General features: G+C 70.8%; 42 protein-coding genes and 1 pseudogene (2 of these 43 cut by a window edge). 17 read left to right on the top strand and 26 right to left on the bottom strand.

Annotated elements, in window-relative coordinates; genetic code table 11:
• On the top strand, window positions 1–1,673 hold the 3' portion of the coding sequence (locus ABZ725_RS22660; protein ID WP_358804394.1) for a polynucleotide kinase-phosphatase. 886 nt of this gene lie to the left of the window's left edge; only the last 1,673 of its 2,559 coding nucleotides appear in the window; its start codon lies off the left edge, out of view; it ends in the stop codon at window positions 1,671–1,673.
• A gap of 41 nt (window positions 1,674–1,714) precedes the next feature.
• Here the strand turns inward: ABZ725_RS22660 and ABZ725_RS22655 are convergent, their stop codons facing one another.
• Together ABZ725_RS22655 and ABZ725_RS22650 are read right to left on the bottom strand one after the other, a co-directional pair.
• Window positions 1,715–2,632 (bottom strand): hypothetical protein, encoded by a 918-nt coding sequence (locus tag ABZ725_RS22655; RefSeq protein ID WP_358804393.1) that lies wholly within the window; start codon window positions 2,630–2,632, stop codon window positions 1,715–1,717.
• Window positions 2,629–3,798: an SPFH domain-containing protein gene (locus ABZ725_RS22650; RefSeq protein WP_358804392.1), complete on the bottom strand. Its 1,170-nt coding sequence runs from the start codon at window positions 3,796–3,798 to the stop codon at window positions 2,629–2,631. The genes ABZ725_RS22655 and ABZ725_RS22650 overlap by 4 nt, the downstream gene beginning before the upstream one ends.
• Window positions 3,799–4,020: 222 nt before the next feature.
• Between ABZ725_RS22650 and ABZ725_RS22645 the strand changes: the two genes are divergently transcribed.
• Complete coding sequence (locus ABZ725_RS22645; protein ID WP_358804391.1) at window positions 4,021–5,244, top strand: arginine deiminase; 1,224 nt, start codon at window positions 4,021–4,023, stop codon at window positions 5,242–5,244.
• Window positions 5,245–5,401: 157 nt separating this feature from the next.
• Complete coding sequence (argF, locus tag ABZ725_RS22640) at window positions 5,402–6,409, top strand: ornithine carbamoyltransferase (RefSeq protein ID WP_358804390.1); 1,008 nt, start codon at window positions 5,402–5,404, stop codon at window positions 6,407–6,409.
• Window positions 6,410–6,485: 76 nt separating this feature from the next.
• On the opposite strand, the gene ABZ725_RS22635 is transcribed toward argF, so the two are convergent.
• Window positions 6,486–6,947 carry an ATP-binding protein gene (locus ABZ725_RS22635; protein WP_358804389.1) on the bottom strand — a complete coding sequence of 154 codons (462 nt, stop codon included), beginning with the start codon at window positions 6,945–6,947 and terminating at the stop codon, window positions 6,486–6,488.
• Window positions 6,948–7,286: 339 nt separating this feature from the next.
• On the opposite strand from ABZ725_RS22635, the gene ABZ725_RS22630 reads away from it, so the two are divergent.
• On the top strand, window positions 7,287–8,114 hold the full coding sequence (locus ABZ725_RS22630; RefSeq protein WP_351906929.1) for an enoyl-CoA hydratase family protein: 828 nt from the start codon (window positions 7,287–7,289) through the stop codon (window positions 8,112–8,114).
• The gene (locus ABZ725_RS22625; protein ID WP_358804388.1) at window positions 8,111–10,414 is read left to right on the top strand and encodes a bifunctional salicylyl-CoA 5-hydroxylase/oxidoreductase; all 2,304 of its coding nucleotides are present in this window, start codon (window positions 8,111–8,113) and stop codon (window positions 10,412–10,414) included. The genes ABZ725_RS22630 and ABZ725_RS22625 overlap by 4 nt, the downstream gene beginning before the upstream one ends.
• Window positions 10,415–10,447: 33 nt before the next feature.
• Here ABZ725_RS22625 and cysC read toward each other — a convergent pair whose 3' ends face one another.
• From cysC to ABZ725_RS22610, 3 genes are all read right to left on the bottom strand, one after another.
• Window positions 10,448–11,014: an adenylyl-sulfate kinase gene (gene cysC / locus ABZ725_RS22620; protein WP_358804387.1), complete on the bottom strand. Its 567-nt coding sequence runs from the start codon at window positions 11,012–11,014 to the stop codon at window positions 10,448–10,450.
• A gap of 179 nt (window positions 11,015–11,193) precedes the next feature.
• Window positions 11,194–12,006: a PaaX family transcriptional regulator C-terminal domain-containing protein gene (locus tag ABZ725_RS22615; protein WP_351906933.1), complete on the bottom strand. Its 813-nt coding sequence runs from the start codon at window positions 12,004–12,006 to the stop codon at window positions 11,194–11,196.
• A 15-nt stretch (window positions 12,007–12,021) separates the two neighbouring features.
• Window positions 12,022–13,653, bottom strand: coding sequence for an AMP-binding protein (locus tag ABZ725_RS22610; protein ID WP_358804386.1), 1,632 nt, complete (start codon window positions 13,651–13,653; stop codon window positions 12,022–12,024).
• Between the two features lie 257 nt (window positions 13,654–13,910).
• Between ABZ725_RS22610 and ABZ725_RS22605 the strand changes: the two genes are divergently transcribed.
• Entirely contained in the window at window positions 13,911–15,089 is a 1,179-nt protein-coding gene (locus ABZ725_RS22605) for an acyl-CoA dehydrogenase (RefSeq protein ID WP_358804385.1), read from the top strand.
• A complete protein-coding gene (locus ABZ725_RS22600; RefSeq protein WP_358804384.1) occupies window positions 15,086–15,487 on the top strand; it encodes a RidA family protein in 402 nt (133 codons plus the stop codon). Before ABZ725_RS22605 ends, ABZ725_RS22600 begins: the two co-directional genes overlap by 4 nt.
• Before the next feature lie 109 nt (window positions 15,488–15,596).
• Here ABZ725_RS22600 and ABZ725_RS22595 read toward each other — a convergent pair whose 3' ends face one another.
• Window positions 15,597–15,779: a DUF5999 family protein gene (locus ABZ725_RS22595; RefSeq protein ID WP_358804383.1), complete on the bottom strand. Its 183-nt coding sequence runs from the start codon at window positions 15,777–15,779 to the stop codon at window positions 15,597–15,599.
• A gap of 230 nt (window positions 15,780–16,009) precedes the next feature.
• On the opposite strand from ABZ725_RS22595, the gene ABZ725_RS22590 reads away from it, so the two are divergent.
• Complete coding sequence (locus ABZ725_RS22590; protein WP_358804382.1) at window positions 16,010–16,438, top strand: DUF6299 family protein; 429 nt, start codon at window positions 16,010–16,012, stop codon at window positions 16,436–16,438.
• Between the two features lie 77 nt (window positions 16,439–16,515).
• Here the strand turns inward: ABZ725_RS22590 and ABZ725_RS22585 are convergent, their stop codons facing one another.
• Window positions 16,516–18,711 (bottom strand): MMPL family transporter, encoded by a 2,196-nt coding sequence (locus ABZ725_RS22585; protein ID WP_358804381.1) that lies wholly within the window; start codon window positions 18,709–18,711, stop codon window positions 16,516–16,518.
• A gap of 284 nt (window positions 18,712–18,995) precedes the next feature.
• Here ABZ725_RS22585 and ABZ725_RS22580 point away from each other — a divergent pair, with 284 nt between their 5' ends.
• The 3 genes from ABZ725_RS22580 to ABZ725_RS22570 all read left to right on the top strand — a co-directional run bounded on the left by ABZ725_RS22580 (window position 18,996) and on the right by ABZ725_RS22570 (window position 33,088).
• Window positions 18,996–20,789: a fatty acyl-AMP ligase gene (locus ABZ725_RS22580; RefSeq protein WP_358804380.1), complete on the top strand. Its 1,794-nt coding sequence runs from the start codon at window positions 18,996–18,998 to the stop codon at window positions 20,787–20,789.
• Between the two features lie 105 nt (window positions 20,790–20,894).
• On the top strand, window positions 20,895–28,334 hold the full coding sequence (gene fabD, locus ABZ725_RS22575) for an ACP S-malonyltransferase (RefSeq protein WP_358804379.1): 7,440 nt from the start codon (window positions 20,895–20,897) through the stop codon (window positions 28,332–28,334).
• Window positions 28,331–33,088 carry a beta-ketoacyl synthase N-terminal-like domain-containing protein gene (locus ABZ725_RS22570; RefSeq protein ID WP_358804378.1) on the top strand — a complete coding sequence of 1,586 codons (4,758 nt, stop codon included), beginning with the start codon at window positions 28,331–28,333 and terminating at the stop codon, window positions 33,086–33,088. Before fabD ends, ABZ725_RS22570 begins: the two co-directional genes overlap by 4 nt.
• 20 nt (window positions 33,089–33,108) lie before the next feature.
• Here ABZ725_RS22570 and ABZ725_RS22565 read toward each other — a convergent pair whose 3' ends face one another.
• Window positions 33,109–33,798 (bottom strand): TetR/AcrR family transcriptional regulator, encoded by a 690-nt coding sequence (locus ABZ725_RS22565; RefSeq protein WP_358804377.1) that lies wholly within the window; start codon window positions 33,796–33,798, stop codon window positions 33,109–33,111.
• A 138-nt stretch (window positions 33,799–33,936) separates the two neighbouring features.
• On the opposite strand from ABZ725_RS22565, the gene ABZ725_RS22560 reads away from it, so the two are divergent.
• On the top strand, window positions 33,937–35,517 hold the full coding sequence (locus ABZ725_RS22560; RefSeq protein ID WP_358804376.1) for a bifunctional 3-(3-hydroxy-phenyl)propionate/3-hydroxycinnamic acid hydroxylase: 1,581 nt from the start codon (window positions 33,937–33,939) through the stop codon (window positions 35,515–35,517).
• A gap of 24 nt (window positions 35,518–35,541) precedes the next feature.
• Here the strand turns inward: ABZ725_RS22560 and ABZ725_RS22555 are convergent, their stop codons facing one another.
• A complete protein-coding gene (locus ABZ725_RS22555; protein ID WP_358804375.1) occupies window positions 35,542–35,730 on the bottom strand; it encodes a hypothetical protein in 189 nt (62 codons plus the stop codon).
• 389 nt (window positions 35,731–36,119) lie between these two features.
• On the opposite strand from ABZ725_RS22555, the gene ABZ725_RS22550 reads away from it, so the two are divergent.
• The 3 genes from ABZ725_RS22550 (at window position 36,120) to ABZ725_RS22540 (ending at window position 37,410) form a co-directional block, all read left to right on the top strand.
• A complete protein-coding gene (locus ABZ725_RS22550; protein ID WP_358804374.1) occupies window positions 36,120–36,398 on the top strand; it encodes a hypothetical protein in 279 nt (92 codons plus the stop codon).
• An 83-nt stretch (window positions 36,399–36,481) separates the two neighbouring features.
• On the top strand, window positions 36,482–36,877 hold the full coding sequence (locus ABZ725_RS22545; RefSeq protein ID WP_358804373.1) for an ANTAR domain-containing protein: 396 nt from the start codon (window positions 36,482–36,484) through the stop codon (window positions 36,875–36,877).
• Window positions 36,878–37,005: 128 nt separating this feature from the next.
• Window positions 37,006–37,410 (top strand): DUF1003 domain-containing protein, encoded by a 405-nt coding sequence (locus tag ABZ725_RS22540; RefSeq protein ID WP_358804372.1) that lies wholly within the window; start codon window positions 37,006–37,008, stop codon window positions 37,408–37,410.
• A gap of 22 nt (window positions 37,411–37,432) precedes the next feature.
• On the opposite strand, the gene ABZ725_RS22535 is transcribed toward ABZ725_RS22540, so the two are convergent.
• The 10 genes from ABZ725_RS22535 to ABZ725_RS22490 all read right to left on the bottom strand — a co-directional run bounded on the left by ABZ725_RS22535 (window position 37,433) and on the right by ABZ725_RS22490 (window position 47,259).
• Window positions 37,433–38,149 carry a GAF and ANTAR domain-containing protein gene (locus tag ABZ725_RS22535; RefSeq protein WP_358804371.1) on the bottom strand — a complete coding sequence of 239 codons (717 nt, stop codon included), beginning with the start codon at window positions 38,147–38,149 and terminating at the stop codon, window positions 37,433–37,435.
• 79 nt (window positions 38,150–38,228) lie between these two features.
• Complete coding sequence (locus ABZ725_RS22530; protein ID WP_358804370.1) at window positions 38,229–39,002, bottom strand: ANTAR domain-containing protein; 774 nt, start codon at window positions 39,000–39,002, stop codon at window positions 38,229–38,231.
• 54 nt (window positions 39,003–39,056) lie between these two features.
• Complete coding sequence (locus ABZ725_RS22525) at window positions 39,057–39,455, bottom strand: STAS domain-containing protein (RefSeq protein WP_358804369.1); 399 nt, start codon at window positions 39,453–39,455, stop codon at window positions 39,057–39,059.
• A 503-nt stretch (window positions 39,456–39,958) separates the two neighbouring features.
• The gene (locus tag ABZ725_RS22520; protein ID WP_358804368.1) at window positions 39,959–40,342 is read right to left on the bottom strand and encodes a hypothetical protein; all 384 of its coding nucleotides are present in this window, start codon (window positions 40,340–40,342) and stop codon (window positions 39,959–39,961) included.
• Window positions 40,343–40,507: 165 nt separating this feature from the next.
• Window positions 40,508–41,026 carry a DUF5994 family protein gene (locus ABZ725_RS22515; RefSeq protein WP_358804367.1) on the bottom strand — a complete coding sequence of 173 codons (519 nt, stop codon included), beginning with the start codon at window positions 41,024–41,026 and terminating at the stop codon, window positions 40,508–40,510.
• 631 nt (window positions 41,027–41,657) lie between these two features.
• Window positions 41,658–42,068: a hypothetical protein gene (locus ABZ725_RS22510; RefSeq protein ID WP_358804366.1), complete on the bottom strand. Its 411-nt coding sequence runs from the start codon at window positions 42,066–42,068 to the stop codon at window positions 41,658–41,660.
• 362 nt (window positions 42,069–42,430) lie between these two features.
• A complete protein-coding gene (locus tag ABZ725_RS22505) occupies window positions 42,431–43,051 on the bottom strand; it encodes a hypothetical protein (RefSeq protein WP_358804365.1) in 621 nt (206 codons plus the stop codon).
• The gene (locus ABZ725_RS22500; protein ID WP_358804364.1) at window positions 43,048–43,410 is read right to left on the bottom strand and encodes a hypothetical protein; all 363 of its coding nucleotides are present in this window, start codon (window positions 43,408–43,410) and stop codon (window positions 43,048–43,050) included. The genes ABZ725_RS22505 and ABZ725_RS22500 overlap by 4 nt, the downstream gene beginning before the upstream one ends.
• A gap of 124 nt (window positions 43,411–43,534) precedes the next feature.
• Window positions 43,535–44,788: a CHAT domain-containing protein gene (locus ABZ725_RS22495; RefSeq protein ID WP_358804363.1), complete on the bottom strand. Its 1,254-nt coding sequence runs from the start codon at window positions 44,786–44,788 to the stop codon at window positions 43,535–43,537.
• A gap of 116 nt (window positions 44,789–44,904) precedes the next feature.
• On the bottom strand, window positions 44,905–47,259 hold the full coding sequence (locus tag ABZ725_RS22490) for a hypothetical protein (protein WP_358804362.1): 2,355 nt from the start codon (window positions 47,257–47,259) through the stop codon (window positions 44,905–44,907).
• A 320-nt stretch (window positions 47,260–47,579) separates the two neighbouring features.
• Between ABZ725_RS22490 and ABZ725_RS22485 the strand changes: the two genes are divergently transcribed.
• On the top strand, window positions 47,580–47,804 hold the full coding sequence (locus tag ABZ725_RS22485) for a transposase family protein (protein WP_358804361.1): 225 nt from the start codon (window positions 47,580–47,582) through the stop codon (window positions 47,802–47,804).
• Between the two features lie 186 nt (window positions 47,805–47,990).
• Here ABZ725_RS22485 and ABZ725_RS22480 read toward each other — a convergent pair whose 3' ends face one another.
• From ABZ725_RS22480 to ABZ725_RS22465, 4 genes and pseudogenes are all read right to left on the bottom strand, one after another.
• Window positions 47,991–48,659, bottom strand: coding sequence for a nucleotidyl transferase AbiEii/AbiGii toxin family protein (locus ABZ725_RS22480; RefSeq protein ID WP_358804360.1), 669 nt, complete (start codon window positions 48,657–48,659; stop codon window positions 47,991–47,993).
• A 5-nt stretch (window positions 48,660–48,664) separates the two neighbouring features.
• Window positions 48,665–49,057, bottom strand: coding sequence for a hypothetical protein (locus ABZ725_RS22475; RefSeq protein WP_358804359.1), 393 nt, complete (start codon window positions 49,055–49,057; stop codon window positions 48,665–48,667).
• A gap of 331 nt (window positions 49,058–49,388) precedes the next feature.
• Window positions 49,389–50,918: a UDP-N-acetylglucosamine 1-carboxyvinyltransferase gene (locus ABZ725_RS22470; RefSeq protein WP_358804358.1), complete on the bottom strand. Its 1,530-nt coding sequence runs from the start codon at window positions 50,916–50,918 to the stop codon at window positions 49,389–49,391.
• A gap of 64 nt (window positions 50,919–50,982) precedes the next feature.
• A pseudogene (locus ABZ725_RS22465) lies at window positions 50,983–51,122 on the bottom strand (DUF4236 domain-containing protein); the annotation flags it as partial.
• 279 nt (window positions 51,123–51,401) lie between these two features.
• Here ABZ725_RS22465 and acnA point away from each other — a divergent pair.
• Complete coding sequence (acnA, locus tag ABZ725_RS22460) at window positions 51,402–54,116, top strand: aconitate hydratase AcnA (protein ID WP_351907028.1); 2,715 nt, start codon at window positions 51,402–51,404, stop codon at window positions 54,114–54,116.
• Between the two features lie 80 nt (window positions 54,117–54,196).
• Here the strand turns inward: acnA and ABZ725_RS22455 are convergent, their stop codons facing one another.
• A complete protein-coding gene (locus ABZ725_RS22455) occupies window positions 54,197–55,138 on the bottom strand; it encodes a LuxR C-terminal-related transcriptional regulator (RefSeq protein ID WP_358804357.1) in 942 nt (313 codons plus the stop codon).
• A gap of 115 nt (window positions 55,139–55,253) precedes the next feature.
• Window positions 55,254–57,671, bottom strand: partial view of a S8 family serine peptidase gene (locus ABZ725_RS22450; protein WP_358804356.1) — the 3' portion only. Its footprint extends 1,290 nt past the window's final position; only the last 2,418 of its 3,708 coding nucleotides appear in the window; the start codon falls outside the window, past its right edge; it ends in the stop codon at window positions 55,254–55,256.

Genomic DNA, 57,671 nt, shown 5'->3' with positions numbered 1-57,671 from the left:
TCCGCGCCGAGGTGCGCGAGTTCATCGACGGACTGGTCAGCCACTACGTCCTCGACGGCGGCAAGCTGGTGGTCTGCCACGCCGGTCTGCCGGAGAAATACCACGGCCGCACCTCCGGCCGGGTCCGCTCGCACGCGCTCTACGGCGACACCACCGGTGAGACCGACGAGTTCGGCCTGCCGGTGCGCTACCCGTGGGCGGAGGACTACCGGGGCCGGGCGGCCGTCGTCTACGGCCACACCCCGGTCCCCGAGGCCACCTGGCTGAACAACACCATCTGCCTCGACACCGGCGCCGTCTTCGGCGGCAAGCTGACCGCGCTGCGCTGGCCCGAGCGCGAGCTGGTCGACGTACCGGCGCAGCAGGTCTGGTACGAGCCGGCGAGGCCGCTGAAGACGGAGGCGCCGGGCGGACACGACGGCCGTCCGCTGGACCTGGCGGACGTCAACGGCCGACGCATCGTCGAAACCCGTTACGAAGGACAGAACCGTGTCTCGATCCGTGAGGAGAACGCGGCCGCGGCCCTGGAGGTGATGAGCCGCTTCGCGGTGGACCCGCGCCTGCTGCCGTACCTCCCGCCGACGATGGCCCCCACGGCCACCTCGCACGTCGAGGGCTACCTGGAGCACCCGGCGGAGGCGTTCGCGCAGTACGCCGCGGACGGTGTCGCACGGGTCGTGTGCGAGGAGAAGCACATGGGCTCGCGGGCGGTGGCCCTGGTCTGCCGCGACGCGGAAACAGCGCGTAAGCGGTTCGGCGTGGACGGCCCGACCGGCTCCCTGTACACCCGCACGGGCCGCCCGTTCTTCGACGACGAGTCGATGACGGACGAGATCCTCGACCGGGTGCGAAAGGCGGTCGGCGAGGCCGGTCTCTGGGACGAACTCGACACGGACTGGCTGCTGTTGGACGCCGAGCTGATGCCCTGGTCGCTCAAGGCCGCCGGTCTGCTGCGGTCGCAGTACGCGGCCGTCGGCGCCGCGTCCGGGGCGGTGTTCCCGGGCGCACTGGCCGCACTCCAGGGCGCGGCCGACCGTGGCGTCGACGTGTCCGACCTGCTCGCGCGCCAGCGTGAACGGGCCGAGGCGGCAACGGCGTTCACCGATGCCTACCGGCGCTACTGCTGGACCACGGACGGCCTGGACGGCGTACGCCTGGCCCCGTTCCAGATCCTCGCGGTCCAGGGCCGCAGCCTCGCGGACCTGCCCCACGACGGCCAACTGGCCCTGCTGGACCGGCTGGTGGAGCACGACCCGACCGGCCTGCTGCAGACCACCCGGCGGCTGTACGTCGACACGGCCGACCCCGAGTCGGTCCGGGCCGGCGTCGACTGGTGGCTGGAGATGACCGGCCGGGGCGGCGAGGGCATGGTCGTCAAGCCGCTGGGCGCGCTGGTACGCAGCGCGGAGGGCCGACTGGTCCAGCCCGGCATCAAGTGCCGGGGCCGGGAGTACCTCCGGATCATCTACGGCCCGGAGTACACCCGCCCCGACAATCTCACCCGCCTGCGCGGCCGCTTCCTCAACCACAAGCGCTCGCTCGCGATCCGCGAGTACGCGCTCGGCCTGGAGGCACTGGCCCGGCTGGCGGAGGGCGAGCCGCTGTGGCGGGTCCACGAGGCGGTGTTCGGGGTACTGGCCCTGGAGTCGGAACCGGTCGACCCCAGGTTGTGACCGGGATCGGTACCGATCCCGGTAGCGCGGGGAGGACGGCTTCAGCCGGCCAGCCGCAGGGCCGTCCCCGCCCTCCCCACCCGCACCGTCTGCCCCCATGTGAGTTCCACCGCGTCGCTCTCGATACCGTCCCCGAAGGCGATGAGCCGCTCCGACTCGACGGTGAGGGTCAGCCGTCCACCGGCCGCCAACTCGCCCGCGACCAGCGAGGTACCGGTCGCGGGCGACGGCCACGCCTCCCGCACGAACCACACCAGCCGTTCCTCCGTCGGCCCCGGCAGCCGCAGCCCGCCGTCGCCCCTGGCGCCGCCGCCCCGCTCCTGCCACACCGACCGGATCCAGCCGGTCGCCCCCGTGCCCGTGCCCACCAGCACCCCGGAGGATGCCTGGGCCTCGACGGCACCCCTGTCGTCGTCGAGGCCCAGGCGGTAGCGGGCGGTCTGGTGGCCGGGGGCGCCCAGATAGATCTCGTTGAGGGCCAGCAGCCGCTGCGTGTCGTCGGCGACCGCCTCGACCATGGTCAGCTCGGTCATGCCGGTGCCGGCCGCGAGCACGGAGGGCAGGAGCACCCGGGCGTCCCCCGGTCGATGGCGGACCAGGACGCCCGGATTGCGGCCGGGGTCCGTGTCGATGCCCACCACCGGCTGTCCGGCAAGGTACTTGGCGACGTTGGCCACGAGTCCGTCCTGGCCGACCACGACGACCACGTCCTCGGGCGCGAAGAGAAAGCGGTCCAAGTCCGCTCGCTCCAGCCTGGTCTGACGCCATGTCAAAGGAATCGCGGCCGTCACCTCCGCCAGCGCCCGCCTCGTGCGACGGTGGCGCTCGGCGACCTCCTCGATGTCCCGGCCCCGCGAGGAGAGGAAGAAGGCGGCCTGGCCGTGCGTGCCGTGCCGGGCCACCAACTCCTCGTACTCCGTGGTGCGATGGACCAGCACGGCCCGCGGGGCGAGACTCATTCCCGGTCCCCGCCGCCGAGCCTCGACAGCAGCCCGGTCAGGACGTCCGGCGAGATCGTCACGCTGTCGATGTGCGGCAGGTTCTCCGCGAGCCGCGTCCCGGTGAGGGCGTGCAGGGTCGCCACGTCGACGTCCCCGTGCACCCGCAGCCAGGCCGCCTGCGCCTGGGCCCGCGCCTCGCCGACCTCGCGCGCCGCCTCGGCCTCGGCACGGGCGAGCTGGACCGAGCGGGCCGCCTCGGCCTCCGCGAGCCGGACCGTACGGGCCGCCTCGGCCTGGGCCAGCCGCTCCGTGCGCTGCGCCTCGGCGTCCCCCAGCCGTACCTGCTTCGAGGCCTCCGCCTCCGCCAGCTTCACCGCCCGCGTGGCCTCGGCCTCCGCGAGGCGTACGCTCCGACTCGCCTCCGCCTCGGCCCGCACCTTGTCCGCGGCGGCATTCTCCTCCGCCTCACGGCGGGTGTTCGTACCGCGCTGCTCGACCAACTGCTCCTCACGACGGGCCAGTTCGATCTTGCTGGCCAGTTCGTTCTCGGCGATCGTCCGTTCCCGCTCGACCGCCACCGCCCGCCGTTCGTACGTCGCCCGGTCGGCCTCCTGCTGGATCTGCTCCCGGGCCGGCGTGCGCAGCGCCCGCTCCACCTCCGGCTCCGGACGCAGTGCGACGACCCGGACGGCGACGATCTCGATGCCGGTGGACGGCAGCCGCGGCTCCGCCGCCAGCCCCGCCGCGACCCGTTCCCGGACCGCCGTCACACCGTCCACCAGCGCGGACGACAGCGATGTACGCGCGAGGACGTCCAGCGCGTGCTGCTGTGCCGTCTCGGTCAGCAGGGTGGCGAGTTGCTCCAGGGGAGCGCTGCGCCACACCCCGGTGTCCGGGTCTATGGAGAAGTCGAGGCGGGCGGCGGCCACGGCCGGATCGCTGATCCGGTAGGTCACGGTCGCCTGCACCGTCACATCCTGGAAGTCGACCGTGCGGGCGTGGAAGGTCATGGCCAACTCGCGGTCGTCGACCGGCACTTCGGAGAGCGCGGCGCTCAGTGAGCGGAACCAGAAGCTCAGCCCCGGCCCGTCGTGCACCAGCTTGCCCGAGCGGTGGTGGCGCACGTGTGCCGTCGGAGCGCCGCGCAGATGGCGCCAGCCCAGGCGCCGGGTGATGTCGGCCATGAAAGGACCCCCTCGTTCCCGTTTTTCGTCACTACGACGATAAGAAGACGATAGTCAGAGTGTCCATTGTCGTCAAGGGGACGAGAAGGAGGAGTGGGGCAAGCCCGGAAACGGACTCGGAAGCGGTCTCGGAAACGGGCTCGGAAACGGGCTCGGAAACAAGGCTGTGCGGAAACGGTCCGAGAGCGGGTGAATGCGGTCTCCGATGGTCAGGATGGAGACATGGGATTCCATGTCGACTCCGAGGCCGGGCGGCTGCGCCGCGTCATCCTGCACCGGCCGGATCTCGAGCTCAAAAGGCTCACCCCCAGCAACAAGGACGCCCTTCTCTTCGACGACGTGCTGTGGGTGCGCCGGGCGCGCGCCGAGCACGACGGGTTCGCCGACGTGTTGCGCGACCGCGGCGTAGCCGTCCACCTCTTCGGCGATCTGCTCACCGAGGCCCTGGAGATCCCGGTGGCCAGAGCGCTCGTCCTGGACCGCGTCTTCGACGAGAAGGAGTACGGAGTGCTGGCCACCGACCACCTCCGCGCCGCATTCGAGGCCCTCCCCGCTCCGGAGTTGGTGGAGGCCCTCGTCGGCGGCATGACCAAGCGGGAGTTTCTGGAAGCGCATCCCGAGCCGACCTCCGTGCGCTTCCATGTCATGGACCTCGACGACTTCCTCCTCGACCCCCTCCCCAATCACCTCTTCACCCGTGACACCTCCGCCTGGATCTACGACGGCGTCGCCATCAACGCCATGCGCTGGCCGGCCAGACAGCGCGAGACCGTCCACTTCGAGGCGATCTACCGGCATCACCCCCTCTTCCGCGGCGAAACGTTCCGCGTGTGGTCAGAGGGGCAGGCCGACTATCCGTCCACCATCGAGGGCGGCGACGTCCTCGTCATCGGCAACGGCGCCGTACTGATCGGCATGAGCGAGCGCACCACCCCGCAGGCCGTCGAGATGCTCGCCCACAAGCTGTTCGCCGCGGGCTCCGCCGAGAGCATCGTGGCCCTCGACATGCCCAAGCGGCGCGCCTTCATGCACCTCGACACCGTGATGACGATGGTCGACGCCGACGTCTTCACCCAGTACGCGGGCCTCGGCATGCTCCGCTCGTACACCATCGAACCGGGCGTGGCCGAGAAGGAGCTGAAGGTCACCGACCATCCGCCGGAGCACATGCACCGTGCGATCGCCGCAGCCCTCGGTCTCAGTGAGATCCGTGTGCTCACCGCCACCCAGGACGTCCATGCGGCCGAGCGAGAGCAGTGGGACGACGGCTGCAACGTCCTCGCCGTGGAACCAGGTGTCGTAATCGCTTACGAGCGCAATGTCACCACCAACACCCACCTGCGCAAACAGGGCGTCGAGGTGATCGAGATCCCGGGCAGCGAGCTGGGTCGGGGGCGGGGCGGGCCGCGCTGTATGAGCTGTCCGGTCGAGCGGAGCGCGGTGTAGGCGAAGGGGTGTGAAGGGGTGTCTGTACGTACAGGTGCCTTGCGTACATGTGTCTGTATAAAAATGCTGAGTTTCGTATAGACTTCCGAGTGTCCCCGTCACTGCAGTCACCGTCACCTCGCACTGCATTTCGTCACCGCACTTCTGGAGCGCCCCCATGGCGACAGTCCCGACCGCCCTCGCCGGCCGCCACTTCCTCAAGGAGCTGGACTTCACCGAGGAGGAGTTCCGCGGCCTGATCGAACTGGCCGCCGAGCTGAAGGCCGCCAAGAAGGCCGGGACCGAGGTCCAGCACCTGAGCCGGAAGAACATCGCGCTGATCTTCGAGAAGACCTCGACGCGCACCCGCTGCGCGTTCGAGGTCGCCGCCGCCGACCAGGGTGCCTCCACCACGTACCTCGACCCCTCGGGCTCGCAGATCGGCCACAAGGAGTCCGTGAAGGACACCGCGCGCGTGCTGGGCCGGATGTACGACGGCATCGAGTACCGCGGGGACAGTCAGCGGAAGGTCGAGGAGCTCGCCGCGCACGCGGGCGTCCCCGTCTTCAACGGTCTCACCGACGACTGGCACCCCACCCAGATGCTCGCCGACGTGCTGACCATGGTCGAGCATTGCGCGAAACCGCTTACGAGCATTGCTTTCGCCTACCTCGGCGACGCCCGCTTCAACATGGGCAACTCCTACCTGGTCACCGGCGCCCTGCTCGGCATGGACGTCCGGATCGTCGCCCCGAAGGCCTACTGGCCGGCCCAGGAGGTCGCCGACCGGGCCCGTGAGCTCGCCGCGACCAGTGGGGCCCGTGTCACGCTCACCGAGTCGTTGGCGGAGGGCGTGCTCGGCGCCGACTTCGTCGCCACCGACGTATGGGTCTCCATGGGCGAGCCCAAGGAGGTCTGGGACGAGCGGATCGCCGCCCTCGGCCCCTATGCGGTGACCATGGACGTCCTGCGCGCCACCGGAAACCCCGAGGTCAAGTTCATGCACTGCCTCCCGGCCTTCCACGACCTCGACACCAAGGTCGGCCAGGAGATCCACGAGCGCCACGGCCTGGACTCACTGGAGGTGACGGACGAGGTCTTCGAGTCGGCTCACTCGGTCGTCTTCGACGAGGCGGAGAACCGTCTGCACACGATCAAGGCCGTACTGGTCGCCACCCTCGCCTGACCGCGCTCCGGCCGGAAACCGGTCTCACAACAAGGTCTTACAACGAAGCCTTACAACGAGGTCTCACAACGAGATCTCACAACGAACGCGGACGCCACTGCGGCGGAACCGCGGTCAGCCTGAACCACACCGCCTTGCCCTGTTCCGTGGGCCGGTGCCCGCAGGACGAGCTGAGGGCGCGGATCAGCAGCAGCCCGCGCCCGTGCTCCTGCCAGGGGTCGGGCTCCTCGCCGGACGGCCGGGTGAGATCGCCGGGGGGCACCGGGTCGGGGTCGTGCACCTCGACCTGGCAGCCGGTCGGCTGCAGCTCCACCACCAGCTCTATCGGGGCGTCCCCGGTGGTGTGCTCCACGGCGTTCGCCACCAGCTCGGCGGTGAGCAGCTCCGCGGTGTCGCTGTCCGCCCCGTGCTTCAGCTCGGCCAGCGCTGTACGGACCAGGGCGCGCGCCACCGGCACGGCCGCGGCGGAGTGCGGCAGTGCGATACGCCAGGAGGCGGCCGAATCGGAGGGGCGTTCGTGCAAGGCAAGTCCGTTCATGGCGCAGGTTCCTGTGATCGACATCAGGCGGTCCTGCTTTCAACTTTAGGAATGGTACGGCGGCCTCCGGCAAGGCGCTCAGTGGGTGCCGCACGGGACCTTCGGTCCCGCTACCGGATGGCTTACCCGGGTGAACGGTCCCACTCGCGCACCTGATCCCGTTGTTACCGCGTTATTGACGACCGGTGACGTGTGTGACGGGGGCATGTTGTGCGGTGACATGCCATGCGGTGACATGCGGTTGCACAGCGATTCTTCCCGGCCGGACTATCGCGCAGTCCTGACGACAGTCACAAGAGGGTGATAACTTCGAAGGTGACTGTCGAGGAGGCCGCCCTGATGAGTCCCTTCACCGGCTCCGCCGCCCGCACCTCCGACTGGCGCCACCTGCGCGTCGAGCAGGCCGACGGCATCGCCACCGTCACTCTGGCCCGTCCCGAGAAACTCAACGCCCTCACCTTCGGCGCCTACGCCGACCTTCGCGACCTGCTCGCCGAACTGTCCCGGGAACGATCGGTCCGCGCCCTGGTGCTGTCCGGCGAAGGCCGAGGTTTCTGCTCCGGGGGAGACGTCGACGAGATCATCGGCGCCACCCTCGGCATGGACACCGCCCAGCTCCTCGACTTCAACCGGATGACCGGCCAGGTCGTGCGGGCCGTACGGGAGTGCCCGTTCCCGGTGATCGCGGCCGTGCACGGAGTCGCGGCGGGCGCCGGCGCGGTCCTCGCCCTGGCCGCGGACTTCCGGGTCGCCGACCCCAGCGCCCGCTTCGCGTTCCTCTTCACCCGCGTCGGCCTCTCCGGCGGCGACATGGGCGCCGCCTACCTCCTGCCCCGGGTCGTCGGTCTCGGCCACGCCACCCGGCTGCTCATGCTCGGCGAACCGGTCCGGGCCCCCGAGGCCGAGCGGATCGGCCTGATCAGCGAGCTGACGGAGGAGGGCCGGGCCGACGAGCGCGCCCAGGAGCTGGCCCGCCGCCTGGCCGACGGCCCCGCACTGGCGTACGCCCAGACGAAGGCGTTGCTGACGGCCGAACTGGACATGCCGCTGGCGGCAGCGATCGAACTGGACGCCTCCACCCAGGCTCTGCTCATGAACGGCGAGGACTACGCCGAGTTCCACGCCGCGTTCACGGAAAAGCGACCTCCCAAATGGAGGGGGCGATGAGTGTGCCGACTCAAGGGACGACAGACCAGCCCCTGCGAGTCGCGATCATCGGCGGCGGCCCCGGCGGCCTGTACGCCGCGGCGTTGCTCAAACGACTCGACCCGTCCCGGGAAATAACCCTCTGGGAACGCAACGCTCCCGACGACACCTTCGGCTTCGGGGTGGTCCTCTCCGACGAGACCCTGGGCGGCATCGAACACGCCGACCCGGTCGTCTACGCGGCTCTGCGACAGGACTTCGTCCGCTGGGACGACATCGACATCGTCCACCGAGGCGCCCGCCACACCTCCGGCGGACACGGCTTCGCCGCCCTGGGCCGGCGCAGGCTCCTGGAGATCCTGCACGAACGCTGCCGCTCCCTCGGCGTCGACCTGCGCTTCCACACGGAGGCGCCGTACCCCGCCTGGCTGGCGGAGGAGTACGACCTCGTCATCGCCGCGGACGGCGTGCACAGCACCACCCGTGAGGCGTACGCGCACGTTTTTCGGCCCCGTGTGGTCAGCCACCGCTGCCGCTACATCTGGCTCGCCGCCGACTTCGCCTTCGACGCCTTCCGCTTCGAGATCGCCGAGACCCAGCACGGCGTGATGCAACTGCACGGTTACCCTTATGCCGCCGACGCCTCCACGGTGATCGTCGAGATGCGCGAAGACGTCTGGCGGGCAACCGGTTTCGACGAACTCGACGAGCGGGAGTCGGTCGAGCGCTGCGCCAAGATCTTCGCGGACGCGCTCGGCGGACGTTCTCTCAAGTCCAACAACTCCACCTGGACCACGTTTCGCACGGTCGTCAACGAGCGTTGGTCGCACGACAACATCGTCCTGCTGGGCGACGCCGCGCACACCGCCCACTTCTCCATCGGCTCCGGCACCAAGCTCGCCGTCGAGGACGCGCTCGCGCTGGCCGCCTGTCTGGAGGAACACCCCGATCTTCCCACGGTGTTGACCGCCTACGAGGAGGAGCGCAGGCCCGTCGTCGCCTCCACCCAGCGGGCCGCCCGCGCCAGCCTGGAGTGGTTCGAGAACCTCGACCTCTACCTCGATCAGCCGCCCCGAAGGTTCGCCTTCAACCTGCTCACCCGCAGCCGCCGCGTCACCCACGACAACCTCCGGCTGCGCGACCCGCACTTCACCGAGGCCGTGGAGCGGGAGTTCGGCTGCCCGCCCGGGACGCCCCCGATGTTCACGCCGTTCCGGCTGCGCGGTCTGACCCTGCGCAACCGCGTAGTCGTCTCGCCCATGGACATGTACTCGGCGGTGGACGGCTTCCCCGGCGACTTCCACCTCGTCCACCTCGGCGCCCGTGCCCTCGGCGGGGCCGGACTGGTGATGACCGAGATGGTGTGCGTGTCCCCCGAGGGACGCATCACCCCCGGCTGCACCGGCATCTACACCGCCCGGCAGGCCGACGGCTGGCGGCGGATCACCGACTTCGTGCACGAGAGGGCACCGGGCGCCGCGATCGGTGTCCAGCTCGGCCACTCCGGGCGCAAGGGCTCCACAAAGCTGATGTGGGAAGGTATGGACGAACCCCTGCCCGACGGCAACTGGCCGCTCGTGGCAGCCTCCCCACTGCCGTACAGGCCGGACAGTCAGCTGCCCCGCGCGCTCACCCGGGCCCAGCTCACCGACCTGCGCGAGCAGTTCACGTCCGCAGCCGCGCGGGCCGCCCGCTCCGGCTTCGACCTGCTCGAACTGCACTGCGCACACGGCTACTTGCTGTCCGGCTTCCTCTCCCCGCTGACCAATCGGCGTACGGACGCCTACGGAGGCTCACTCGACAGGCGACTGCGCTTCCCGCTCGAGGTCTTCGACGCGGTCCGTGAGGTGTGGCCGGCGGAACGGCCGATGACCGTCCGTATCTCGGCCACCGACTGGGCGCAGGGCGGGACTTCGGCCGACGACGCCGTCGCGATGGCCCGTGCCTTCACCGAGCACGGCGCCGACGCGATCGACGTGTCGACCGGACAGGTGGTGGCCGAGGAACAGCCCGACTACGGACGCTCGTACCAGACGCCCTTCGCGGACCGCATCCGGCACGAAGCAGGCGTCCCGGTGATCGCGGTCGGCGCGATCTCCTCCTGGGACGACGTCAACTCGCTGATCCTGGCGGGCCGCACCGACCTCTGCGCCCTCGCCCGACCCCACCTCTACGACCCCAACTGGACCCTGCACGCGGCCGCCGAGCAGGGCTATGCCGGACCGGGCGTGGACTGGCCGGCCCCCTACCGGGCAGGCAGCCGACCCCCACGCTCCGGACGCACGGACACGCCCAAAACCCGTCTGAGGCTTACGAGTTGAGGCCCCCTTCAGCCTTTTCCGCGGTCGTCGCGCTCACACCAGCCCCCGTTCCGCCAGCACCGCGTACACCGCGTCCGCCGACTCCAGCGGGGTCTGCTCGTGCGTCGTGAGCACGAGCGCGGGGTCGACCGGCGGCTCGTACGGGTCGTCGACGCCGGTGAGCCCGGTCAGCTCGCCCGCGGCCTGCCGGGCGTAGAGCCCTTTCGCATCCCGCTCACTGCACACCTCGACCGGGGTCGCGACATGCACCTCGATGTACGGCGTCCCACTCCTCTCGTGCCGCAGGCGCACCGCCGCGCGACTGTCGGCGTAGGGCGCGATGACGGGGACGACCGACAGGACGCCGTTGCGCGCGAGGACCTCCGAGACAAGGCCGATGCGCTGCACATCGGTGTTGCGGTCGGCGCGTGAGAAACCGAGTCCGGCGGAGAGGAAACGGCGTATCTCGTCGCCGTCGAGGAGCTCCACGCGGTGGCCCTCGGACCGCAGCCGGTCGCCCAGGAAACGAGCGATCGTCGTCTTGCCGGCGCTCGGCAGCCCCGTGAGCCAGACCGTGGCCCCCTGAGCCCTTGGGGTGATGGCCCTTGGCGTGGTGCTCATGCGCGACAGTCCTCTTTCCTCACCGGCGTACAACCCGTCGAACGGTAGGTGAGGAAACTGAGAGGAGCGGTCAAGGAACCTGAGGTCTGACTGAGTGACGCCCGTTGCTCAGGAGATGACGCGGAGGGACCCGGAACTCCGGGACCCGGAGCTCAGGGGCCGGACGCTCATGAGCAGGCTCACACCCCGGCGAACTCCGCCCCCGCATCCCGCAGTCGCTCGTGCAGCCCCTGGAACACGGCCGCCGACCGGGTGCCCGGCCAGTCCGCCGGCAGCAGACGGGCAGGCAGGCCCGGGTCCGTGTAGGGCAGGTGGCGCCAGGAGTCCAGGGCGAGGAGGTAGTCGCGGTAGGCCTCCTGCGGCGGGGTGTCCGGCCGCTGCTGCCAGGCGTGCAGCACACGCGCGTGGCGGTCGAGGAACGTCTCGTGCTCCTTGGCGATGGCCGCCAGGTCCCACCAGCGGGCGACGGCCTCGACGGTCGGCGCGAAACCGAGGTGCTCGCCGCGGAAGAGGTCGACATACGGGTCGAGGCGCAGTCGACGCAGGGTGTGCCGGGTCTCGTCGTGCAGCCGAGCCGGCGCGATCCACACCCCGGGCGCCGCCGTACCGAAGCCCAGCCCGGCCAGCCGGGACCGCAGTACGTGCCGTTTCTGCCGCTCCGACTCCGGAACGGAGAACACCGCCAGCACCCAGCCGTCGTCCGCGGGAGGCGTCGTGGCGTAGATGCGCCGGTCGCCGTCGTCGAGCAACTGCCGTGCCTCGTCGGAGAGTTCGTAGCCGGCCGCGCCCTGCGCCGTACGGGCCGGCAGCAGCAGTCCGCGCCGCTTGAGTCTGGACACCGAGGAGCGTACGGAGGGCGCGTCGACGCCGACGGCGGCGAGCAGCCGGATCAGCTCGGCGACGGGCACCGGGCCCGCTGCGAAGCGGCCGTACGCGCCGTAGAGCGTGACGATGAGAGACCGAGGTGCGGGCTGATCGGACACGTTGATCATCTTAGGTCTTCGACATCAGTGCTGGTCACCATTGGTGTAACCGCTTGCACGCAACCTGAATCTCTGCAGCTTCCCGGTCGCGGTGCGCGGCAGCGCGTCCAGGAGGACGAACTCGCGCGGACACTTGTACGGTGCCAGTTCCGCTTTGAGGAAGGCGCGCAGCGCCTCCGTGTCGCGCCGTGCGCCCTCCCGCAGGACGGCGAACGCGACGACCGCCTGCCCCCGGTACTCGTCGGGGCGGCCCACGACCGCCGCCTCGATCACGTCCGGGTGGCGCAGCAGCGCCTCCTCGACCTCGGGGCCGGCGATGTTGTACCCGGCCGAGATGATCATGTCGTCGGCGCGGGCGACGTACCGGAAGTAGCCGTCGGCTTCGCGGACATAGGTGTCGCCGGTGATGTTCCATCCGTCGCGCACGTACTGCTGTTGTCGCGGGTCGGCGAGGTAGCGGCAGCCGATCGGGCCGCGCACGGCGAGCAGTCCGGGCTCGCCGTCGGGCACGGGTGCGCCGGCCGCGTCCTGCACGCGCGCCTGCCAGCCCGGGACGGGGACGCCGGTGGCGCCGGGGCGGACGAGCTCGTCGGCGGCGGAGATGAAGATGTGCAGCAGTTCGGTGGCGCCGATGCCGTTGATCAGCCGCAGTCCGGTCCGCTCGTGCCAGGCGTGCCAGGTGGCGGCGGGCAGGTTCTCACCGGCGGAGACGCAGCGCCGCAGCGACGACACGTCGTGGGCACCGGCGCCCCCGGGGTCGCCGAGGTCACCGAGGTCGCCCAGCATCGCGCGGTACGCGGTGGGCGCTGTGAACAGCACGGTCACCCGATGCTCGGCGATCGCGGGCAACAACTGCCGGGGGCCCGCCTGTTCGAGCAGCAGCGCGCTCGCGCCCGCCCGCATCGGGAAGACGACGAGCCCGCCGAGGCCGAAGGTGAAGCCGAGCGGGGGACTGCCCGCGAAGACATCGTCGGGAAGCGGTTTCAGCACATGTCGCGAGAAAGTGTCGGCGATCGCCAGCACATCCCGGTGGAAGTGCAGACACCCCTTCGGACGGCCGGTGGTGCCGGAGGTGAACGCGATCAGCGCAACGTCGTCGGAAGCGGTTTCGACAGTTTGGTACGGCTCGGTCGGCGCGGGGCGGTTCAGCAGGTCGTCGTCGGCGTCACCCCCGTACGTGGTGATCCGCAGCCCGGGTATGTCCGCCTTGGCGAGGTCGTCGACAGCCCTGATGTCGCACAGAGCGTGCTGCACGTGCGCGATCTCGCACATGGTGCGCAGCTCGTTCGGCCGCTGTTGAGCCAGGACGGTGACCGCGATCGCGCCCGCCTTCAGCACCGCCAACCAGCAGGCCGCGAGCCATGGCGTGGTGGGCCCGCGCAGCAGCACCCGGTTGCCGGGGACGACCCCGAGGCCGTCGGTGAGCACATGCGCGATCCGGTCGACGCGGGCGCGCAGCTCTCCGTACGTCCAGGACGGTCCGGCGGGGGTGTGGAACACGGGTCGGTCGGGGGCGGCGCGGTCGAGCAGCTCGGCGGCGCAGTTCACCCGTTCGGGGTAGTCCAGTTCGGGCAGCTCGAAGCGCAGATCGGGCCACTCGCCGGGCGGCGGGAGGTGATCGCGCGCGAAGGTGTCGACGTGGGCCGAGACGTTCATGGGCGTTCAACCCCTTGCCTGGAGGGACTGTCCGGCTGGGCGTCGTAGCAGACTCGCGCAACGAGCGTATCGCGTTGGTGACGGCAGTCAACGGTACGCGATACCGTCGGAGGGCGGAGAACGTACGGACGGCGGTGCGGGACGGATACGACACAGAGGTACGGCAGGCAGCTACGGCAGGCAGGCGCGACAGACAGGTACCGCAAGCAGGCGCGACAGGCAGGTGTGGCAGACACGCACGGCAGAGGGGACAGGCGATGCCCGCATTCTCGCTCGAACCGGCACAGACCGCCTGGTGCGCGGAGCTGCGCACACTGGCCGCCGACCGGCTGCGCCCGCTCGCCGAGAAGGGTGAACCGGGCCGCGTCAACCGTCCGCTCGTGGCCGAGCTCGGCCGGCTCGGCCTGCTGGCCCGGCTGTTCACCTCCGGCGCCGTCGACCTCTGTCTGATGCGCGAGTCCCTCGCGTACGCCTGCACGGAGGCGGAGACCGCCCTGGCGCTGCAAGGTCTGGGCGCGCATCCGGTCCACGCGCACGGCACCCCCGCCCAGCGGGAGCGTTGGCTGCCGGGCGTCGCCGACGGCAGCGCGGTGGCCGCCTTCGCGCTGAGCGAGCCGGGCGCGGGCTCGGACGCGGCGGCGCTGTCGCTGGCCGCCGAGCGGGACGGCCCGGGCGGCTCCGGCTGGCGGCTCACCGGTGAGAAGTGCTGGATCTCGAACGCGCCTGAAGCCGATTTCTATACCGTTTTCGCCCGCACGACTCCCGGGGCGGGATCCCGTGGCGTAACCGCTTTCCTCGTCCCCGCCGACCGCCCCGGTCTCACCGGCTCCGCCCTCGACATGCTCTCCCCGCATCCCATCGGCGCCCTCCGCTTCGACGCCGTACCGGTCACGGCGGACGATGTGCTCGGCGAGGCCGACCGCGGCTTCCGGGTCGCCATGGGCACGCTCAATCTGTTCCGCCCCAGCGTCGGCGCCTTCGCCGTCGGCATGGCGCAGGCCGCCCTCGACGCCACCCTCGCCCACACGGCCGAACGGGACGCGTTCGGCGGCAAGCTGAGGGACCTTCAGGTGGTCGCCCACCAGGTCGCCGAGATGGCTCTGCGCACGGAAGCGGCCCGTCTGATGGTCCACGCGGCGGCGACGGCGTACGACAGCGGCGCGCCGGACGTCCCGAAACGCGTCGCGATGGCCAAGCTGCTCGCCACCGAGACCGCGCAGTACGTCGTCGACACGGCCGTCCAACTCCATGGCGCACGGGCGCTGCGCCGCGGTCATCTCCTCGAACACCTCTACCGCGAGGTGCGCGCGCCGCGGATCTACGAAGGGGCCAGCGAGGTCCAACGCGGCATCATCGCCCGGGAGTTGTACACGGAACACGCCGAGCATGCAGAGCGCGCAGAGCATGCAGAGCACGTCGACCTGGAGGCCAGGTGACCACCCAGCGCGTCAACCCGCCCGAACTCTCCCCGCCCACCGGCTTCTCCCACGCCGTCGTCGCCACCGGCGGCCGAATCGTCTTCCTGGCCGGCCAGACCGCGTTGGACGTCGACGGAAAGGTCGTGGGGGAGACGCTGCCGCAGCAGTTCGCGCAGGCGCTCGCCAACCTGCTGGCCGCGCTGACGGCGGCGGGCGGCAAGGCGTCGGACCTGGCGCGCGTCACGGTCTACGTCACGGACGTCGCCGCCTATCGGGCGCATGCCGCCGAGCTGGGCCGAATCTGGCGGGAGTCGGCGGGCCGGGAGTACCCGGCGATGGCCGTCGTCGGGATCGTACGACTCTGGGACGAGCAGGCCCTCGTCGAACTGGACGGGTTCGCGGTGCTGGACCAGTGAGGTGACCTGCCGGCCGGGCTTGCCGACCGGGACGCGCCGCTGGGATGCGAGGCCGGGATGCGCGGCTGGGATGCGCGGCAGGGCCAGGCGATCGGGTCGGTGATCGGGATCAGGCGGCGACGGCCAGCCGCTGCGCGGTCACCCGGTGCGGGTCCACGACGCGGCCGTCGGGGAGAAGTTCGCCGGAGTCGTCGAAGACGATCGTGCCGTCGCACATCAGGTTCCAGCCCTGCTCGGGGTGGGCGGCGACGACGTGCACGGGGTGAGTGTCGGAGAGCTGGTGGGAACACATGGCGCACCTCCACGTTGGTGGGGTCGGCCGTCCGGTCGGCCCGCATGGGTAGACCATGCGCCCGCGCCGGAGCCATCGCCAGGGGGTGCCCGAAAGCGTGACAGCACCAGGACAACTCCAGGACCGTTCGTCGACGACCGGTGCGGACTCGCCACCGAAGGAGTGACGGTCACCGGCCAGCGCGCGTCCGCCCGGTACCAGTGGAGGCCCCCACAACAGGAGGTTCTTCCATGTCGTTGCGCCCTGTCCTGTCCGCGGCCGCCGGTGCCGCCCTGCTCCTGCTGGCCGCCCCGGCGGTCACCGCCGTCGCGGCCCCGACGGAGTCCGTCACCGTCGACGAGGTCGGCCGTATCGCCTCCGACGGCACCGTCACGCTGTCCGGCACGTACCTCTGCACCGGCGGCACGGGTCCCGTCTTCGTCAGCTCCTCCGTCCGGCAGAACTCCGGGAACGCCCAGCACGGCGTCGGCGGCACCCGCGCGGTGTGCGACGGTGCCGAGCACGCCTGGACGAACACCGGCAAGGTCGCCCCGGGCGACCTCGAGCCCGGAGTGGCCCACGTCGAGGCCACGCTGATGGAACTCCGCCCCGAGAGCGGCCTGCCCCTGCCCCGCTTCCACGCGGTACAGGAGCGGGACATCACGCTCGCCGAGGGCTGAGCGGCCGGACCGGGACGCGGAGTCGTCCGACACCGCGTCCCGGTCGGCGGACCTTTCGCGGCCGGGGAAGAGTCCGGTCAGGTCTCGGCGAGTCCGTAGCGGGCGTGCAGACGTGCCAGTGGGGCGGGCGCCCACCAGTTGGTCCGGCCCGCGAGGTGCATGAGGGCAGGAGCCAGCAGGATGCGGATCACGGTCACGTCCAGCAGGATGGTGACGACCATGCCGACGCCGACGATCTTCAGCGGGACGACGGGCGACGACGCCTGCCCCAGGAAGACCACGATGATGAGCGCGGCGGCCGAGGTGATCAGGGGAGCCGTGCGTCGCACCGCGGCCTCGATGGCGGCGGAGTTGTCCCCGAGGGTCAGATAGCTCTCCCGGAACGCGGAGAGGAGGAACACCTCGTAGTCCATGGACAGCCCGAAGGCGATGGCGATCACCAGGATGGGCATCATGATGTCGGTGGTGCCGACGGGTGTGAACGCGCCGACAAGACCCTGCAGATGGCCGTCCTGAAAGATGAAGACCATGGCGCCGAGGGCCGCGGTCATGCTCAGTCCGGTGAGCAGGAGCGCTTTCAGCGGTACCAGTACGCTGCCGGTGAAGGCGAACAGCAGGACGAACATGGACAGGGCCACCCACACGACCGCGAGCGGCAGGCGATCGGCGAGCGCACTCCTGGTGTCCTGCAGCAGGGCGACACCGCCCCCCAGCAGCGGTGGTACGGGCGCGGACACGTCACGCACGGCTTCCAGTGAGCGCAGAGCCCGGTCGCCGTCGGACCGGTCGCCGGCCAGCGTGACCCTGAGCCAGGTGTCGGAGCCCTTGGTGTAGGAGCGCGTGGCGGAGGGAGCCGACGGTTGCCGGCCGCCACGCGTGTAGGCGCCGCTCGCGCCTTCGACGTGACGTACCCCTGGGACGCGGGAGAGGGCGCGTGCGTAGTCCCCGGTGCCGGCCGAAGCCTGTCGGCTGTCCGCCGTGCCGGGGAGCACCACCGCGATCTGGGGAGCGGACAGGTGCGGGAAGTCCTCGCGTACGCGGTCGGAGGCCGCCCTGACCGCGGTCCCGGCGGGGAGCGCCCGGTCGTCCGGGAAGCCGAAGGACACTCCCGGGAACGGCGCGGCCAGCGTCACCAGAAGGACTGTCACCGCCACAGCCACCAGCGCCGGGGCTCGCCGTACGAGCCGGGCGCTGGCGGACCACACCCAGCTCGTGGCCTTCTTCGTGCGCCCTTCGCCGTCGCGGGTACGGGGTGTGGTCCCGGTCTGCAGCCGACGGCCCAACAGGGCGAGCGCGGCCGGCAGGACCACCCCGGTGGCCAGCGCGGACAGCAGCGTCACGATGATTCCGCCGTAGGCCACGGTCCTCAGGAACATCGTCGGGAAGACGAGCAGCGCGGCCAGGGACAGTGAGACCGCCACCGCTGAATACGCCACGGTCCGACCCGCTGTGGCCATCGTCGTCCGCAGCGCCGCCCCCGTGTCCGCACCGGAGTCGAGCTCACTGCGAAAGCGCGTCACCATGAACAGGCTGTAGTCGACGGCCAGGCCGAAACCGAGGGCGCTGGCGATGTTGAGGGCGAAGACGCTGACCGGTGTGAGCGTCGCCAGGGTGCCGAGCAGCGCCGCGGTCGTCGTCACGGACAGCACGCCGACGAGGACGGGAAGCAGTGCCGCCAGAAGGCTGCGAAAGACCAGGATCAGCAGGAGCAGCACCAGTGGCGCTGTCAGCAGCTCGGCCCGGATCAGGTCACGATGGCTCTGCTCCTGCAGTGCCTCCAGAACCGCCGAGGATCCGGCAGCCGCCACGGTGACCGGTCCGTGCCGACCGAGGACGGACGGCAACAGACGCGCCACGGCCTCGCTGACCTCTTTCTCGTCCCCTCGGTATTTCACGGCGATCACGGCGCTTCGGCCGTCTCGGGCGCGCATCGCCGGATCGCCGCCCCAGAATGAGGAGACGTAGTGGATCGGGGCCGCGCGCCGTACGGTCCGGGTCAGATCCCGGCCCGCCTTCGCAACGGTCGGCGCATCGACCGGCTGCTTGCTGTCGCGAGGTTCCACGAGCAGAAGTACATCGGGGCTGCCGGCGCCGAACTTCGCGCCCAGGATGCGCTCCGCCCGCACCGAAGCGGCTGACGGCGGATACATTCCACCGGCCATGAGCCGGTCCGACGTCAGCGCTGCGACCAGGCCGGAGAGCAGGACGCACAGGGCGGCGACGGCCAGAACGGTGCGGGCACGGAAATGAGAAAATCCGACCATATTCTTCATGCCGATCGCGTTATTTCGGGAATTGGGAGGATCGGCACAGTACCACCGACGATGGCGGACTCATCACGAGGAAATCGCATGGATCTGCTGCCGGTTGACCAGGGAAACGTCTCTGCTTTCCGCCGGTCTTTCCTCCGGCCTTTTCGCCGGGATATTCCCTTTGTCGGGAGCCGTTTTCTTTGTCGGGGCAACAGTCCGCTCACGCCGTGTCCTCCGTCCCGAGCGGGGCGTTGGTGGATCAGACCCATGATCGTGAATCGACTGCGACGAGGAGAGCCCGGACCGTGTCGGTTTCGCTCCCTGAACCTTCCGGTGTCGCCGACAGGGATTCGGCCTGTTCGGCCCTGCCGCCGCACCATCCTGTAGCGCGACTGCGCCGCCTTGCCCACGACCGGCCCCACGACATCGCCTACCGTTTCGTCGGCAGCCGCGGCGGAACCGTGGACGAACCGCTCACCTGGACCTACGCGGAGCTGGACCGCCGGGTTCGCGCCGCCGCCGCCGCACTTCAGTCACGGTGCGCGCCAGGGAGCCGGGCGGCGCTGGTGTGCCCGCAGGGTCCGCAGTACGTCACGGCCTTCCTCGCCTGTCTGTACGCGGGAGTCGTCGCCGTCCCCCTCTGCGAGGCCGACTCGGCAGGGGGCGCCGACCGTCTGGCGTCGGTATTGCCCAGTTCAGGCGTCCAGGTGGTCCTCACCGACGACGCGGGCGGCGAGGACGTCCGCCGTCTGCAGGCCGGCAACCCGCGGCTCACCGGGTACGAGGTGATCCGGACCGACGAGGTGCCCGGTGACAGGTCCGGTGACTGGCTGCCCGTCGACCTGGCTCCGGAGACGGTCGCCTACCTCCAGTACACCTCCGGGTCGACATCCGCCCCGCGCGGCGTGCAGATCACACACGGCAACATCGCCCGGGCCGTGGCCCAGGTGCGTACCGCGTTCCGGGTCGACCCGTCGAGCGTCGCCGTCAGCTGGCTGCCGCTCTACCACGATCTCGGCCTGATGCTGGGTGTCCTGGGACCCCTGGGGCTGGGCGCCTCCTGCGTCCTGATGGGGCCGGCCGACTTCATCCGCAGACCTCTCACCTACCTCGGCGCGATCAGCCGGTGGCGCGGCACCGTCACGTCCGGGCCGTGCTTCAACCTCGACCTGTGCGTGGACCGGGTGCGCGGAGCCGCCCTGGACGGCCTGGACCTGTCCGGTCTGCGCGTCCTGGGCAACGGCGGTGAGCAGGTCAGGGCGTCGGCCCTGCGCCGCTTCTCCGAGCATTTCGCAGGTTGCGGTTTCCGTCCCGAAGCGCACACTCCGTCCTACGGGCTTGCCGAGGCCACCCTGGTGGTCACCTGCGTGCCCCTGGACGAGGCGCCTCGGGTGCTCGTCTGCGACCGGGAGGCGCTGGCCCACGGAGACGCGGTCGCGGCGGACGCCGGCACGGCGCCCGAGCAGGTCGTGGAACTGGTCAGCTGCGGAGTACCCGTGGACCAGCGGGTCTGCGTCACCGACCCGGCCGGCCGGGTCCTGCCCGACCTCCGGGTGGGAGAGATCTGGACCTGCGGCGGGAACGTGAGCCCCGGCTACGCGGGAGATCCCGGCATCGGGACCTTCCACGACCGGCCCGGGGACGTGGACGACGACACGGACGGCGCCTGGCTGCGCAGCGGCGACCTCGGATTCCTGGCGGACGGTCAGCTGTATGTGACCGGCCGGGTCAAGGACGTCGTCATCATCAACGGCCGCAACCACTGGCCCACCGATCTGGAGGCCACCGTCAAGGACGCCGTGCCCGCCTTCCGGCCGAACCGGATCGCCGCTTTTCGGTTCGACGTCACCGGCCGCGAACGCCTGGTCATGGTCGCCGAAGTGGATCCCAGGGCCGTACGCGAGCAGCGGATGACGGACACCGTCGTGGAGCAGACGGTGCGCACGGCGCTGCTGGCGAGGCACGGCGTCGAACTGCACGAACTGGTTCCCGTACAGCCGGGAAGTCTGCCCATGACCAGCAGCGGCAAGCTCCGGCGCGGGGCGTGCCGAGAAGCGTACGCATCGGGTCGGCTGGTCCGGGCCGCCGTCCTCGGGTAGCTCCCCTTGGCAGCTCCTGTCACCCGGCGGGCAGGCAGCTCGCGCGGGCCGACCGGCGAACCGTCCATCTCTCCACCTGTATCCCCTCATTCGGAGCAATCAGCAGTGATCGCGCTTGTGTTCCCCGGGCAAGGCTCCCAGCACCGCGGGATGGGAGGGGAACTCTTCGCACGGTTCCCGGACCTCACCGCCCAGGCCGACGACGTCCTCGGGTACTCCATCGCGCAGTTGTGCCTGAGCGACCCCGACGGGCGACTCGGCGACACCCGATACACCCAGCCCGCGATGTACGTCGTCAACGCCCTCGCCCACCGGGACTGGTCGGAGCGGCACGACAGCCCACCCGACTTCCTGGCGGGTCACAGCCTGGGGGAGTACAACGCCCTCGAAGCCGCCGGCGTCTTCGACTTCGCCACCGGCCTGCGCCTGGTGCGGCGGCGCGCCGAACTCATGTCCCGCGCCGTCGGCGGCGGCATGGCCGTGGTCATCGGTCTCGGCGCCGACGACCTCGCCGACGTCCTGGCGCGTCGCGGAGGCGACGACATCGACGTCGCCAACCACAACACCGCCGACCAGCTGGTGATCTCGGGCCCTGCCGAGAGCATTGCGCGGGTCGGCCCGCACCTGTCGGCGGCCGGCGCCGACTGCCGCACGCTGCCGGTGAGCGGCGCCTTCCACTCCCGTTACATGCGGGACGCGGCGGACGCCTTCGCCGGCTTCGTCGCCGGAGTCGAACTGGCGCCGCCGCGGATCCCGGTGATCGCCAACACCACCGCCGCACCGCACGACCAGGACATCGGCGCCGAACTGGCCCGACAGATCGCCGCCCCCGTGCGCTGGGCCGACTCGGTGCGCCGCCTGCTCGACGCGGGAGTGAGCGACTTCGAGCAGGTCGGACCGGGCACGGCGGTCATCGGGATGGTGCGGGCCGTCCGAGCGGCCCAGCCGGGCCCCGCCCCCGTGCGAGCGCAGTCGGCCGACGAGTCGTACGTCCAACTCCTCGAACGCGACCTCGTGCAGAGTGTGCGGGAGATGCTGGCGACCAGCGGCCGACAGAACGCCGCGGTCACCTCGGCATCGGTGCTCGCCGCGCTCGGCTTCGGCTCCGTACAACTCATCGAGTTCTCCGGCCGGCTCAGCGACCACCTGGGGGCCGATGTGACGCCGTCGGTCTTCTTCGAGCACCATACGGTGGGCGCGCTCGCCCGCCAGCTGGCGTCCGCACACCGGGATCGGATGCCGCAGGTGTACCCGGCCGACCCGGCGGCCGACGAGACGCACCTGGCCGCTGACGAGACGCACCTGGCCGCCGACGGCGCAGAGTCGGCGCATCCCTCGGCTCCGGCTCCGGCTCCTGTCCCTGTCCGGCCGCCCCGCCCCGCCGAGCGGCCGCCCACGGCCGGGGCCGCCGCGGGCGGGCCGATCGCGGTGATCGGCGTCAGCGGCGTCTTTCCTGGCGCCGACGACCTCCCCACGTTCTGGGAGAACCTGCTCGCCGGACACGATGCCGTCGGCGAGGTCCCGGCCGACCGCTGGGACCGGCGGGCACTCGACGGCGGACCCGACGACCTGTCCGAGCAGGCGGCGCCCCGGCACTGGGGCGCCTTCCTCCGCGACGCGGCCGCTTTCGACTGCTCCTTCTTCGGGATCTCCCCCGCGGAAGCGCTGCTGATGGACCCACAGCAACGGCTGTTCCTGCAGACCGTCTGGCACACCGTGGAGAACGCGGGCTACCGCCCGTCCGACCTGAACGGCAGTCGCACGGGCGTCTTCGCCGCGGTCAGCGCCATGGACTACATCGAGGCGCTGACCGGTGCCGGCATCCCGGTCGAGGCCCGGACTGCCACCGGGCTGGCGCACTCGGTACTCGCCGGCCGTGTCTCCTACCTTCTGGGACTGCGCGGCCCCAGCGAGCCGGTGGACACCGCCTGCTCCTCCTCCCTGGTGGCCCTGCACCGTGCCGTGCGCAGCATCCGGCTCGGTGAATGCGACCAGGCCATCGCCGGAGGAGTCAACGTCCTCGCCGCACGGAGCGGCTTCGTCGCCTTCAGCCAGGCCGGAATGCTCGCCCCGGACGGCCACTGCAAGACCTTCGACGCAACGGCCGACGGATACGTCCGCGGCGAAGGCGTCGCCGCCGTCCTCCTCAAGCCGCTCGTCCGGGCCGAGGCCGACGGTGACCACGTCCACGCGGTCATCCGGGGGAGCGCGGTCGGACACGGCGGCCGGACCGCCTCGCTCACCGCCCCCAGCCCGGACCGCCAGGCCGACGTGATCGTCGCAGCCTGGCGGGAGTCCGGCCTGGATCCCTCAACCGCCGGGATGATCGAAGCCCACGGGACCGGCACCGAACTCGGTGACCCGGTCGAGATCGAAGGACTGCGACAGGCGTTCCGGACGCTGTACGACGACTGGGGCCTGGCCGATCCCGCCGAGCCGCACTGCGGCATCGGCTCGGTGAAGACCTCCATCGGTCACCTGGAGGCCGCCGCGGGCATGGCCGGGCTGGTCAAGGCCATGCTCGCGATCCGCAGTGGCCGACAGCCCGCCCTGCGCGGCTTCACCACCCCCAACCCGCACCTCCGGCTGGCCGGTTCCCCCTTCCGGCTGCTGGACCGGACCCGCACCTGGCCCCGCCCCGTCGGGCCCGACGGCCGCGCACTGCCCCGCCGCGCCGGAATCAGCTCGTTCGGCTTCGGTGGCGTCAACGCCCACGTGGTGCTGGAGGAGTACCTTCCGACGACTTCGCAGCCGCAGCCGCAGCCGCAGCCGCAGCCGCAGCCGCAGCCGCAGCCGCAGGCACATGCACAGGCGGACGGCCGGGCGCACGTCGTGCCGCTGTCCGCGCGTACCGCCGTTTCGCTGCGCGCCCAGGCCGATCGGCTCGCCACGCGACTGCGTGCCGCTCCGGCGCCCGACGACGCCCCGGCGTACGGCCTGGTGGCTCCCGCGGACCTCCCGGACCTCGCGGCCACCTTGCAGACCGGGCGGGAGGCCATGCCGCACCGGCTCGCGATCGTCGCCCAGAACCTCGCGGAACTGCGGGCCGGTCTCGAAAGCTTCTGCCGTGACGACACCGAGGCCCCGGGGGTCCACACCGGCCTCGCCACGGACGCCCTCGCCGACCTCGGAGCCGATCCGCCGGGCGCCGCCTACCTCGCCGGGCTCACCGCGGGGGGCAGGCTCGACCGGCTCGCCCAGTTGTGGACGTGCGGTGTCGATCTGGACTGGGCCGTGCTGCGTCCGGCGGGTCCGCACCGCCGACTGCCCCTGCCCGGCTACGCCTTCGAGCGACGCCGGTTCTGGCCCCGGCCACAGCAGAGCCGGACGGCCGCCCGGGCCCGCGCCGGCCAGGGCGACGGCACGCCCTCGTCGGCCGACTCCGCCTCGGCGCACACCGGGGACGAGGTCGCCGAGGCGCTGCTGGACGAGTTCGCCGAAGTGCTGAAGTGGGACCGGACCGAGATCCACGTGGACACCCCGTTCGAGCGGCTGGGCCTGGACTCGGTCACGGTGCTCCAGCTGCGCCGACGCCTGGAGCACCGGTACGGCCCGCTGTCCACCACGGTCTTCTACACCTACAAGACCCTCCGTGAACTGGCCTCCTACCTCGCCCGGCAGTCCGGTGCCCCCGCCCCCGCCCGCGCCACCGTCACCGCCCCCGCCACCGTCACACGCGCCGGTCTCTTGCCGTCGGCCGAGCGGACGCGGCCGGAACCTCCCGGCTCCGCGTCGGGCCTCGACATCGCCATCGTCGGCATGAGCGGCCGCTACCCGGGCGCCCGCACCGTGGCCGGGTTCTGGCGCAACCTGCTGGACGGCGTGGACTCGGTCCGTGAAATCCCCCTGGACCGGCCGGGTTTCCGCCGGTACGCCGAACTGGCGCGGGAGCGGCACGGGGACGACTGGCCGCGCTGGGGCGGCTTCCTGGACGACGTCGACGCCTTCGACGCCTCGTTCTTCCACATCGCCCCCGTGGAGGCTCGCTTCCTCGACCCTCAGCAGCGGCTCTTCATCGAGACGGCCTGGGAATGCGTCGAGGACGCCGGTTACCCGCCCGCCGCCCTCGCCGATCCCGCGGCGGGCGACCGCCGGGCGCCGGTCGGCGTGTTCTGCGGCGTCACCTACAACAACTACCAGTTGTTCGGCGCCGAGGCGGTCGCCCGAGGCGAGTGGGTGGCGGTCGAGTCGCAGACGTTCTCCGTGGCGAACCGGGTGTCGTACCTGATGAACTTCGGCGGTCCCAGCCTCACCGTCGACACCGCCTGCTCCTCGTCCCTGTACGCGGTGCACCTCGCCTGCGAGAGCATCCGGCGCGGCGAGTGCGACGCGGCGATCGCCGGAGGCGTGAACCTCTCCCTCCACCCGACGAAGTACATGATGCTGCAGGAGGCGGGGTTCCTCGCGAGCGACGGGCGGTGCCGGGCCTTCGGCGCGGGCGGCGACGGCTATGTTCCGGCCGAGGCCGTCGGCGCCGTGCTGCTCAAGCCGCTCGCGCGGGCACTGCGCGACAACGACCACGTCTACGCGGTCGTCAAGGGGTCGGCGGTCAACAGCGACGGCCGGACCCTGGGCTACAGCGTCCCCAATCCCGTCGCGCAGACCGAACTGGTCCGGGCGGCCATGAAGTCGGCGGGCGTCACCGCGGACACGATCGGCTATGTCGAGGCCCATGGCACCGGCACCAGCCTCGGCGACCCCATCGAACTGCGCGCGCTCACCGACGCGTACGCCCCGGCGGGCAGGGCCGGTCAGTACTGCGCCGTCGGCTCGGTGAAGTCGAACATCGGCCATGCGGAAGCGGCGGCCGGTATCGCCCAGCTGACGAAGACCGCGTTGCAGCTGCGGCACCGCACGCTGGTCCCGACCCTGCTGCACTCGGACCGCACCAACCCCGAGATCCCCTTCGAGGAGACGCCTTTCCGGGTCCGGCGGGAATGCGGCTCCTGGGAGCCACTGCGAGACCCCGAGGGCACGCCGCTGCCGCGCCGGGCGGGCATCAGCTCCTTCGGCGCGGGCGGCGTCAACGTCCATCTCGTGCTGGAGGAGGCGCCCCGGCAGGCCCCTCGACGCCGGCCCGACCGCCGCCCCCGGATCCTCGTGCTGTCCGCCGACGACGAGAGCGCACTGCGGCGGTACGCCGTACGGCTGCGGGCGTTCCTGACCGACGGCACGAACGCTGCGGAAGACGATGCCGAGGAAACCCGCACCCTGCTCGACCTGGCCTACACCCTGCAATGCGGACGCAGTGCCCTGTCCCATCGGCTGGCATTCGTCGCCGCCGACCGCAACGAGGCGGTCCGCGCCCTGGACGCCTACCTGGACGGCGGCTTCCGGCCGGCCGGCACGGTCGGCCACCCGGCGGTGCACACAGCTGTCGCACCGCGCCGGCCCCGGTCGGCGGCGGCCGGCGAACTGGCGGGTCTCGCGCAACGCGCGAAGTGGGACGACATCGCCCGCACCTGGGCGCAGGGCACGTCCTGGACATGGCAGGAGATGTACACGGCGGACGAGAGCCCGCGCCGGACGCCCGCCCCGGTGTACCCCTTCAGCCGCGAACGGTACTGGCTCGACGACGCGAGGCCGGACATCCCGACGGCGAGGCAGCCCGGCGGCGCACCCGATTCCGGCATGCTCGCCGCGCTGGCCGCCCTCCCGGAGAGCGAACGGCACTCCTTCCTCGTCCAGCAACTCCGGGCGGAGCTGGGGCGGTTGCTCCAGTACTCGCCGGGCGCCCTGCCCGATCCCGACCGCGGTTTCGTCGAACTCGGCCTGGAGTCGGTCTTCGCCGTCCGGCTCGGCACCCGGATCGAGGAGGAACTCGGCGTACCGATGTACGCGACCGTCACGTTCGACCACCCGACCGTCACGGAACTGGCCCGGTACCTGCTGGAGAAGATCGGTTCGGGCACATCGGGCTCCGCGGTGACCACGGCACCGGGCGTGGGGCGGTCGCCCGCCCCCGAGCTCCCGGAACCGCGGTTCGAGAAGACGTTCTACGAGGGGACCTGGGAAGCGGCCCCCTTGTCCGGCCCGGCGGGCGGCCCCGCCGTCTGGTCGACCGGGGCGGTGGTCCTCGACACGGACGACGCACTCGCCCGGGCACTGGCCCGGCAGCTGCGCGATCAGGGCTCGGACGCCCCGGTGATCCTGGTCCGGCCCGGCGAGACGTACGACCGCACCGGTGACGACGAGTACGTCGTACGGCCGGGACAGGACACGGACCTGACCCGGCTGGTGGGGGACCTCGCCGCCCGGCCGGGCGGGGTGCCCGGGGTGTTCGTCCACCGCTGGGCGTGCGGCACCGAGGCGGCCGCCCCGACGCTCGACGAACTCCTCGACGCGGGTATCCGCTCGGTGTTCCCCCTGGTCCGCTGCCTCACCGCCCTTCCCGACCCGGTGCGGCTGCTGGTGCTCGACGAGTACGCCGAGAGCGAGGGACCGCGACCGCTGGTGGAGGCGTTCGGCGGGTTCGCGCGCTGCGTACGGCACGAGAGCCCACGGCTGACGTGCCAAGCCGTGGCCGTGGCCGGAGACACGGCCGATGCCCTGCCCGGACCGGCGCGGGTCATCGAGGCGTGCGGCGCCGAGCTCGGCGTCCCGGATCCTCCCACCGAGGTCCGCCACGGTCCCGGCGGCCGCCTCGTGCGGCGGATGCGGGCCCTCCTCCCGGCCGCCGGGAAGCCCCGGGCGGTCCGGCTCAGGCCGGACGGCACCTACCTGATCACCGGCGGCCTCGGGGCGCTGGGCCTGGTGTTCGCCGCACACCTGGCCGGGCGCGCTCCCGGCTGCACCGTGGTCCTCGTCGGCCGGTCGGCGCCGGATCCCGGGCAGCGGGAAGCGATCGAGCGGATCGCGGCGATCGGCGCCACCGTCGAACACGTCGTCGCGGACGTGGGCCGCGAGGACGACGTACGCCGCCTGCTGGCACGGGTACGGAGTCGGCACGGCGGACTCGACGGCGTCATCCACGCGGCGGGCCGCATCCAGGACGCTCTGGTCACCAACAAGACCGCGCAGGACGTGGACGAGGTCCTCGCCGGGAAGCTCGCCGGCGCCGTCCACCTGGACGCCCTCACCCAGGGCGACGAACTGGACTTCTTCATGATGTTCTCGTCTCTCACCGCACTGACCGGCAACGCCGGGCAGAGCGACTACGGCTACGCCAGCGCCTTCCTCACCGCCTTCGCCCGGCACCGGGAGCGGCTGCGTGTGCGCGGCGAACGCCGTGGCCGTGCCATCGCGGTGATCTGGCCGTACCTGCGGGACGGCGGGATGCGGATCGATGCGGCGACCGAGGGCTACCTGCTGCGCCGCCACGGCCTGGCCCCCGTGGACACGGACCTCGCCACCGAGGCGTTCGACGCCTCCCTGGCCACCGGCGGACCGGAGTTCGGCGTGCTGTGCGCGGACCTCGGAAGGCTCGCCCGGACGCTGCCGATCCTGAACGCCGAGGACTGTGCCGGACCGGACGCCACGCGGGCGGACTCCGCGGACGAGCTGAGGAACGCGCTGACCGACGAGCTGAAGGAGCTGGGGCTGTGACGCTGCCTCAGGAGGATCTGCTGCAGCGGTCCTTGACGGCCATCCGCGCTCTGCGCGCCGAGCTCGCGCAGGAGCGCTCGGCCGGGCGGCAACCGATCGCCGTGGTGGGCATGGCCTGCCGCCTGCCCGGCGGCGCCGACTCGCCGGAGCGCCTCTGGGAACTGCTGGACCAGGGCCGTGACGCGGTCACCGAGGCCCCGGCCGACCGATGGCCGACGGAGCTGTACTACTCCGCCGACCCACAGGCCCCGGGCCGGATGTACACCACCAGCGGCGGATTCCTGACCGGGGACGTCGACGCCTTCGACGCGGGCCTGTTCGGCGTCTCGGCACAGGAAGCGGCCCAGATGGACCCGCAGCACCGGCTGCTCCTCGAGACCGGTTGGGAGGCGCTGGAAAGCGGCGGACTCCTCGCCGAACGGCCGGACTCGCGCAGAGTCGGTGTCTTCGTCGGCATGTCGGGCTCCGACCACTCCCGGGTGCCCGTCCCGCCCCAGGAGGTCGGACCGTTCACCGCCACCGGCATCGCCCCGAGCATCGCCGCCGGACGGATCGCCCACACGCTGGGGCTGCGCGGACCGGCCCTCGTCGTCGACACCGCGTGTTCCTCGTCGCTGGTGGCCGTCCATCTGGCGGTGCGGAGCCTGCGTCTGGGCGAGTGCGATGCCGCACTGGCCGGCGGGGTCAACCTGTTGCTCGCACCCGAGCCGTACGTCGCCCTGTGCAAGATGGGCGCGCTGTCCCCCACCGGAAGGTGCCGCACCTTCGACGCCGCCGCCGACGGCTATGTCCGGGCCGAGGGCTGCGGCCTCGTCGCTCTCATGCGGCTGTCCGACGCCCGCGCGGTCCGGGCTCCCGTGCTGGCGGTGGTCCGCGGCTCCGCCGTCAACCACGACGGCAAAGCCGGTGGGGTGACCGTGCCCAGCGAACGTGCTCAACGGGAGCTGCTGCGCGAGGCGCTGCGGGACGCCGGAGCCGACCCGCTCGAGATGGGATACCTGGAGACGCACGGCACCGGGACGCCGCTCGGCGATCCGATCGAGATCCGCGCCGCCGCCGACGTCCTGTGCCGGGACCGGCCCGCGTCCCGTCCGCTGGTCCTCGGCGCGCTGAAGTCCGCCATCGGTCACCTGGAACCGGCCGCCGGCGTCGCGGGGCTGATCAAAACCGTGCAGGTACTGCGGCACGGCCGGATCCCGGGCAACCTCCATCTGAAGGAGCCCAACCCGCGGCTGGGCGCGGACAGTCTTCCGGTGATCCTTCCCGACCGGTCGCTGACCTGGCCGGCGGGCGAGCGCGGACGGATCGCGGGAGTGAGTTCCTTCGGCTTCAACGGCACCAATGCCCACGTGGTGCTGGCGGACGCGGAGCCCGCGACCCCGGAACACCCCGGCGCAGCCCCGCGGTCGCGGCACAGGGCGCAGGTGCTGCCGCTGTCGGCGGCCGGACCCGACGCCGTGCGCGACCTCGTGCGCCGTCTCGCCGACTGGGCCGCCGCCCACCCCGACGCGGATCCCGCGGACATCGCCCACACCCTCGGCTCCCGCCGCCGCCACTTCCCCTACCGTGCGGCGCTGGTCACCACTGCCTCCGGCGCCGCGCTCGGCGCCGAGCTGCACGCCATGGCAGCCCGTCCCGTACCGGACCGGCCCTGCCGAGCCGGTCGGCACACGGCCCTGTTCCTCGACGCGGATCTCGTCCAGGCGGCGGAGCACACCGCGCAGCTGTGCGCCGTCAGCCCGGGTTTCCGCGCCGCATACGAGGACTGCGTCGCCCGGCTGCGGGCCACCGCGGCGGGACCGGCAGCCGCGGTACTGGCAGTCGCGGTACCGGATCCGCGCACGGCAGCGGACCCCGACCGGATGTCCCGGCTCGAACCGCTCCCGGCCGACGTGCTCTGCTTCACCTACCAGCTCGCACTGGCCCGACTGCTGGCCGACCGATGGGGCATCGCCCCTGCCGCGGTGGGCGGCCGCGGCGCCGGCGCGCTGGCCGCCGCCTGCGTCGCCGGGATCATGGACGTACCGGCCGCCGGGGCGTACCTCGCGGCCCGCCGCGGTGCGGGCCCGCTGCCCACAGCCACTCTGGCCCCGCCCCGGCTGCGCCTTCTCACCGGCCCCGGGCCGGCGGCGAACGGTGGGCAACCGACCGATCCCGGGTTCTGGATCTCGCAGGAGACCCGAGCGGGTGCCGGTCCCGAGGAAGGACCGGACGCCGTCCGCGCGGTCCTCGCCCCGCTGACGGACAGCGGTTACGCCACGTTCGTCACCGTCGGCCCGGCCCCGGCCCCGGCCGCAGCCACGGACGTGTCCGGCGAGCCGTCCGACGTCCTGTGGTGGACGATCACCCGGACGACCGCGGTCGGCGACGCGGCCCGCGATCCCAGCAGCGAACCGGAGCTGTGGCCGCGGCTGCTCGAGGGCCTCGCATCGGCCTATCGAGCCGGAGCCGCCGTCACCTGGGACGGGGTGCACGACGGTGAGCGTCCCGTCCGGCTGCCGTTGCCCACCTACCCCTTCCAGCGCAGCCGTCACGCCCCGCCGGTACCGCGCGCCGACGGTTTCCGGGCCGCCGCCGCGCATCGACCGGACGCGGCCGCCCCCCTGCCCACCGGTCCGACGACGCTCAGGCAGGTACGGTCCCCGCTGCCCAGCCGGCAGTTCGAGACCGTGCTCAGCCGGCGACTGCTGCCCGCGCTCGCCGACACCGGCGGGGTTCTGCATCTGGGCCACTACCACGACCTGCTGACGCAGGTCGCCCGCGAGCTGGGCGGGGCCTCGTCGTACGAGCTGCGCGAGGTGGTGTTCGCACACGCCCTGCGGTTCGCCGACGAGCGCCGTACGGTGCAGATCCTCGTCGAGGACGACGACCGGGCCGACCGCGACGACCGGGCCGACCGCGACGGCCGCGACGACCGTGACGGCTGGCGCCCCTTCACCGTGCACAGCGTCGTCGACGGGGAGACACGCTGGCACAGGCATGTGCACGGCGAGTTCCGCATCCGTCCCTCCGTGACGGGGCCGGAACTGCCCGAGCAGGACCGCCGGGTGCTCCGCGAACGACTGCCCGTGCACACCCGGGGTGACGACTTCTACCGGAACCTGCGCAGGCGCGGCGTGGCACTGGGCAGTTCCGTCATGTGCGTCGAGGAAGCCTGGTCGAGCGACGGCGAGGTCCTGGCCCGACTGCGCGCCACCGGGCCGGACGGGCCCCACCCGAGCAGCGCCCCGGGTCACTCGGCGCGCCTGCATCCCGGAGTGCTGGACGCCTGCGCCCAGCTGTACGTCCTCGCCGCGGGCGAACGCCTCCCCGCCGATGCCGCGTTCATCACGTCCTCGCTGGCCCGGTTCGGTCTCGACAACACGCCCGGTCCCGACGGCCGGCCGCTGTGGGCGCACTTCAGCCTGGCCGAACCGGCGGACGGGCGGAGCCTGGTGGGCGGCTACCGGCTCTTCGACCACATGGGGCGCCAGCTCGCCGAGTGCCATGGAGCGGAGGCCCGCCTCCTGCCCCCGGACGTCGTCGCTCATCAGGTGCGCGATCACGCGGGGACGGCCACCGAGGCGGTGACGGGCCGGGCCGAACCCGAGGGGCCGCGGCGCCCCGACACCCTGCGGCGGCTGCGGCATGCCGCACCCGACCACAAGCCGGAGATCCTCGTCGCGTACCTGACCGACGTGCTGGCGGACCTGGTCACCGTGGACGCGGAGGAGATGCGCGAGCATGCGGTCGCCGACCTCGGACTCGACTCGCTCGCCGCCCTGGAACTGCGTCGGCGGCTGTCCGCGGATCTCGGCGCCGACGTGCCGCTGGACGTACTGGTGGACGGCCCCACGGTGGGCGAACTGGCCGCCCTGCTCGCCGCCCTGCCCGCCTTCCGGCCGGCTCCCGCAGCCGGCGCCCCAGCAGACGCAAGGGACCCCGAGCAGGGCGGGGAACGGCACTCCGCCCCGGTGTCCGGCGACCCGGCCCGCTGGCTTCGCCACCACAGACTCAGCCGGCACCCCCGGGTCCGGTTGTTCTGCCTTCCCTACGGCGGACGCGGCGCGTCCGTCTTCCGCACCTGGGCAGCCGCGCTACCGGACGACATCGACGTCTGTCCGGTGCAGTTGCCGGGCCGGGAGGATCGCTGGCAGGAGCACCTGCTGGAGGACTGCGAGGAAGCCGTGCGCCTCCTCGCCGAGGCACTGACCCCGTACACCGACCGCCCCTTCGCGTTCTACGGGCACAGCATGGGCGCTCTGCTCGCCTATCGGCTCGCCCACGAGTTCGGCACGATCCGGGGCGGGCCGCTGCGGCATCTCTTCGTCGCGGCCTTCACCTCGCCCTCGCTCGGTCCCAACCCGTTGGCGACACGGATCGCGCAAGCCCACCGGTCCCTCGGACACTCCGCGCCGGATGCGTTCGAGGGAGATTTCGAGGGAGATTTCGAGAGCCTGGGGCGCGCTGTGCGGGAGTGCCTCGGCGAGGAGGCCGGGCGGCAGTTGACGGGCGTGCTGGACCCCGTCGGCCGCGCCGATCTGCGCATCGTCCACGGGTACAAGCCGTCGACGGCTGACGCGGACCTTCGGGCGCCCGTCACGGCGCTGCACGGACTCCGGGACCCGCTGGTCAGCGAGGAGGGCATGAGCGCGTGGAAGGCAGTGACGACGGGCGACTTCCGGCTGGAGACATTCCCCGGGGACCACTACTTCTGCCATCCGGACCAGGAACGGACCGCTGTGCTCTCCCTGCTCCGCGACCGGCTGTGCTGAGCTGCCCGTGGGGATGGTCCTCAGCCGGTGCGAGGCGCCGGTCGTGCCCTGCTCCTCGCTGCCATGCGGGCCGCCGCGTCGTGGACCAGTCGCGCGTGCAACTGGAGCATCTCCACCAGATCGGCGGAGTCGCCGGTCAGCTCCCGCTGCAGGAACAGGCCGTCGGCACCGGCCATGGCATAGGTGGCGAGGTCGCGTACGGCCCTCTCGTCCAGGTCCGGGAACAGAGTCCTGATGAATTCGGTCGTCTTCCGGCAGGCGATGTCACGCACCTGAAGGAACACGGTGCGCCCGCGGCGCTCGGCAGGGCACCGCACCAGGGCGAGCATGAGGCCCAGGCGCAGGAAGTCGGGCGCGGCGACAAGCGTCCTGGCCACGTTCGCTGCCATGAATCCGACCTGTTCGAGCGGCGTGCCCGGCGCTGCGCCCGGCGCCGTGCCCTGTGCCGTGCCCTGCGCCGTGCCCGGAGACTCCAGTGCCGCGAGCCAGGTCGTGAAACCGCGTTCGACGACCGCGGCGATGAGGTCGTCCTTGTCCTTGAAGTGCCAGTAGATCGAACTGGCGGGCAGTCCGCACTTGGCGCTGACCGCCGCGATGGACGTGCCCTCGTACCCGCGCTCGCCCGCGATCTCCACGGCGGCGTCGAGGATGCGCTGCCGCGACAAGGCTCCGTTCGCCCGCTGCGTGCGCGTCGCCTGCGGCTTGGTCATCCGACATCCTTCTCCTGCCCGTGCTTCGGCACTTGCTCCGCTCCGGCGTCGAACCTACTGTCACCGCCGCGCCAACAGTCGCAAACGCCTCATAAGAGGGAAAATCATCATGATGGGGTTTATCGGTGAGGTGGCCGGGTGACTGAGACGAGAGCCGAGGACGGCGCCTACGACGTGGCCGTGGTCGGTTATGGGCCCACGGGCGTCACGGCCGCGAACCTGCTGGGTGCGATGGGCCTCGGCGTCGTCGTCCTGGAACGCGATGCCGAGGTGTACTCCCGCGCCCGTGCCATCTCCACCGACGAGGAGGTGCTGCGGATCTGGCAACGCGTCGGCCTGGCCGAACGGCTGAAGCAGGACATGCTGGCCGAGCGGCCCGTGGAGTTCGTGGACGCGCGTGGCCGTACCTTCATCCGTGCCCGCCCCACGCCGCGCGGGCACGGTCATCCGCCGCAGATGTTCCTCTACCAGCCCGCGCTGGAGCAGGTGTTGCGCGAGGGCGTGGCCCGCTACCCGAACGTGGAAGTGCTGCTGCGGCACGAGTGCCTGCAGGTGCAACAGGACGCGGAAGGCGTCGACCTGACGGTGGCCGGCGCCGCCGACGACTCCGTACGACGTCTGCGCGCCTCCTACGTCATCGCCGCCGACGGCGGATCCAGCCCGACCCGATCGCAGCTCGACGTGGGCTACGAGGGACGGACGTACGAGGACCGCTGGGTGGTCGTCGACACCGAGATGCTCAAGCCGTGGCCGGACCACGACCGGCTGCGCTTCCGCTGCGACCCCGTCCGCCCGGCGGTCGACTGCCCGACCCCCCTCGGCCACCACCGCTGGGAGTTCCCCGTCCTGCCCGGTGACGACGAGACGTACCTGACCACCGAGGAAGCCATCCACGCAATGGTCGGGCGGTACGGGATCGGCCGGGACCAGATCAAGATCCTGCGGGCCACCGTGTACAGCCACCACGTCCGCTTCGCCGCCCGCTTCCGGGCCGGCAGGGTCTTCCTGGCCGGCGACGCCGCCCACGCCATGCCGCCGTGGATCGGCCAGGGCATGGCCGCCGGCGTTCGGGACGCGGCCAACCTCTGCTGGAAGCTCGCCGCCGTGCTGTGCGGCGAACTGCCCGACACGGTCCTCGACTCCTACGAGGCCGAACGCAAACCGCACGTCAAGGAGGTCACCGAACGGACGGTGTTCGTCGGCCGGATCATCACCGAACGGCGGCGGACGGTCACCCGGCTGCGCGACACCGTGCTTCCGGTCCTGGGCCGAGTGCCGGGCCTGACCCAGTGGTTGCAGGACTCCCACTGGATTCCCGTCGCCCGCTACGGCACCGGTTTCCAGGCCGGCCCCCGCACCCGCGCGTCCGGCCGCCAGATCCCGCAGCCCTGGGTCACCGCACCCGACGGGGCACGCGTACGGCTGGACGACGCGCTCGACGGCGGCTGGCTGCTGCTGCACGCGCGTACAGCCACCCCTCAGCCCCTGTGGGACGTCCCCTCGCTCACTGTCACACCCGCCGGATCCCGCCCCGGGGAGGGCGCCCTCGTCGACAGCGACGGCGTTCTGCTGCCCTGGCTCGCCGAACACCGCGCGGCCATCGTCGCCCTGCGCCCCGACGCCTACGTCTACGCGACCGCTCCCACGGGCGCCCTCCTGCCGCCGCCCCCGCCCGGATTCGTCCCGGCACAGCACCCGACCGCCAGGACCACCCGATGAGAGACCGGCCGGTCGGGGGCAGGGTCAACGCAGTGTCGACGCGTGGAGTTCCGGGAGCGGGGCCGGGCCGCCGGGGGTGAGCGGGGCCTCGACAGGGTCTTCGGCCGGCTCGGCCGGTGGCGTCGGCAGGATGCGGTCCTCCCACCAGGACAGGGCCATCACGGTGGCGAGCAGGACGAACGGGGTCGAAGCGGGAACGATCAGCACGTACATGTGTGCCGCCTGGTGTGGACGCGTGCGACGCTGCGGGCAGCAGAGCGGTGCCCGCTTGGGGCGCATCGGGTGCATCGGGCGCGTGGGGATTGCGTGACGATGGGTACGTGCGGGAACGGCCTCGCTTGCGACGCGGCGGGTTCCGGCACCGATGCGCAGATGCGCCCCCGGGGGAGCGCGCTTGCGGTGCGACGCTGCCGGGGGCAAGGGCGGCATGTCGCACGCTAGTCCACGCCGCACTTGTCCGACAGATGCGAAGCAGCCATCCATGTCGGACAGAACACGCTTACGCCGCACGGCTATCCGCAGCCTTGGAGCAGGACTAGGCTGTGGGACGAGGCCCGAGTCCCCGGTTTTGACGCTGTGTCCCGCTCCCGGGGAGGCCCTCCGTGTTCGTCCTGCTCCTCATCCTCATCGTGGTTCTGCTCGGCTTCGGCTTTCTCCATCCCTTCTGGTGGGTGGCCGCGGCGGTGCTGGTCTACGCCGCCACCCGACACGGCCGCGATCGCGGCGGAGGCCAGGGCCCTGGCGGCGGTTCCGATCTCGGGGAGTACCAGGGCTACCGGGAGCGCCGGGACCGAGAGGAACGCTGGAACCGCCGCTACAGCCGCCAGAACCGCGCGCGCTGGAGGCGTGAGGACCGTCGGGACCGCGAACACGGCAGGTGACCCGTGAAGTCGCCCGGCAGCCAGAGGTTCCGGGACGGCTTCAGCCAGGCAGGACACGTCGAGATCGTCAAGAGGTGCATGCCATGCGACGCACAACCGTGGTCCAAGAGGAATGGTGGGACGTGCGGGCCGACGCCACGAGGGGGAACACGACGGCGGGACTGGACGTCGTCGCGCTGCGCGCCGAGAACGATCGACTGCGACGGGCGCTGGCCGGCCGTGCGGTCATCGACCAGGCCTGCGGCATGGTGATGGTCCTGGCCCCCTGCCGCCGTGGGCCGGCCAGGAACCTGCTCGTGGACATGGCACAGCAGTGCAACGCCGAACTTCCGGAGGTGGCTGCGGCCATGGTCGCCGCCTGGGAGGGCGAGCCGCTCCCGTGGCGGATGCAGCGAGCGCTGCGGCGGGCGCTGCGGCGGCTCTGCGCGGACGACCGGGGGTGCGCCTCACCACCGGCGGACGAGCCGGGCCACGGCTGAGGCGAGGGCCTCCACCGCCTGCCTGGGGAGGCTGCGAGCAGGAAGATTAGGCTCCAGGGACGCGCGGGGGCCGTTCCCTGTGGTCGGCAGTGCCCCGCGGAACCCTGAGACGCGAGAGGCACACTGCGATGAGCGAGCAGGACAGCCGGGCCAAGCACCACCCAGCAGTGGTCGCGCACCACAAGAGCCGTGCCGGAGACGTCCAACTGCGTATCGCCGACGCCATCACCAAGTTCGCCGGTTCGATGCCGTTCGTCTACCTCCACGCCGTCGCCTTCGCGCTCTGGATGTTGTTCGTCGAGGCCAACCCCTGGCCCACGTTGACGCTCGTCGTGTCCCTGGAGGCGATCTTCCTCTCGACGTTCGTCATGATCGGCCAGAACCGGCAGGCGGCCTTCCAGCAGATGAAGGCCGACCACGACTTCGTCGAGCAGGAGTTGGAGCTCAAGACCAACACCGAGCTGACGCGGGCGATCCACGTCATGACCACGGAACTGCACCGTCGTCTGATCGAGGACGGCACGAAGCAGTAGCGGCCCGCCGCCGGGGAGTGGGTCAGGCCCCCAGACCGGCGAGGGGTTCGGAGCCGTCGACGAAGGCGCCGGCGACATCGGCCAGCCGCCGGTTGTGGGAGCGGGCGTAGCCGCGCAGCGCGCTGAACGCCTGCTCCATGTCGATGCCCTGGCGTTCGGCGAGCTTTCCCTTGGCCTGTTCGATCAGCACCCGGCTGTTCAGCGCCGTCTGTAACTGCTCGTTGAGCACCGTGCTGCGTTGGGCGGTGCGTTGTTGCAGCAGGCTGATGGTGGCGACGTCGGCCAGCGCCTGGGCGATGAGCGTGGCGGTCGGCTCGAAGGGGCCGGGCGCGGCGCGGAAGAGGTTCAGGGCGCCCACGGTCTCGTCCCGCAGGCGCATGGGCAGGGCCTGGACGGCCCCGAACCCGCTGCGGTGGGCCGCAGTGACGAAGCGCGGCCAGCGGTCGATCTCCCGGGTCAGGTCGTGGATGATCACCGGTACGCCGGTGTGGAAGCACTGGAGACAGGGGCCCTCGTCGTTCTGGAGCTGGAACAGCTCCAACAGCCGCACCTGTTCGTCGGAGGCGGCCATGACGCGGAGTTTGCCGTCCCGGTCGGCGAGCAGCACCCCGGCGGCGCTCGCGTCGAGCATGCCGACGCAGCGGTCGGTCAGCAGGCGCAGGAAGTCCATGAGGTCGAAGTCGGCGACCAGATTGTCGGCCAGCTCGACGAAGGTCTTGGCCAGAAGCTGTTGGTCCATCGTGGGCACCCTCGATTGAGACTAGTCCCTGCCCGAAAGGGCGGGAAGTACGGCGCGTTCCTCGGCCGGCACCCATACGTCAGGTCTCCTCCTCGGCCCGGCCCGTCGGCTCCGTGTCCGGTGGGAAACGAAGCCGACGGGCCACCACGTCGGCGGCCACGTCCGCGAGCCGACGGCCCTGCGCATAGGCATGGGCGCGGAGCCGGACGAAGGCTTCTTCGATGCCGACTCCGAGCTGGACCGTGAGCATCCCGCTGGCCTGGTCGATCTCCGCCCGGTATGCGCCCAGGTCCTCGAAGCCGCGGGCCGGCGCCCGCCCTTCGGTCGGTGCGGTCGGTGCGCCCGTCTCGTCGATCCTTGTACCGAGCAGGAGGAGAGTCGCGAGATCGGCGAACGCCAGCGCGTCGGCCAGCTCCTCCACGTCCAGCACCGTCGGAACGCCGGCGTACAGGTCGAGGACTCCCGGCCTGATCGCCCCCATCCGGAGGGGGAGCGAGAAGACCGCGCGGGCTCCGGCTTCCAGGGCCGCAGCGGCGAACACGGCCCAGTGCTCCTGTGGTTCGACGGTGAGCAGATCGGGCGTCAGGACGGCCGAGCCGCGTGTGAAGGCGTCCACGCAGGGCCCCTCACCCAGCGTGAGCTGGAGCTCCTCCAGTTTCTCGCTGATGTCGTCGGTGCTGCACAGCGGGTGGCTCGCCGCAGCCGTGGACATCGCCGACAGCCCGGCCCCGCCGACCGGCAGCGCGGCCACGGCCGCGGTGCACACGTCCACCACCCCGACCCGGGCACCACGGCGGGCCGCCTCCTCGGCCACCAGCCCCCGGATGCGGGCCGACCGGCTGTCAGGACCCACCCGGGCCACCGCCTCCAGGCCTGCGCGACTGCCCCTGCCAGGGGGCGGCCGTCATCACGCATCGCCCGAGAGGACGGGAACCAGCGGGACGGGTACGGCCGGGGTGTCGCCGAGCGGAGACGGCAGCGAGCCGAAGGGAAGGCCGAGGAGGAGGAAGCCGCAGTCGGTGAGGTCGAGCAGCCGAGCCAGCATCGCCGGAGGGTGGTGCAGCCGCAGGGTCCGGCCGGCCGAGGTGGCCCGCTTCGAAGCGAGGAGGAAGGCGTTGAGGCCGCTGCAGTCGCAGAAGCTGACGGAGGTGAGGTCGATGTCGATGCTTCGGACGCCGTCGCGCAGGCACCGTTCCACGGATGCGCGCACCAACGGCGCGGAGTCGAAATCGATCTCACCGGACAGGATGATCAGCGCCCGATTCCTTAGGACATGGCGGTACACGGTGAGCTGGGGAAGGAGCATGACGCCTCGGTTCGGAAGACCATCCGGCAGCGGGCGCGGTGGTGCCGGTGTCCCGGTCCCCTGGGTGCGCTGCCGACAGGGGCGTACGTTCGGCGGAGGCGGAGCAACGGCCGGTCCGACAGCCTGCACAGCAGGACGGTAGGCCCCCGGTTTCCTCCAGAGATGTGCCGGGTGACAGACGGAGAGTCCGCACCGCAGCCATCTGTGTTGAACAACGGCATGCCGCCGGGGTCTGGGACGTCTGCACAGCAGCGTAGTCCTCGCGTCGTGTGAGGGACCGTCCGAAGCAGCCCGATCCCAGGATGTGGACAGTTCGAGAACGGATCGTGAGGAGCCGAACGGTTCACCTGTGCGCAAGCCCGATCCGGATGACTCCCGCACCGGCTCGGGCACGACGACTCCCCCACTCTCGGCTGCGCTCGAGCGGGGGACCCCCGTCGCCCGGCTCCCGGGCACCGCAAAGGCCACGCTGCTTTCCTGCGACTTGATGGGCCGGACAGGTCCTAGAGCTGGAGCAGCCGCTGGATGACCTCCCGGTACTGCCTCAGCGCGTTGCGGAGTTCGTCGGACCGGGTCCCGGGGTCCTGCTCCTCCCAGCCGGCGCGCAGGAGACGCCGCCGTTCCGCGAGGGCGTTCACGAGCTGGGCGGTGGTTTCGTCGTAGGCGCTCTCGGCCTCTTCCAGCGCCTCGCGCGGAGTGTCGGCGAAGGTGTTGAGGACGTGCCGGAGGCGCAGGGCGATCTTGTCCCGATCGGCCGACGGGAGCAGCGGCTCCGAGCCCGGGGCGGTGGGGGTCCCCCGCGCGAGCGAAGCCGTGCGTGGGGGGAGCTCGTCCGGCCCGCGGGTTCGGTCCGCGGGCTGCTGGGCGCGTGTCTGGTCGTACATCATCGGGTCCTGCTTCCGTTCCGCCCGAAGGCTTCCTCGGTCTTCTCGACGTCCTGCTTCAGGCTTCCTGCTTCAGGCTTCCGGCCTCCTGCTTCCTGCTTCCGGCGACCCGGTCGAGGGCTGCCCGCCGAATCATCAGGGCGCCGACGGCCAGGGCGACGACGCCCGTCACACCCCCACCACCAGTCGCCCGGGCCGGCCGGTGGCGGCCTGGTACGACGAGGAAGCGGCCTGTTCCGCCGCCATGAGGGCGGTCGCGGTCAGCGGCGGGCCGGTGCTCGCGCTCGCGGCGGCCATCAGCCGGGCCGCCGAGGGGGCACTGGCCTCCGGGGGGACCACCAGGAGGTCCCAGCGTCCCGCCGTATAGGACAGCAGCAGGATCTTGTACGGATCCTGCTCCGATGTGAACCAATCGACCTTCACCACATGGCCGTTGACAAAGATCCTGCGCGGGATGATCGGCCAGTGGCGCGGGTTGACGGCGATACGGGTGATCCGTCCCCACAGCGGGTCCAGTACGTCCGCCAGAGCGGAGAGCTCGTGTGCCAGGTCACGTGACCGAGGCCACCAGGCGCCGTGCAGCTCGACGCGCTCTGGGGAAGGACTCACGGGTTTCAGGCTGAGGCGTGCGGTCGGGGCCCTGAAGGGCGCGGTCCGTAGCGGGGGATGGTCGGTGGTCGCGGACATCGCGCGAACCCGTCTCCGGACCTCTGCGCGGGGACAGCCGGCCGGGGTTGTTGCTCACCGGGAACGACATCGGCATCGGTGGCCGGTGTGCGAATTGCTCCCGATGAGGCCACGCTACTCCCCGAAGAGGCCGAGCGGACCGCATCCGGACCTCGGCTCACGTCCTCGGCGGTCGTCCTTCGACGAGCGGCTTCTCCCACCGGGACCGTGCCGGTGGTGCCGGGCGGGTGCCCAGGCGAGCTAAGCGAGCTAGAGGCGGGTCGGGTGCCTCCCCTGGGCGTCCGCGGGACGGCTGCGTCGCTCGGACCGGAAGCAGCTCGCGTCCGGCCCGGGGTCCCCGAAGCCCCACAGGTGCCGCCGCACCCCCTCCGGTCCAACATTCGTGCAGGTCAAAGGGGTTGCGACGACACTCCTGCGAAGGGCCCTCAGATGTCCCGGAAGAGACCAGCGAACGCGATGACCTGCCGCGATGAGTGACTGATGGTCGCTGACCTGCGCGAATGTCCTTTCAGCTGTTTCACGTTCGTGCCGGTTGATGGGGCCGGAAGTCCCAGAAAAGTCCCAGAGGACTCCCACTGCTGGATGGCGCCCGCTTTGTGCACCGCCGTTGCGTTAGCCGTCAGGCCCGGCGTCAATGTCTCCGTCCTTGACCATCTTGAAGTCCAGCGTGTACGCACGCACCGTGCGCGGATGTTTGGTCGCGCTGGAACTGGTACTTGCTGGATGTCTTGCGGTAGCGGGCTTTTAGGCGCTGGCGGCGCTGTTTGGGGAGGAGGTTGGCCAGCACGGCCCGGCCGATGGCCCCGATCAACGATGTCGTACTGCCCCGGTCCGGCCCCGGGGCGACGATGATCTGGTCCGCGGCGGCCTGGACCAGAACGGTGAAGCTCACTCTCTGAACGGACAGTTCCGGCGTGGCCGTCGTGCCATCGCCGACCATGCGGATCAGCGCCTGGTAGACCGTCAGCAGTGCGAAGATCTCCTGCTCGAGGCCGGGGACACTGCGTGAACGCAGCACTCGCCCGTCCAAGTTCGTGGCCATTTGGCGGGAGGCAGCCGGGCGCTGCCTCCCGATTTCGGCCGTTCATGGACGGTCGGCCAAGAAGTAGGCGGGCGCGCGTTGCGCGGTGGTCGATTTCACGGGGGGCGCCGTCTTGGGGCAGGTGTGGCAGAGCTTTTGCTGACCTTGCTGACGACTTGTCAGGCATCGTTGTGGTGCTCTTTGCGCAGCTTCGTGGTGCCCGGCGGTCTTTGCGGCCTCGGTGGCGGCCGGGACCGAGGCTGACTTGAAGGCCGGCTGCGCCGTGCGTCGGTGAGGGAACTCAGTGCTCGGCTTGGTCTTGTGGGGAGGTCGACAAGACGTGCGCGCCCCCTTTCCGGCTGCCGTGAGTGCGTGATCTCGGCTCATGGGCAAGCCGCGGTGGCCGTGAGGGTTGAGGCGCTCGACAGGGCGATCGTGACTTCGCCGGCCGAAGTCTTGAGAACCAAGGTGCCGCGGGCGACCCGGACAGTGGATCCGCAGAAGGTTCCGGCGGGTGTGGTGACCTGTGTCATCGGGGCAGAGCGTTCCGGGCCGTACCACGTAGTGGCCACCGCGCTGAGCAACAGGAGAGCACAAGCGAGAGTGAGAGTGATCCCTCTGCGCAGGGCCTTGGCGCAGTCGAGGGCCTCGATGTGGTCGCCGACGGGTGGGGGCAGCAGGTCCCGGGCCGAGGTGACGGCCGGTCTGCCGTGGGTGGCACGCAGGAGCAGCAGCGCTCCTGTCGCGCCGACCAGCAGTGCCGCCAGGAGCAGGACTCCCACCGCCACGGCCCAGTGCTCGACCAGCTGGCCGATGTCGGAGCGGCCCCTGATGAGGCTGAACCCTATGAGGGCGGCGAGCAGCCCGCCGAGCCCGTTGCGCCACGCGGTGGCCGCCTCTCGTACGCGGGGCAGCTCTGTGCGCAGCAACCGGTCACGTTCCTGCGCCAGGCGCAGGTCGGCGGGGGTGGCCGGAGCGGGGTCCGGTGAGAGCGGGCGGCTCACCGCGGTGCCGTCGGTACGCGGACGGTCCAGTAGGCGCCGCATCCGTACCGGCCTTCCGGACGGTCGGGGTGGTCCTCGTCGCAGGTGCACATCATCAGCTCGACCCGGGGCTCCGCCGAGTCCGGTGCTCCCTGCCGTAGCCTGCCGAACCGGGGGCCTCTGGCCCGGAAGACGCCGCTGACGACAGGAACGTCGATGGCTGCCGTGCAGCGGGGACAACGGCCGCTCAGGACGAGCGTGTCGGGTCTCGGCTCGGCCACGGTGAAGGTCTCCGCCACATGCGTTCCGTATGCGTCGGCGGTCGTTTCCTCGTAGGGCAGCGGTCCACGACGGCGTCGGGAACGGAGGCCGAAGGCCATGGTCACTCCTGAGGTGCGTCTGAGGCGCCGGGCCTCGGGCGGGCCGGTACGGGTAGTACGGGTGTGGGGGCGGGGAAGTGGTACGGGGTGGGGAATGCTTGGTGCCGGTGCGGGTGGTGAACGCTCAGGGCCCGGTGTGCGTGAACGGGGTCCATACACCGGGCGGTAGGTGCCGGTCGTCCCGCAGCGCGCGTACCGCCGTGTGCAGTGCGCGGGCCGACCGTGCGGGTTCGAAGATGCCGGTTGAGGTGAGGTCCTTGTAGACAGCCTCGGCGACGTCGGCAGCGATGTCGTCGTACACCGACCACAGGGTCCCGATGACCTGGCGGTAGCCGGTGTAGTGCAGGGCCGCCGTCAACGTGATGGTCTCGTCGGGGAGCGTCGCCACGCCTGTGGCGGTCTGGCAGGCCGACAGGAACGCGAACTCGCCCCGGTGCCGCTGGGCGCCGATGTCGGTGACACGGAGAACGTCGCCGCCGTGGAGCGACAGGCCCCCTTGGGACGGGTCCAGCAGGTCCTGGCCTCCGTGGCAGCCAAAGTGCACCCACCGGTGCCGCAGGAGTTCCGAACGGACGTGCTCCGTGGTGGCGTTGCCGCCCTCCAGCAGGGTGTGCCGGCCCGGGAACAGGGAGGTGATCAGCTCCCGTTCGCGGGTGACGTCGTTGAGCGGCACTTGGCCGGGATCGTCGGGCAGCGAAACGATCAGCAGACGCTCGTCGTCGGGGTGCGTGTCGAGCGGTCGACCGGCCTGCGCCAGCGCGCGCAGTGTCGGAGTGTACGAGGACACCACGCGGTCGAGAACGGCGCGGCGGCTCCCGTCGTGGTGGCCGGCGCCGTGCAGCGGGAGCAGGGTGAGGAGGCCGGTCGGACACCACCACAGCCGCGGCCACTCGGCGGCATCGCCGTCGGGCGGCTCGACGAAGCCAAGGAAGGTCAGTACCGGTTCGGTGACGGTGTCCCACAGCCACCGCAGGAGCGACACCAGCGTCGTCTCGCGCTGCTCCAAGGCGTGGTGCAGGGATAGCATCGCCTGTGAACGGCGCCTGGCCGCGGCGGGCGTGGGGTCGCTCTCGCCGCACTCCACGCGGGTCGCCTGCAGGTTCTCGACAGCGAAGTCCACTTCCTGGAAAGCTTCGAGGTAGGTGAGGGTGCGGTCGACGATCGAGTCGAGGGTCAGCCGGGGCAGCGGCTCGACGTGCACTCCGCGCGGGGTGACCACCAGGGCATCGCACCGGTACCGACTGGTGTTGAGGATGACGACTGGACCGGCCTGCGCGGCGGGCAGGAGGGTGCGCAGTCGTGGTGCGAGGAAGTCCTCGAACCCGTCGAGGCGATGGACCTGTTGGATGAGCCGGTCCCACTCGCGAGCCAGGGCCATGCGCCGTTCGGCTGCGTGTGCGGCAGCAGTGTGTCGTCGTGGGGCGCTCGTCATGTCGGATCCCCGATTTCCTGGACGTTGTGGTCACGCGTCGAAGTCCTGCTCCGCACCGCCGCTCAGGGCGGGGCGGGCGGCCCGAAGAAGTCGGTTTCGTCAGGGCGCGTGTCGCTCAGCGCGAGGGAGATGGCACGGAGCCGGTCGGCCAGATCACCGTGGTCTGCTCGTAGGTCGGCGAAGTTGTCGTGCGCGTCCAGGGTCTGGTTCCAGATGACGTTCCGTCCCTGCTCGAGCAGTTCCACGGCCCGGTCCGCACGGCCGGCCGACAGGGCGCAGGCGGCGGCGTCGCCCGCCACGTCCACCATGCTCTGGAGGCGCTGTTCCTGGCTGCGGCGCTCGATCGCGCGCGAGGCGACCAGGGGTAGCAGGGCGACTGCTGCCGCGTAGAGGTCGGCAGCGGCCCTGCTACCCGGGTTCAGTGACGCCTCGGCGTATCCGGCGGCCCGCGCGGCCGTGATGCGCGCCATCACGGGTGAGGTCGCCAGTCCTGCCGCCTTGCTCCACAGTCCGATCGCCTGGCGCGCGTCGGCCGACGATGCGCTCAGCTCCGCGTGCAGGTGGAGACAGAGCGCTATGTTGGACAGCAGTTGGCCTCTGTCGGTGTGGACGGCGGGAAGCGCGTCGAGGGCCGCCTGAGCGAGCGTGACGGCATCGGCCGCGTCGGCCGCGGCACGGTCGCGTTCGGCCCGGCTGCGCAGCAACAGCGCCCGGCCGGTGAGCCACCGCGGCCTGTCCTCATGGCCCACAGGAGTCAGGTCGAGAGCCGCCTGGCTCACCTCGATCGCCTCATCGAGATCGCCCGGTGGCCCGGCGCCCAGCATTGCGCGCTTGCCAAGCAGGGCGGCCAGGTTCGCGAGGTACCGTTTGCGGTCCTGGTCCGACCGAAGACACGCGTCCACCGCCGCGCGCGCCGTCTCCAGGGCCGCGTCGAGATCCGCTGGCTCCTGCGACCAAGCGGCGAGCCGCTCCAGGTTGGCGCTGAGGTTCGACAGACACAGCGCTCGGTTTCCGGAGTAGGCAGTGGCCACGGCCGCCCGGCTGGCGTCGATGGCCTCGCGGAGGTCGGACAGGGCGCCGAACCAGGCGAACCGGGTGCCGAGCGCGCCGCTCAGATTGATGAAGCCGTTGCTGTTCTCCTGCGCGTCGTGAGTCTGTGGAGTGAGGGCCACGGCCGTCCGGCCCAGCGTGATGGATTGGTCCAGGTCCTCGACCGAGGAGTTGCGCTCGGCCCGGATCCTCAACTGCCCCGCGAGGGCGACGAGGTAGGCGGCCCTGCGGGGATCGCCCTCTGGTACGAGGGACAGGGCGTCGCGGGTGACTTCCACCGCGTCGTCCAAGTCGGTTACGGTGCCTGCTTGCTGTGCTCGCAGGAGCAGCGATTCCCCTAACTGGACTTTACGCCAGGGGAGTTCCTCGTTGCCGTCCGAGGACGCGGTCACCGCTGCGCGGAGCGCGTCTATTCCTTCGTCAAGGTCGGAGAGTGAGCCGGACTTGTAGTACCGGCCGACCAGGAAGAAGCCCAGTCCCTCGAGCCGTTGTGCCCGGTGCGGATCGTCGTCGTCCGTGATCTCCATGACGGCCCGGCTGATCGCGACGCCGTCGTCCAGCAACCCCTCGACATGCTCGGCCGACTGCAGGGCGGCCTCCAGCGCGGCGCGCCGCTGTTGGTGCGAGGGATCAGCCTCAGGGGTGGCCGAGACCGAAGCCCTGAGCAGGTCGATCCCTTCCTCCAGTTCGGTGGAGTTTGTGGTACGGGTGAACCGGGTGAGCAGGGCTCGGCCGAGATGGAACTGCGCGCGGGCCACGTCGGGCGGTGAGGAGGAGCACCGCACGCTCTCCCGCCCCGCGCTGACGGCCTGATCGCAGTCCTCCGGCTCCTGGAAGCGCAGGAACCGGGTGAGGTACGCCGCGGACAGCAGCGAAGCTGCCACTCCCCGCTGTGGGTTACCCGTGGAGATGTCGGGCAGGGCAGCGTGCAACAGCCCGATGACCTCGTCCAGCGCGGACCGGTCACTGGCGGTTTCCGTCTCGGTGAGGATCCGCCGAGCCCGGTCGGCGACCAGGAGGGCCGCGACCTCGTCGGCGTTCCGGCAGCCTCGAAAGGCTTTGGGAACCAGAGCTGGATTCGACTTCAGCGCCGTGTCGATCAGACGGGCGGCGATACGCAAGTCCTGGGCGCCTTCCCCGGAGGGGAGCAGGTGATGGCGAAGGCTGTGAAACTTGATCAGTACCACCGTGGCGATTGCATGCGTCTCACGGCTCTCCTCGAGCGCCCGCCTCAACCGTGCTGCATCCTCGACCGCCGCAGCGAGCACGGCGAGCCCGGCAGTGCCGTCCGTGATGCCGATCCCTTTGATCCGTGCGTCAAGGCGTACCGACAGGGCCGCCATCTGCATAGACTTACGAATCCCCACTCTTGACTTCCTCCAGACAGGAGTGAGCGGCCGACGTGCAGCCTTCACCTGGCGTCACGTCAGCACTACTCCGAGCCAGCATGGTTGGGCTCAACGGTGCCTGTTGGGCCCCTCGGAAGGCAACCCTGATGGCGGCGGCGGTGCGGATTTCCCGGGCGGACCGCGCCGCCCGTGCGAAGCCCGAAATCTGGCGGGACTGTTGATACCTGACGGCGAGGCGCCCAAGCGGGTTGCGCTGCCGAAGCGTACGGCGTCGGCGACCCGAGCAGGTGCGGGTGGAGGACGGGAAGCTGTTGGTCGTTGCCCGGACCCGGGATGGCATGGCAGTGACCTGCCCCGACTGCGGTACTCCGGCTCGGCGGGTGCACAGTCGCTATCGGCGGCGCTTGGCGGATGCTGGCCTCGGCGGGCGCCCGGTGGTCATCGACCTGTGTGTCCGGCGCTTGTTCTGCGACACCGCACGCTGCGCCCGTCGGACCTTCGCCGCGCAGGTGGCGGAACTGACCGTGAGGTACGGCTGCCGCACGGTCGTCCTCGCCGAATAGTGCGGGCGTACGACCGAGACGGAAGCCACCCGCGCCGGATTCTCAGCACGCACAGTGACCAAGCCGACTAGGTATCTGCGATGGGAGAACTGAACACGCCAAAGTGCACCGCCACCTATCTGCGTGGCCTCTTACTTCTCGGGTCTTGATCTGATCGCTTGCAGATGAGATCTCATCCGGACGTGATCAGTCGATGTCCGGATCATCGGCCTCTTCGAGGAGACGGGCCGCGAGGTCGTCGGCCCACTCCACGGCCCAAGCGCGGAGAGCGGTGATGGCGGCGTCTTCGAGCCCATAAGCGGCGAAGGCCTCGTCGTCGGTCCACTCGGCGCCCGTGAGGTTCGACTGCAGATCCTCGCGCTCGAAGCGGCCGCGGGCGTGGCGGCCTCCGAACTCCTCAAGCTCGGCATTGGTCCAGCGGCGGGAGGCTGCGAATACGTCGATCAGGTCGCGGGGCGCTCCGCGGTCGGCGAGGGCGCGGACCTTGGTCCCGATCACGTCCTCTTCGGCGAGGACGGGCCCGTACGGGCTCTGGGCGACCGGCCGCCAGAAGATCTCCTTGAGGATGTCGACTTCGCATTCCTGTCCGGTGGCCGGGTCGGCCACGGTGAAGCGTGCGGACAGCGGGGCGGTCTCCAGCGCGTGCACCTTCCAGCCGCGGGCTTCCAGGCCGGCGCGGAGCGTGGCGGCGATGTCGGCCATGGGCGCCGGGTTCTCGGTGGCGACGTCGAGGTCCTGGCTGGGGCGGTTCACGAGGCGGTGCGCCCGCACGGCATATCCGCCAGTGAGGACCAGGGGATACGGGGAACCGAGCGCGATCACATCCGCCAGGAGCCGCGTGTGCAGCTCCGGCATGTCTGTCACGCGGCTGCCCGGGCGCGGGAGGCGAGCTGGGGGAAGGCGTCTTCCCATACGGCGCGCACGGTGCGTCCGACCAGGGTGCGCAGCACCGGCCACAGCTGGAGGAGCAGGTCCTGGTCGAGGTAGCGGGGCAGGTCGTCGTGCAGGCCCTCGTGCAGGACAGTGCGGTACAGGCCCATACGCTGGCGCGGCTTGCCCAGGTCGTATGAGGTCATCCCGGACCAGGCCATGTGCAGCGGCAGATCCACGACACCGTGGGTCGGCCCGCGCAACTCGTCCAGCGACTCCGGCAGACGGCGGCGGAACTTCTCCCGATACAGCGCGAGGTCCTCGGCGACCGCGCCCGAGACGTCCCTCGGGGTGGGTGCGGGGTGCTGTGTGCTGGAGGGCATGAGTCCATTATGGCGGCCGGAGACGTTGCGAGGGTCATGATGTGCGAGCTGGTGTCCGGAGCGAGCGAGGGCGGTTCCACGGGTAGTCTGACGCTCTGGGCGTCTGCACACGAAGGACGATGAGTCGGGGAAGCGGTTCTGGCCAGGGTTTTTCTGGCATCCGTTCAGGCCGACACCTTTCCGATGACGGATCACGTGATGTGTCCTGTCACTCAAAGCCCCCGAGCCTGGCCGGAAGTCCCAGGAAAGTCCCAGAGGCGCCCACGTGTTACCTCCTGACCTGCATTTCTGCAGGTCAGGAGGTGTTTCATGATACTTTTTCTTAGAACCTTCAGATGTCCCGGAAGATCTCGATCTGCGCCCCGATGGAGTTCAGCCGCTCCGCCAGGTCCTCGTAACCGCGGTTGATCACGTACACGTTGCGCAGCACCGATGTGCCCTCGGCCGCCATCATCGCCAGCAGGACGACCACGGCGGGGCGCAGGGCCGGCGGGCACATCATCTCGGCGGCCCGCCAGCGCGTCGGGCCCTCGACCAGCACCCGGTGCGGGTCGAGGAGTTGGAGCCGCCCGCCGAGCCGGTTGAGGTCCGTCAGGTAGATCGCGCGGTTGTCGTAGACCCAGTCGTGGATGAGGGTCTTGCCCTGCGCGACGGCCGCGATGGCCGCGAAGAACGGGACGTTGTCGATGTTCAGGCCGGGGAACGGCATCGGGTGGATCTTGTCGATCGGCGCCTCCAGCTTGGAAGGCCGGACCGTGAGGTCCACCAGCCGGGTGCGACCGTTGTCGGCCGGGTACTCCGGCGTGCGGTCGTGGTCGAGGCCCATCTCCTCCAGGACCGCCAGCTCGATCTCCAGGAACTCGATGGGCACCCGGCGCACCGTCAGTTCCGACTCCGTGACGACGGCGGCGGCCAGCAGGCTCATGGCCTCGACCGGGTCCTCGGAGGGCGAGTAGTCCACGTCGACGTCGATGTTCCGCACGCCGTGCACGGTGAGCGTGGTGGTGCCGATGCCCTCGACCCTGACCCCGAGCGACTCCAGGAAGAAACACAGGTCCTGGACCATGTAGTTGGAAGAGGCGTTGCGGATAACGGTTACACCGTCATACCGGGCGGCCGCGAGCAGCGCGTTTTCGGTAACCGTATCCCCGCGCTCGGTCAGCACGATGGGCCGGTCCGGGCGGACGGCACGGTCGACGATGGCGTGGTACTGCCCCTCCGTCGCCGCGACCTCGAGCCCGAATCGGCGCAGCGCGATCATGTGCGGCTCGATGGTCCGTGTGCCCAGGTCGCAGCCGCCGGCGTACGGCAGCTTGAAGTGGTTCATGCGGTGCAGCAGCGGACCGAGGAACATGATGATCGAGCGGGTGCGCACGGCGGCCTCGGCGTCGATGGCCGCCATGTCCAGCTCGGCCGGCGGCACGATCTCCAGATCGACGCCGTCGTTGATCCAACGCGTCCGTACGCCGATGGAGTTGAGGACCTCGAGCAGGCGGTAGACCTCCTCGATACGGGCGACCCGGCGCAGCACGGTGCGCCCCTGGTTGAGCAGTGAGGCGCACAGCAGGGCGACACACGCGTTCTTGCTGGTCTTCACGTCGATCGCGCCGGACAGCCGGCGACCGCCCACCACTCGCAGGTGCATCGGTCCCGCATAGCCCAGAGAGACGATTTCGCTGTCCAGGGCTTCACCGATACGGGCGATCATCTCAAGGCTGATGTTTTGGTTGCCCCGCTCGATGCGGTTGACGGCACTCTGGCTGGTTCCGAGCGCCTCGGCCAGCTGTGCCTGTGTCCAGCCCCGGTGCTGCCGGGCGTCACGGATGAGCTTGCCGATGCGTACGAGGTAGTCGTCTGCCATGGGGCCGAGGTTATCTCAGATATGAGATCGCGCCTCTTGGGGGGCCCGTTCGGGTGACGTCCCGTCAACGCCGCCTGGCACTACGGGTGCGACCCATCCGAAAGGTCCGGGCAAATCATCCGATGTCGTACGACGTCCGGTGCTGCTGTGCGTATGCCGCGGGTCGTGCCGTCCGTCGTCCGTGGTGATCGATCGTGATCGCCGGCGTGGGGGGTGATGTCGGTGCGCGGTGGTTCCTCGCGAACGCTTGCCCGTCCCGGGCGGAGCGTGGAATCAGGCTTTCGCCGGGAATGGCAGCGAGCCCGGGCATGACCATTCAGCCCTCGTGTACTAGAGTTATCTCGACATCGAGATATCTGCCGAGGCGCACCGCAGCCGCCACCCTGGTAAGGGTTACCTAACTTAGCCTGACCTCAGCGGATCGGCCAAGCCCGCGTGACGGCAGGATGCGGTGGTACGCGCACATCAATGAAGGAGACTGTCGTGTCGGCGAACAGCTTCGACGCCCGTAGCACGCTCAGCGTGGGCGACGAGTCGTACGAGATCTTCCGGCTGGACAAGGTGGAAGGCTCGGCTCGCCTTCCGTACAGCCTGAAGGTGCTGCTGGAGAACCTGCTCCGCACCGAGGACGGCGCGAACATCACCGCCGACCACATCCGGGCCCTCGGTGGCTGGGACTCGCAGGCGCAGCCCAGCCAGGAGATCCAGTTCACGCCGGCCCGCGTGATCATGCAGGACTTCACCGGCGTGCCCTGTGTCGTGGACCTCGCCACCATGCGTGAGGCCGTCAAGGCCCTCGGCGGCGACCCGGACAAGGTCAACCCGCTCTCGCCGGCCGAGATGGTCATCGACCACTCCGTCATCGCCGACAAGTTCGGCACGCACGACGCCTTCGCGCAGAACGTCGAGCTGGAGTACGGCCGCAACCGCGAGCGCTACCAGTTCCTGCGCTGGGGCCAGACCGCGTTCGACGACTTCAAGGTCGTCCCGCCGGGCACCGGCATCGTCCACCAGGTCAACATCGAGCACCTGGCGCGCACGGTCATGGTCCGAGGCGGCCAGGCGTACCCCGACACCCTCGTCGGCACCGACTCGCACACCACCATGGTCAACGGCCTCGGCGTCCTCGGCTGGGGCGTCGGCGGTATCGAGGCCGAGGCCGCGATGCTGGGCCAGCCCGTCTCGATGCTCATCCCGCGCGTCGTCGGCTTCAAGCTCACCGGTGAGCTGACGCCCGGCACCACCGCCACCGACCTCGTGCTCACGATCACCGAGATGCTCCGCAAGCACGGCGTGGTCGGCAAGTTCGTCGAGTTCTACGGCGAGGGCGTGGCCGCCACGTCCCTCGCGAACCGCGCGACCATCGGCAACATGTCGCCGGAGTTCGGCTCCACCGCCGCGATCTTCCCGATCGACGGCGAGACCATCAAGTACCTGAAGCTGACGGGCCGCGACGCCCAGCAGCTCGCGCTCGTCGAGGCGTACGCCAAGGAGCAGGGTCTCTGGCTGGACCCGGCCGCCGAGCCCGACTTCTCCGAGAAGCTGGAGCTCGACCTCTCGACCGTCGTTCCCTCCATCGCCGGCCCGAAGCGCCCGCAGGACCGTATCGTCCTCGCGAACGCCGCCGAGCAGTTCAAGAGCGACGTCCGCAACTACGTCGCCGACGACGACGAGGCGGGCAAGGAGTCCTTCCCGGCCTCCGACTCCCCGGCCGCCAGCAACGGTGTCCCGACCAACCCGGTCACGGTCACGGCCCCCGACGGCTCCACCTACGAGATCGACCACGGCGCGGTGACGGTCGCGGCCATCACCTCCTGCACCAACACCTCGAACCCGTACGTCATGGTCGCCGCCGCGCTCGTCGCGAAGAAGGCCGTGGAGAAGGGCCTGACCCGCAAGCCCTGGGTCAAGACCACCCTCGCCCCGGGCTCGAAGGTCGTCACCGACTACTTCGACAAGGCGGGACTCACCCCGTACCTCGACAAGGTCGGCTTCAACCTCGTCGGCTACGGCTGCACCACCTGCATCGGCAACTCCGGCCCGCTGCCGGAGGAGGTCTCCAAGGCCGTCAACGACCACGACCTGGCCGTGACCTCGGTGCTCTCCGGCAACCGCAACTTCGAGGGCCGGATCAACCCCGACGTCAAGATGAACTACCTGGCCTCCCCGCCGCTGGTCGTCGCGTACGCCCTCGCGGGCTCCATGAAGGTGGACATCACGCGCGACGCCCTCGGCACGGACCAGGAGGGCAAGCCGGTCTACCTGACCGACATCTGGCCCTCCGAGGCCGAGGTCAACGACGTCGTGGCGAACGCCATCGGCGAGGACATGTTCTCCAAGTCCTACTCCGACGTCTTCGCGGGCGACGCCCAATGGCAGGCCCTGTCGATCCCCGAGGGCAACACCTTCGAGTGGGACCCGCAGTCGACGTACGTCCGCAAGCCCCCGTACTTCGAGGGCATGACGATGGAGACCACTCCGGTCTCGGACATCGCCGGCGCCCGCGTCCTCGCCAAGCTGGGCGACTCGGTCACCACCGACCACATCTCCCCGGCCGGTGCGATCAAGGCCGACACGCCCGGTGGCAAGTACCTCACGGAGCACGGTGTCGAGCGTCGTGACTTCAACTCGTACGGTTCCCGCCGTGGCAACCACGAGGTCATGATCCGCGGTACGTTCGCCAACATCCGCCTGCGCAACCAGATCGCGCCGGGCACCGAGGGCGGCTACACCCGCGACTTCACCCAGGCAGACGCGCCCGTGTCGTTCATCTACGACGCCTCGCGCAACTACATCGAGCAGGGCGTCCCGCTGGTCATCCTGGCCGGCAAGGAGTACGGCTCCGGCTCCTCCCGCGACTGGGCCGCCAAGGGCACCGCCCTCCTCGGCGTCAAGGCCGTCATCACCGAGTCGTACGAGCGCATCCACCGGTCGAACCTCATCGGCATGGGCGTGCTTCCGCTTCAGTACCCGGAGGGTGCGAACGCCGAGTCCCTCGGCCTCACCGGCGAGGAGACCTTCTCCATCACGGGCGTCACCGAGCTCAACGACGGCACCACCCCGCGCACGGTCAAGGTCACCACCGACACGGGCGTCGAGTTCGACGCGGTCGTCCGCATCGACACCCCCGGTGAGGCCGACTACTACCGCAACGGCGGCATCATGCAGTACGTGCTGCGCAACCTGATCCGCAAGTAGGCGATCCGGTACGGCAGTCGGGCCGCACTCCCCGCTTTGGGGGGTGCGGCCCTTCGCGTGCCCGTACCCCTACACCCCGGCTACACCCAGCCCCGCTGAGCGGCCCGTACCCCCAGCTGAAAACGGCTCGCCGCCCCCAGCCGGTCCTGCACCTCGCTCACCCGTCGCCGCAGGGTCCGAAGACTCACCCCCAGATGACGGGCCACCGCCTCGTCCTTCATCCCCGCCGCCAGCAACCGGATCAACGTCCGCTCGCCCTCGGAGAGTTCACCCTCGCCGGCACCCTGGCCGAGTGGCGTCGCCTGCTGCCACGCCAGGTCGAAGAGCTTCTGCAGCGCATCGGTCACCGCCGAGTGCCGGACGACCGCGGAGCAGTAGCCGCCCGCCTCGAACGAGGTCAGCGGAAGCATCGCCCGACGCCCGTCGACCAGCAGCAACTTGACCGGCACCGAGGGCAACACCCGGGCCTGCTCGCCGAGTTCGACCATCTTCCAGGCGTGGAACAGAACGTCCGGATCCTCCAGGGCGGTCGCCGCGTACACCGTGCGATACACGATCCCCCGGCTGAGCAGATCGGACTGGAGATCCAACTGCGGGGTGCGCGGGGCCAGATACGGGGGAGTGTCGAAGACGCACACCTCGCGCTCGGCGCGCGCGTACAGCTCCTCGAGGCGGGCCGCGTTGGCGCCCTCCCCGGACACCACCTCGACCAGCCGGGACGGCTCCTCCCTGAGCAGCCCCGCCTCGTACGAGGTCGCCATCTCCTCGGCGGTGGCGGCGAGCAGTTCGGACTCCGTCTCCCGCTGCCGGATCAGCGCGCGGATCGCCACCCGCGGGTCGACCGCGCGTAACCCGCCCATGGAGTCCGGCGGTTGCAGCAGACCGAGCTCGAGCAGCCGGTTGCAGGACTCGCGGACCCGGCCCGGAGAAGCGCCGGTCAGCAGCGCCCAGCCGGCCGCGCCCGCGTCGGGTTGATGGAGGACCGACTGGTACACCAGCTCGTCGAAAGCAGAGACCCCCACCGCGGCCCAAGGGCTCGCGGCAGGGGTCCGCCCCGCAGTGCCATATGCCGTGTTAACCATGACTCGGCACGCTAGAGGATCTTTGTTAAGACCGAGGCACAGGTGCGGGCGTCACCTACTTCAGGCCGAACGCCCGCAGCACGGTCTGGTCGATCCCGTTGCCGTTCCGGTCGGCGGCCCGCACCCGCAGCGACACCGTCTCGGCGCCCTTGGCGGCCTTGAACCGCGCCGTGCCGTTCTTGACCTTCACTTCCTTCCAGGAGGTGCCGTCGTCGTAGGAGACCCAGGCTTTCAGACTGCTCGCCCTGACGCTGCCCAGCTGGTCGGCGACGGGCAGCGCGACCTCCAACTCCCGCTTTCCGTCAGCGCGGTTGAGGAGGTCGAGCCCCTTCGGAGCGATACCGACGGTGAGCAGCGGCAGCGCCGTCGAGGCGTCGGTGTGCGCAGAGGCGAAGGTCCACTCCGTATGCGTGCTCGTGGAGTACTTGGCCCAGGCCGCCCGGCGCTGCACATCCAGATCGAATCGGTACGAGGCCTTGTCCGCCGCCACATCGAAGACGCCGTACCCGCCGAGCAGCGAGTCGCCGACCAGCTGCCCGTCCGCGTAGAGCTTGCCCTTCGCGGTGTTGTCGGTGCCGTCGATGTAGCCGTAGTGGCCCGGCGTGGAGTCGGTCAACTCCGCCACCGACATGGTGAGCTTGTCGCCGGTGCGTTCGGAGAGGCCGTACTCCTCGCTGGTTCCCGGGCGGATGGCCTGGCGCAGCCAGTTCTCCGTCGTCTTCTCCGTGCCCGCCTCGCTGAAGGTCCGCAGCGGGCTCCACTGGCCCCTGAACGTGTTCCAGTTGGGGTAGACGACGTGCCAGGTACGGGTGTCGGGGTCGACGTAGTAGTACTCGTCGCGCTCCGTGCCCAGTTGCGTGTAGACGCTGCTCTCGATGCCGAAGAGCTGCCAGGGGCGGTAGGTGTACAGGGTGTCCGCGCCGATCTCGCCGGCCGTCGCCCCGTAGTAACGGGCGTGCCGCTTCACCGTGTTGGACTTGTCCAGGCTGTACGTCTGGTCCGCGGAGATGGAACCGCTCTGCGCGACGAGCACGTTGTAGACGTACGGACTGACCGGCGTGCCGCCCAGCTTCAGCGTGACCTTCTTGCCGGTCTTCAGCAGGCCGGTGAGTTTCGCGCCCTCCTCGCCGGTGGCGATCATCAGCGGGACGGTGGTCGCGCGGTCCACGGCCTCGATCCAGAAGCCGGGCTTGTCGCGGTACACGATGAGGTAACCCGCACCGGCCTTGGTCGCGTTGTCCAGAGCGCTCTGTGCGCGGTCCGTGGCGCCGACCCTGACCACCGCCACCTTGCCCTTGACGTCGAGCCCCGCGAAGTCGGCCTCGGTACCGCCGCCCGCGTCCACCGCCCGGACCTTGTGGTCACCGCTGATCTTCAACGGGAAGTCGTTGTACGTCTGCGAGTAGTAGAGCGAGGACAGCTCGGTCTTCTCCGGGCTGGTGACGCTCGCCGTCAACTCCTTGGCGTACAACCGGAACTTGGCGGAGAACTCCAGGCTTCCGATGGTGACCTTCGGGGTCGGCGTCACATAGACGTGGTCGGTCCAGAAGCCCTGGCTGTAGGTGAGCCCCCAGGCGTTGCCCGGCCCCTCGCGGTGCACATTGGTGCTGAAGCCCTTGAACTCGGAGTCCTGCTTGGTCTTCGGCTTGATCTCCACCGCCTTGCGGGCGTCCAGGACGACCTCGGTGTCCGCGCCCACCTTGATCTCGGGGCTGGAGACGACCGAGGTGCCGACGGCCACCCCGCCCCCGTCCCGGTCCGGGATCCAGGTCGAGATCGCGTAGGTGCCGGCCGGTACCTGCCAGGTCCAGCCGGTGCCGAGGAAGCCGTACTCGTCCGGGTAGGCGCTGTTCAGCTCCATGAGCGTGTAGATCGAGCCCCCGGTGGGAGCCTTGCCGTCGCGGCCGAGGAGGGAAACCTTGAGGTCGTAGGTCTTCGGGGCCTTCTCGAAGCCGACGGCCGTGGTGACCTTGATGCCGTCGGCGGTCGCCGTGATGTGGCCCGTGTACCGGCCCTGGGCCTGCGCCGCCGGGTCGACCGAGACCGGGACCGTGGCGGTGCCCTTGGCGGGGACGGTGACCGTACCGGCACCCGGGGCGGCTGCGGCGAGGGTGGACGAGACCGTCAACTCCACCGCCTTGTCGGTGGTGTTGGTGTACGTGATGTCCTTGCCGACGACCCCGGTGTCGCCGTCCTCGAACTTGCCGAAGCTCAGCGCCGAGGTCGCGAACACGCCCTGCCCGACAGCCCGTACGGCGTCGACCCGGCCGTCGCCCTGCTCGAACACGGAGTTGACGTCGTTCGTCTTCGCCGTGCTGGCCAGGGACTGCTTGATCTGCTCGCCCGTCCAGTCCGGATGGGCCTGCGCGACCAGCGCCGCCGCACCCGCGACATGCGGGGTCGCCATCGACGTACCGCTCGCCGTCGTGTAGTAGTCGTCGACGGGCGTGCCGCCGGGCATGCTGGTGCCGGC

The sequence above is a fragment of the Streptomyces sp. NPDC006872 genome, assembly GCF_040635845.1.
Lineage (GTDB): Bacteria > Actinomycetota > Actinomycetes > Streptomycetales > Streptomycetaceae > Streptomyces.
Note: the sequence above shows the minus strand (reverse complement) of the source record. Positions and strands in the feature narration are given on the sequence as shown.

Excerpts from the sequence above, each read along its gene's own strand:
- ABZ725_RS22585 (WP_358804381.1), bottom strand. The coding sequence starts at position 18,711 with ATGAAGAATATGGTCGGATTTTCTCATTTCCGTGCCCGCACCGTTCTG.
- ABZ725_RS22645 (WP_358804391.1), top strand. The coding sequence starts at position 4,021 with ATGGGATTCCATGTCGACTCCGAGGCCGGGCGGCTGCGCCGCGTCATC.
- ABZ725_RS22555 (WP_358804375.1), bottom strand. The coding sequence starts at position 35,730 with ATGTACGTGCTGATCGTTCCCGCTTCGACCCCGTTCGTCCTGCTCGCC.
- ABZ725_RS22655 (WP_358804393.1), bottom strand. The coding sequence starts at position 2,632 with ATGAGTCTCGCCCCGCGGGCCGTGCTGGTCCATCGCACCACGGAGTAC.
- ABZ725_RS22625 (WP_358804388.1), top strand. The coding sequence starts at position 8,111 with ATGAGTGTGCCGACTCAAGGGACGACAGACCAGCCCCTGCGAGTCGCG.
- ABZ725_RS22650 (WP_358804392.1), bottom strand. The coding sequence starts at position 3,798 with ATGGCCGACATCACCCGGCGCCTGGGCTGGCGCCATCTGCGCGGCGCT.
- ABZ725_RS22545 (WP_358804373.1), top strand. The coding sequence starts at position 36,482 with ATGCGACGCACAACCGTGGTCCAAGAGGAATGGTGGGACGTGCGGGCC.
- ABZ725_RS22480 (WP_358804360.1), bottom strand. The coding sequence starts at position 48,659 with ATGCCGGAGCTGCACACGCGGCTCCTGGCGGATGTGATCGCGCTCGGT.
- ABZ725_RS22595 (WP_358804383.1), bottom strand. The coding sequence starts at position 15,779 with ATGTGTTCCCACCAGCTCTCCGACACTCACCCCGTGCACGTCGTCGCC.
- ABZ725_RS22485 (WP_358804361.1), top strand. The coding sequence starts at position 47,580 with ATGGCAGTGACCTGCCCCGACTGCGGTACTCCGGCTCGGCGGGTGCAC.
- ABZ725_RS22495 (WP_358804363.1), bottom strand. The coding sequence starts at position 44,788 with ATGGCCCTGGCTCGCGAGTGGGACCGGCTCATCCAACAGGTCCATCGC.
- argF (WP_358804390.1), top strand. The coding sequence starts at position 5,402 with ATGGCGACAGTCCCGACCGCCCTCGCCGGCCGCCACTTCCTCAAGGAG.
- ABZ725_RS22520 (WP_358804368.1), bottom strand. The coding sequence starts at position 40,342 with ATGATGTACGACCAGACACGCGCCCAGCAGCCCGCGGACCGAACCCGC.
- ABZ725_RS22475 (WP_358804359.1), bottom strand. The coding sequence starts at position 49,057 with ATGCCCTCCAGCACACAGCACCCCGCACCCACCCCGAGGGACGTCTCG.
- ABZ725_RS22635 (WP_358804389.1), bottom strand. The coding sequence starts at position 6,947 with ATGAACGGACTTGCCTTGCACGAACGCCCCTCCGATTCGGCCGCCTCC.
- ABZ725_RS22540 (WP_358804372.1), top strand. The coding sequence starts at position 37,006 with ATGAGCGAGCAGGACAGCCGGGCCAAGCACCACCCAGCAGTGGTCGCG.
- ABZ725_RS22590 (WP_358804382.1), top strand. The coding sequence starts at position 16,010 with ATGTCGTTGCGCCCTGTCCTGTCCGCGGCCGCCGGTGCCGCCCTGCTC.
- ABZ725_RS22615 (WP_351906933.1), bottom strand. The coding sequence starts at position 12,006 with ATGATCAACGTGTCCGATCAGCCCGCACCTCGGTCTCTCATCGTCACG.
- ABZ725_RS22515 (WP_358804367.1), bottom strand. The coding sequence starts at position 41,026 with ATGTCCGCGACCACCGACCATCCCCCGCTACGGACCGCGCCCTTCAGG.
- ABZ725_RS22610 (WP_358804386.1), bottom strand. The coding sequence starts at position 13,653 with ATGAACGTCTCGGCCCACGTCGACACCTTCGCGCGCGATCACCTCCCG.
- ABZ725_RS22500 (WP_358804364.1), bottom strand. The coding sequence starts at position 43,410 with ATGGCCTTCGGCCTCCGTTCCCGACGCCGTCGTGGACCGCTGCCCTAC.
- ABZ725_RS22470 (WP_358804358.1), bottom strand. The coding sequence starts at position 50,918 with ATGGCAGACGACTACCTCGTACGCATCGGCAAGCTCATCCGTGACGCC.
- ABZ725_RS22535 (WP_358804371.1), bottom strand. The coding sequence starts at position 38,149 with ATGGACCAACAGCTTCTGGCCAAGACCTTCGTCGAGCTGGCCGACAAT.
- ABZ725_RS22605 (WP_358804385.1), top strand. The coding sequence starts at position 13,911 with ATGCCCGCATTCTCGCTCGAACCGGCACAGACCGCCTGGTGCGCGGAG.
- ABZ725_RS22510 (WP_358804366.1), bottom strand. The coding sequence starts at position 42,068 with ATGGCCACGAACTTGGACGGGCGAGTGCTGCGTTCACGCAGTGTCCCC.
- ABZ725_RS22565 (WP_358804377.1), bottom strand. The coding sequence starts at position 33,798 with ATGACCAAGCCGCAGGCGACGCGCACGCAGCGGGCGAACGGAGCCTTG.
- cysC (WP_358804387.1), bottom strand. The coding sequence starts at position 11,014 with ATGAGCACCACGCCAAGGGCCATCACCCCAAGGGCTCAGGGGGCCACG.
- ABZ725_RS22525 (WP_358804369.1), bottom strand. The coding sequence starts at position 39,455 with ATGCTCCTTCCCCAGCTCACCGTGTACCGCCATGTCCTAAGGAATCGG.
- ABZ725_RS22630 (WP_351906929.1), top strand. The coding sequence starts at position 7,287 with ATGAGTCCCTTCACCGGCTCCGCCGCCCGCACCTCCGACTGGCGCCAC.